The 57,671-nt window shown below is 53.3% G+C and carries 23 protein-coding genes and 1 tRNA gene (2 of these 24 cut by a window edge); 18 read left to right on the top strand and 6 right to left on the bottom strand.

The window, feature by feature from the left end:
• Positions 1 to 27,556 carry the 5' portion of a CARDB domain-containing protein gene (locus tag LOC67_RS02265; protein ID WP_230260886.1) on the bottom strand. It extends 11,756 nt beyond the left edge of the window, so the window shows 27,556 of its 39,312 coding nt (coding positions 1–27,556); its start codon is at positions 27,554 to 27,556; its stop codon lies beyond the left edge, outside the window.
• A 1,007-nt stretch (positions 27,557 to 28,563) separates the two neighbouring features.
• On the opposite strand from LOC67_RS02265, the gene LOC67_RS02260 reads away from it, so the two are divergent.
• Both LOC67_RS02260 and LOC67_RS02255 read left to right on the top strand, forming a co-directional pair.
• Complete coding sequence (locus LOC67_RS02260) at positions 28,564 to 28,920, top strand: hypothetical protein (protein WP_230260885.1); 357 nt, start codon at positions 28,564 to 28,566, stop codon at positions 28,918 to 28,920.
• A 38-nt stretch (positions 28,921 to 28,958) separates the two neighbouring features.
• A complete protein-coding gene (locus tag LOC67_RS02255) occupies positions 28,959 to 29,690 on the top strand; it encodes a PEP-CTERM sorting domain-containing protein (protein WP_230260884.1) in 732 nt (243 codons plus the stop codon).
• Between the two features lie 157 nt (positions 29,691 to 29,847).
• Here the strand turns inward: LOC67_RS02255 and LOC67_RS02250 are convergent, their stop codons facing one another.
• Positions 29,848 to 30,558, bottom strand: coding sequence for a hypothetical protein (locus tag LOC67_RS02250; protein WP_230260883.1), 711 nt, complete (start codon positions 30,556 to 30,558; stop codon positions 29,848 to 29,850).
• 12 nt (positions 30,559 to 30,570) lie between these two features.
• Positions 30,571 to 31,218 carry a pyridoxamine 5'-phosphate oxidase gene (pdxH, locus tag LOC67_RS02245; protein WP_230260882.1) on the bottom strand — a complete coding sequence of 216 codons (648 nt, stop codon included), beginning with the start codon at positions 31,216 to 31,218 and terminating at the stop codon, positions 30,571 to 30,573.
• Between the two features lie 241 nt (positions 31,219 to 31,459).
• Between pdxH and LOC67_RS02240 the strand changes: the two genes are divergently transcribed.
• From LOC67_RS02240 to LOC67_RS02225, 4 genes are all read left to right on the top strand, one after another.
• A complete protein-coding gene (locus LOC67_RS02240; RefSeq protein WP_230260881.1) occupies positions 31,460 to 32,197 on the top strand; it encodes a YqgE/AlgH family protein in 738 nt (245 codons plus the stop codon).
• Positions 32,198 to 32,308: 111 nt separating this feature from the next.
• On the top strand, positions 32,309 to 32,791 hold the full coding sequence (locus LOC67_RS02235) for a cold-shock protein (protein WP_230260880.1): 483 nt from the start codon (positions 32,309 to 32,311) through the stop codon (positions 32,789 to 32,791).
• Positions 32,792 to 33,199: 408 nt separating this feature from the next.
• A complete protein-coding gene (locus tag LOC67_RS02230) occupies positions 33,200 to 33,766 on the top strand; it encodes a hypothetical protein (RefSeq protein ID WP_230260878.1) in 567 nt (188 codons plus the stop codon).
• Between the two features lie 299 nt (positions 33,767 to 34,065).
• Positions 34,066 to 35,289: a tetratricopeptide repeat protein gene (locus LOC67_RS02225; RefSeq protein WP_230260876.1), complete on the top strand. Its 1,224-nt coding sequence runs from the start codon at positions 34,066 to 34,068 to the stop codon at positions 35,287 to 35,289.
• Between the two features lie 142 nt (positions 35,290 to 35,431).
• On the opposite strand, the gene LOC67_RS02220 is transcribed toward LOC67_RS02225, so the two are convergent.
• The gene (locus tag LOC67_RS02220; protein WP_230260874.1) at positions 35,432 to 36,730 is read right to left on the bottom strand and encodes a Trx7/PDZ domain-containing (seleno)protein; all 1,299 of its coding nucleotides are present in this window, start codon (positions 36,728 to 36,730) and stop codon (positions 35,432 to 35,434) included.
• 358 nt (positions 36,731 to 37,088) lie between these two features.
• On the opposite strand from LOC67_RS02220, the gene LOC67_RS02215 reads away from it, so the two are divergent.
• The 4 genes from LOC67_RS02215 to LOC67_RS02200 are packed head-to-tail and all read left to right on the top strand — an operon-like array spanning position 37,089 to position 43,759.
• Entirely contained in the window at positions 37,089 to 38,096 is a 1,008-nt protein-coding gene (locus LOC67_RS02215; RefSeq protein WP_230260872.1) for an AAA family ATPase, read from the top strand.
• Between the two features lie 33 nt (positions 38,097 to 38,129).
• The gene (locus tag LOC67_RS02210; RefSeq protein WP_230260870.1) at positions 38,130 to 39,047 is read left to right on the top strand and encodes a DUF58 domain-containing protein; all 918 of its coding nucleotides are present in this window, start codon (positions 38,130 to 38,132) and stop codon (positions 39,045 to 39,047) included.
• 3 nt (positions 39,048 to 39,050) lie between these two features.
• Positions 39,051 to 41,111 carry a vWA domain-containing protein gene (locus tag LOC67_RS02205; RefSeq protein WP_230260868.1) on the top strand — a complete coding sequence of 687 codons (2,061 nt, stop codon included), beginning with the start codon at positions 39,051 to 39,053 and terminating at the stop codon, positions 41,109 to 41,111.
• A 17-nt stretch (positions 41,112 to 41,128) separates the two neighbouring features.
• Positions 41,129 to 43,759, top strand: a complete 2,631-nt coding sequence (locus LOC67_RS02200) for a VWA domain-containing protein (protein WP_230260866.1) — start codon at positions 41,129 to 41,131, stop codon at positions 43,757 to 43,759.
• Positions 43,760 to 43,781: 22 nt separating this feature from the next.
• On the opposite strand, the gene LOC67_RS02195 is transcribed toward LOC67_RS02200, so the two are convergent.
• Positions 43,782 to 45,107, bottom strand: a complete 1,326-nt coding sequence (locus tag LOC67_RS02195) for an alkaline phosphatase family protein (RefSeq protein ID WP_230260865.1) — start codon at positions 45,105 to 45,107, stop codon at positions 43,782 to 43,784.
• Positions 45,108 to 45,351: 244 nt separating this feature from the next.
• On the opposite strand from LOC67_RS02195, the gene LOC67_RS02190 reads away from it, so the two are divergent.
• Positions 45,352 to 47,055, top strand: a complete 1,704-nt coding sequence (locus tag LOC67_RS02190; protein WP_230260864.1) for an alanine/glycine:cation symporter family protein — start codon at positions 45,352 to 45,354, stop codon at positions 47,053 to 47,055.
• Positions 47,056 to 47,570: 515 nt separating this feature from the next.
• Here the strand turns inward: LOC67_RS02190 and LOC67_RS02185 are convergent.
• Positions 47,571 to 47,643: transfer RNA gene (locus LOC67_RS02185), tRNA-Phe, on the bottom strand.
• A 287-nt stretch (positions 47,644 to 47,930) separates the two neighbouring features.
• Between LOC67_RS02185 and LOC67_RS02180 the strand changes: the two genes are divergently transcribed.
• The 7 genes from LOC67_RS02180 to LOC67_RS02150 form a co-directional block, all read left to right on the top strand.
• The gene (locus LOC67_RS02180; protein WP_230260863.1) at positions 47,931 to 48,860 is read left to right on the top strand and encodes a hypothetical protein; all 930 of its coding nucleotides are present in this window, start codon (positions 47,931 to 47,933) and stop codon (positions 48,858 to 48,860) included.
• Positions 48,861 to 48,943: 83 nt separating this feature from the next.
• Positions 48,944 to 49,597 (top strand): MotA/TolQ/ExbB proton channel family protein, encoded by a 654-nt coding sequence (locus LOC67_RS02175; RefSeq protein WP_230260862.1) that lies wholly within the window; start codon positions 48,944 to 48,946, stop codon positions 49,595 to 49,597.
• A gap of 3 nt (positions 49,598 to 49,600) precedes the next feature.
• Positions 49,601 to 50,083: an ExbD/TolR family protein gene (locus LOC67_RS02170; RefSeq protein ID WP_230260861.1), complete on the top strand. Its 483-nt coding sequence runs from the start codon at positions 49,601 to 49,603 to the stop codon at positions 50,081 to 50,083.
• A 75-nt stretch (positions 50,084 to 50,158) separates the two neighbouring features.
• Positions 50,159 to 50,938, top strand: a complete 780-nt coding sequence (locus LOC67_RS02165) for a biopolymer transporter ExbD (RefSeq protein ID WP_230260860.1) — start codon at positions 50,159 to 50,161, stop codon at positions 50,936 to 50,938.
• Between the two features lie 96 nt (positions 50,939 to 51,034).
• Positions 51,035 to 54,409: a PQQ-binding-like beta-propeller repeat protein gene (locus LOC67_RS02160; RefSeq protein ID WP_230260859.1), complete on the top strand. Its 3,375-nt coding sequence runs from the start codon at positions 51,035 to 51,037 to the stop codon at positions 54,407 to 54,409.
• Positions 54,409 to 56,757 carry an ABC transporter substrate-binding protein gene (locus LOC67_RS02155; protein ID WP_230260857.1) on the top strand — a complete coding sequence of 783 codons (2,349 nt, stop codon included), beginning with the start codon at positions 54,409 to 54,411 and terminating at the stop codon, positions 56,755 to 56,757. The genes LOC67_RS02160 and LOC67_RS02155 overlap by 1 nt, the downstream gene beginning before the upstream one ends.
• A gap of 95 nt (positions 56,758 to 56,852) precedes the next feature.
• On the top strand, positions 56,853 to 57,671 hold the 5' end (the start) of the coding sequence (locus LOC67_RS02150; RefSeq protein WP_230260855.1) for a hypothetical protein. It continues 930 nt past the right edge of the window; the window shows 819 of its 1,749 coding nt (coding positions 1–819); the start codon lies at positions 56,853 to 56,855; its stop codon lies off the right edge, out of view.

The raw sequence follows: 57,671 nt of genomic DNA, 5'->3' as shown, positions 1-57,671 counted from the left end.
TGTACGTCAACGCCAGATCCGTAAACTCCATCACGGGTGCGCCCAACGCGACGATCCCAATCATCCCCCGTGCGTTCAAATGCCTCTGAGCGTAGACGCCGCTCTGATCATTGATCTGAACGGTGTTGCTAAATTGCATGCTGGGAGTGGTCCCGACGGTACCTCTGTCTGGAATCGAAACACCCGATGAACCGAGCGTTAGCGACTCAGGAATCAACGGTACAACTCCACCATCCTTGGTCCAGACATACAGATTGTCCTTTCCATCTTCGGTCGCCGAGAAAGCCACCGCGCCGTGGTTGTTGATCGAAACACCACTGCCGAGTCGATCGTATCCTTTTGCAACTAGGTCGAAACTGTAGCTTGATGGTCCGCTGCGAACGACGACCTCCACAACTCCGGTGCTGCTTGCCATCGGAGCAGACGATGATGCCAATGGACTGTTCTGACTCAGTACCAAAGCCCCTGCTCCCTGCCCTGCACTCTCCGTCACCGTGTAGGTAAACGAGTCGACAACATCGATCCCTTGTAGTTTGAACTGGGCGAGCGTCGAACTGCTCGTTGGGTCGTAGCTAAAGCCACCATCTGGATGAACAATGACTCGCGCGCCGTATTCACTAAGTCCGTCGAAACTGGCAACAAGCTGTGATTCACCTTCACTAACGTCTGGGTCCGAATCATTGGTCAACAATCCGTTTTCCGCCGACACTTCGATTCGTTGTGTTGCGACGGACCAATAACCTCGATCGATGCCGTCCGCACCGACCGTCGGTGCGTCATCAACACCGATGACTTCAATCACAACGGTGCCTATCGATGAAAAGTCTTGATCGTCGATCACCGTGTAGGTAAACGTGTCAGTTGCAGTCTCACCAACCGCCAGACTGTTGAACACCCCGCGAGGATCGTAGTCGAAAGTTCCATCAGGCCTTAGAACGACCACCGCCCCTCCATCTGACAGGGCCGGCGTCTGACTGGGATCAATCACCAATGGCCCAACCGAATCAACGTCGAAATCGTTGTTGAGCAACCCATCCAAAACTGAAGTAGATAGTAATCCATCAGCCTGAATCCCTGGATACTGATCCTTAACTGCCTGAGGCGGATCATTGATTCCGGCAACGTCTAAGAAGACGGTGTAAGACTCCGAAAGGTCTCGACCGTCATCAATGCGAAACTCGAAAGAGTCCTGAATCAGCTCTCCTGGCCCCAACCCTTTGATCACCGAAACACCGGACGCGTCATAGCTAAATGTCCCATCGGAATTCAGCTGAATGATCGCGTCTCGGTTGCTATGAACCACACTGGCTTTAATCACCAGTGGGGCATCGGTTGGTAGCCGATCATCATCTACAGCGCTATCCAGTAAGCTGATAAAGCCGTCGGACAGTATGTTGCCTGATTCATCAATCTGCAGACTGATATCGGACCCGCGTGGTGGCAAGTTCAGCGAACTGAGTACGACAACTTGCGCTGTCGCGGTGCTCAGTTCACCTAGTGGATCGGCGATGGTATAGATCAATTCGTCAACTAAGCTGGCTCCAGAAGGTAAAGCATCAAAGACCGCAACGCCCGTTGGGTCATAAAGTACGCTGCCATTGACAACAGATACATCTGCACCGCGTTGACTCGTCCCTTGCACGGAAACAATCGTCAACGAATTGTTGATATCCAAATCGATGTCATTGCGAATAAGCTCGTTGGTTTCAATGAGAACCGACTGCGTGGCGCGAGTCACGATCGCGGGGTTTTGCAGATCGGCAACATCATCGATCGCTATCGGCGCTTCGTTTTTGCCTTCAACCGTCAAGAAAACTGTTGCGGTGTAGAGCTGAAGGTCAACATCGCGAACCGTATAGGTGAATGAGTCAACGACTCTTTCGCCAGCAGCCAGACTGATGTAGATGTCTTTTGTGTCAACGATGAATCCACCATTGGAATCAACAACAACGCTTGCACCCCAGCGAGTTTGATCGGATGCGGAGACGACCGCGACAACGCTTCCGGCGTCATTTTCTAGAACACTATCTGTACCGTTAAACTCTGAAATTTCACCAGCATCGATTTGGTAAAAATCGGCAACCGCAATTTGCCCACCGACTGCCGGAACGCGAGTCCAGGTGTCGACGTCGTCAACGGCAGCTTGAGCGTCTAAATCGAACATCAGCAATGATGCATTCACATTCGCCGGAGCGTTGGCGGAGGTAAAGCTAAAGGTCACTGACTCTCCCGACACCAGTCCGCTCGCCGTATCCGGTCGGAACGTCAACTGCGTTTGCCCGACTTGGTACTGCAAAGACCATTCAGCGGGAACAATCACATCTTGCATTTCCAAATCACTTGGAACGGGCAATCGGATTCCATCAAACCGTTGTGAAAGGCTTGCCGCACCTCGAAGCGTGTACGCATATCGATAGCCGTTCCCCTGCTTCGTAACGATCGTCTCCAATTGGCCTTGATCGAACGAATTCGCTTCCCATTGAACGATCGTTGGTTTGCTCTGTCGTCCCTGTTCGTCAACGGCTCTAAAGAACAGTTCATGAACACCATCCAAAAATGGTGCACCGTGGATCATTTCCAAATCCAAGGAATCCAGCATCAGCGATGTGCCGGACAAGAATCTCGTCAAATCGACAACGCGCTTTTCAAATTCTGGATCACTGCTGACCTCTGCAACGACGATTGATTCTTCAGATCGCAGATGACCGCTGATTTTAGGAGGAACCAAAGGTCCTTGATCTAACAACACAAGATCGAACGTTGGTGGCAACCACTCGCCCCTCGTAAAAACAAATTGCTGGATGCTCGGGTTTCCAGCTAGGTTTTCGATCTCGATATCGAAAACGTTTTCACCGACATCCAATGATGTCTCAAAGGCAAATTCTCCGGACGCTCCGATCTCCCACGATTGCTGTGTCCCAACCAACCGAACACGATCACCAGGTTGAGCATGACCAACCAGTCTCACATCCTGATCTAGCGTATGGGTCGGACGAACTTGACTTTGGTGAATCGGCAACAAGTCCAAACTGACCATCCCCGGTGACTGGTCATTGATGGTTAAATGAAGTGATGTATTCGTCTGTGCTATATTGCCCGCCAGATCTTCGATCGTTGCGGTAATTTCATAAACTCCGGGATCTAACTGTGGCAGCGCATACATCGCCACTCCCGTGGAATAAACGTCGCCGATCGGTTGCCCATCGATAAAGAAAGTGACCAGCGCGCCACGCTCTGCAAACTGCCGCACCGTGGGCTGCAAATCAGACGTCACATTATCAATTGCAGAGAACCCAAGGTCACTTGATGACAGTAGATCGACGGCAGAATTCACGGGTGGAGCTGTGCGATCGAGATCAAATGCGATCACCGAATCTGTAAGATTCCCAATCGCATCAATCGCTTCGATTGAAAGTTCGTATCGCCCGTCTGGCAGTGACTGGCCGACCATCGATTCCAGATGCTGGACGTCGATCGAAAGTAGTTCTTGAACCAGTAAAGGGCTTAGATCGACAGCGGGAAATTGATTCAGTGCAGCTTTTATCGAAGTGATCGCTGACGCGTCCGAAACGATCGCCTGGATCCGAGGGTCGTTGGTGCGTCCGTCTTTGTCGTCTGCACCAGAATCATTGACAAGTGCGATGTTGATTTCAGGGCCGTCTTCATCGACCAAGGTAACCGCGAACGAAATCGCCATTTGGTTCCCAGCCAAGTCGGTTGACCGAACTGAAAACTCGTTCGTCCCAACGCTCAATTCGACCTCTTCGATCGTGAATGCGCCGAAGTCATCGGCGTATGCAAAGAATGGCGAATTCGAAATCTCGACCAAAGTCCCCGGCTTTGCTGACCCTACCAGATCAACAACTGAATCCGAAGTGAAACGTGGGCCGCCAAGGTCGTTGCGACGATGCTCGGCAGATAGCTCAATGCTCGGCGAGACCAGTCGATTGTCGACAGTAATGAACCTGGGTTCGGTATAAAAACTGACGTTTCCGGCCCGGTCGATCGCTTGGGCAACAAATCGATGGCGTCCTGACGAACTGATTGCCGAAAGAGTCACTTCATTCGACGCAGTGACTGCGTCCACCTGGACTCCGTCGGCAAACAGAATGATCTCTGCATCCGTCGCCGTCCCACCGGAGCTGAACTTTAGGTTGGTCTGGTTGGTCACTCCGTCACCGAGCACTCCGGAATCGTGGTTGGGCTCCAGAACCAATGGAAACGGAGCGTTGGGCTGAGTCGTATCGAGCTGAAACACGAATTCTTCAATCAAGGAAACGTGCCCCAACACGTCCATCGCCCTCGCCCGGACACTGACTTGGCCATCATCTAGCGATTCCCCGGCGATCGTTTCAAGAATCGATCGTGACAGTTCAAACGAACGATCCTTCAACATGCCCAGAGCGTCGATAAACGGTCCGTTCTGCACGCTCAACTGAAACTGTTCGATTCGGCTCGCATCGTTGACGATGCCAATGACATCCGGAATCCGCGTCAATCGGTCGTGATTGTCTGCCCCTGTGTCATTCCGCAGTTCCATCGATATTTCAGGAGCCGATAAATCTGGCGGAACAAATTGAATCGACTTGACGACCTCGATCGGATTGCCAGACAAATCTTCAGCCACAATGCGAAATGCATTTGTTCCGCTCGTAAACGTCACTCCATCGAATCCAAAGACTCCGCTGGAGTCAGCAAGCGTGGAAGCGATCGGTGTTTGCGAGTCAAATCCACGATAGAGTTTGACCAGAGCCATCGCTTCGCTATCCCCGGTGATCGATCCGCGATCGCTACCGTACGGCGGCAAAGTGATCGACGCATCAAGTTGCCCTGGTGCAATCGTGTCGATCATCACCGCAAGCGGACTGCCCATGTCGCTAACGTTGCCAGCCACATCGGTCAAACTTGCGGTGATCTGATGGAGCCCATCGGTCAGGTCTTCCAACGTAATCTCGCTTTCCCCTTTACCCAAATCGAACTGTTGTATCGGGGTGCCATCGGCATAGATCTGCACGATCCCAGGTTCGGGAATATCGACGGCCAGTGCTAACGCGGTATATCTGGTGACGGCATCCGATGAGTCTCGTCCGGAATCTCCACGAGGATTCAATGACAATCCAGTCACCGGCGCAGGCGTTGTTCGATCGAGCCGCAGCGTTAAAGACTGTTGTTCGGACTGGTTCCCGTATTCATCGATGGCTTCAAAGGTGAGCATCAACAATCCGTCTTCAAAACTGTTCCCGAACGCAGATTCGATCTGACTGGTGGTCAACTGAAAAGTGCCGCCAGAGACCTCGCCGATCATGTCGACCGGATCGAAAACTTGAATCCGATCGGTTTGGTCGGAAATCAGTTCGACAGAAAGCCAGAGGTGCTCGATTACGGAACTGTCATCAATCGCTCCTGTGACATCCAACGAGTAGCTCAACTGATCATTGAAGTAACGTCCGGTATCATCCGCTAAAGCGATCGCCACCAGCGGTGGATCAGACTCCAACCTGGGCCTGAACAATTGCAAAGTTTTTGTGAACGAATTACCGAGATCATCTTCGACAGAAAATACAAGTCGATTGGTACCAAACTGCAGTGGCACACCTGAAAGATGAAAATCCCCGCTTGCATCTGCGACGACCTGCAATGTCGCTGATGAATCCATCCAACGAACTACCGCGCCGGGCTCAGTCATTCCAGAGATCACAACGTTTGCCAAGTCAGTTGACCGATCGCCCAAGTTGCCGGTGTCACTGGCCGGGTCAAGATACAGACTCGTGAACTGCGGTGCGGTTCGATCGATCGTCAATGTCAGTGGATCGCTGTGTCCGCTTCGATTGCCGGTCGGGTCTTCTGCTGTGGCGGTAAATGTGTACGTTCCGTCTGCAAGCGATCCTAAATTGACAGGAAAATCGATCGGATTATCGACGATTCCCAGGCCCACTTCGGCAGATCCATTTTGGTAAAGCCGAACGATGCTGCTGGCCTCACCTCCAATCCGAAGCATCAGCTCCGAGTCTGAAATGATCGTTGAAGCCACCTCCATTCCGTCGCTGTCAACGAGGATCGGTCTCGTCGGTACCGAAGGTGCGGTTTCGTCAACTTCGAATACCAACGTCAAAGGCTCTGATCGATTCCCCCAACGATCGGTTGCCTGAAACTGCAATTGATGCTGTGATTCGTCCAAAGTTTGTGTGGATCGTGCAAACAAGTCCGAAAGCGGTATTTGCAATGAGCTGTCCGCTGACAAATCGTTTGCCAGGTCAACCGGATCATCACCGTTGACGATGACCGAAAAGCTTTCGATCTCGCTGACATCCTCGACAAGGACAGATAGGATCGCGTCTCTTTGAAATGAATCGACAAGTGGCAGACGGTGATCCGGCAACGTGATTCCAGCAATCACTTGCGGAGGATGCTTGTCAGTGGTGGATGGGTAGCGGTTCCGCCAAGTAATGAAGTCGTGTCGATCAATGACTCCCTCACCAGTCAAATCACGATAACGACGATACCGCTGGGATGATTCGCTGCTATTTAGACTTTGGCGGATATCGTCCCAATCGTCGGCATCAACCTCGTTGTTGCCATTGACATCTCCCAGCAGCTGATGGAAGGGTAGAGGCAGAAACTCGCTAACCGCCTCGGGACCATTGGCCATCGTTTGCAACCGATTCTGGTCAGCTGCGATTCCGGCTCGCCTTAGCAGTAGGTAGTATTGCGAATCATGATCCAACAGTCCTTCGACATCCATCAACAAGGTCGACGATGTGAGGTCATAGGAGAATCGCTCGGGGGCGATCAGCGTGTCGTTGCCATCCGCGTCTCGAATAAAGATGTCTGACATCGGATCAGCCATCCAGGGATCCTGGTTGAACGTCACCGATAGCGAATGGATATAGGACCGCTGCTCCTGACCACCATTGATTTCAAAGTCGACGATCGACATTGGATTCACAATCGTTCGACCGATATCCAGCGCAATCGTTGCCTGTGCCTGCAATTCGCTGGCAGCGTCATCTTTGGCCGAAACGACCACGGCGATCTCTGCCTGCCCGCTCCATCCTGCTGAAGGACGAATGGTCAGACCATCGAGTTCCTCAACAGCTAGCTGGTAGACGCCATCAGAAACACGCTGGCCATGGTTCAAAACCGCACCTGCCGGCAAATCGCGAATCTGAATCGTTAATACTTCGCTACCGTCGGTGTCTCCTGATGCGACGTCGATAACCAGGGGCAGATCTGTGTCCTGATCTCCGACGGTTGGGCCGACGACTAACACCGGAAGATCCGTAACAGCATCGATCTGGACGCTGACAAAGGTCTCGCCGGACATCAGCCCATTGGAAGCTCGGACTGTGTAGGTGAAGGAATCGAAACCTGCGACGTCGACGGCCGGTGCATACGTGACAATGCCACTCGATCTGTCGATGAATACTTGACCGCGACTTGGTTCAGCCACGATTGTCAAACTGGAATAGTCCCATCCGAATCCATGGTGATCATCATTGCCCAGGACGGTGATATTGACCGGTACATCTTCACTCGTCTGGACAACATCAGTCTGAGTCGCAAGCTTCTCAAGAAGGCCCGTTGTGACGGCAACTTGGTCGATTTGAATCTGACTATTCGAGGACGCAAAACCGAACAAGTCCAGTGACAAAATCGCCAATGTCCCACCGATGACATTTGAAAGGTCGATTTGAACGAGGTACGTGCCGGAGCCATCAACATCTATCAAGCCACCTAAATCGATCGTGGGATCAAGTCCAGCCGAATTGCCAACAATCACATTGGCTGCGGAAGAGTATTGACCATTGGCCCCGACGTTGAAGATCGCGTCGCTCTCTGATTTTGCAACACTGCCCGTCAGTGGCAACCGAGTGTTTGCATCCAGCAAAGCAACTTCGAACGCATCAGACGCCCTTGCATTGTCGGCAGACAACTGCAACCCAGAAACAGCCAGTGTCAAAACCGATGCGTTATTGGGTACATAGAAAGCCTGACGCAGGGACGTCTGCTGGTTATCTCCTTCACGAAGAAATGCGGACTGCCCGTTAAACGTCACGTCACCGGTTGTATGCCATGATTGCCCTGACGCTTCAAAGTTTCCGTTGCGTATCGAGAAGGCGGCTTGGCTCGTTGGTGCCAAGGTCGCGACCGAAGTGTTCGCTACATCGGTGACTGCCGTACTAGAAGTAGGCAGAATGATCGGGGCGCCGGTTCCCGTCGTTGGATCAACCGGCGTTTCCACGAATAGCGGTTGACCAATGGAAGGTTCAGGAACATGAACGTTCTCCGAAGTTGGAATCCCGAAGGGGCTGACAAACTCAACCGATCTCCGATCCGAAACGAATCCGTAATTTGCGGCTAACAACTGAGCGTCGCTCGCAGATACTTGTCCATCCGCATCGAAATCCGCAACGGGGTCAAAACCACGTTCATGAACTTGCGTCCCGAGTAAATCATTGAACATGGCGCTGTCGATTCCGTTGACAATGCCATCTCGATTGATGTCTCCGACAACATCCAAGCTTAGGCGATAGGTTCCGGATTCCGCTTGGGAAGCACCACGGACTTCTAATCGATAGAGGTCAGGACGATCGATCGCAAACAAAGCAATTGTTCGGTTGCCATCAACACTGCGTGTTACGGGAGCGAGCCCCGCGATCGTCGGTGTCGCGGCAATGAAGTTGCTGCGATAGCGTTCGACAACAGCTCGGACCCACAGTATTCCATCACGAGTTTGCTTTAATTGTTCGTTATCGATCGTCCATGCGTACTGATCGGCTTCACCAGGATCGAGACTGCCCATGATCGGTGATCCCGAAAATTCTGCCGGTGTGCCAAGGTAAGCTGTTAGAGCTTCGCCGCTCGGATACGCCAGCCCGACACCACTGCCAATTGCGACAGCCAAGGACGCCTCCCCGGATCTGTCATACCCATATCGATAAATAGGATTGGCAGTTTCAATGTTTGCACCGACCTCGATCGTGTTAACTTCGATCAATCGATCGGCTTCGTCATAGCGGTAGTACAGATCGATCGCTTGTCGGGAAAGATGGACGATCGGGGATTGACTCGATTGTGTCAAACCAACAGGAAAGCGAATCGATGACACCTGCCCATCGGCTCGGCGAGACAACTGGATAAACGCCCCGTCATCAAAGCTGAACCCGCTATCACTGACATTCCAACCCGTTCCGTCAGGCCATTCGGTACGGAGAATGGCCCCCGATCCGTCGGCAATGTCGATGTGCCCGTCGGGATGTGTTAAATGCCATGACTCTCGTCCTAGCGACTCGCTACTTGGATCATACGGCAAGCCAGTCGCTTGATCGAAGTACCGTGTACCGCCGCGCACCAAGAGTCGATCGATCGAATTTAACTGATAGTGCACTCCGTCATCGGCAACCCATCGAGGTTGATAGAAGACCAGCGAATCCGCCGCCGTGAAAGGCTGGACTTTGACGGGACGAAACGTGAATCCCGCTCGCCGCCCATTCGGCAACGAAAGGTAAACGCGATCTCCATCCGACAGCGGCGACATGATTCCGGGATCCGTGGACCGTTCTGCCGACAGAACTTCCTCTCCGGCACGAAATACCACAGGACGACCGATGGTCAAAAAACTAGACTGCCATCGCTTCTCAAGTGAGTCATAGAAACGACTACCTGTGAAGCTCTTGCCGCCTACCTGAATTTCGAAATCGACATCGACTCGGGAGAACCCATTGGATTTTTGTTCGCTGTTGATCTCGACAACACTTCGATCAATTGCCCGGCGTCCATCAATGTCGTGTGCTTGCAATTCCAACTGGTAGTAGCCATTGGCAACTGACTGCGGATCAATTTCGTAGATCTTTTCATCGGATAGCGATGTATCTCCACTGGCAACAACCTCCGATAAACCGGTTTCAACGGACCGAAGGATCAATTCCCATCGGTCGAGATTTTGATCTTCGATTGAGGCGACAATTTCAACCAGCTGGCCAGTTCCCGATGCGGCCACTTCACTGATCAATACCGACGGTGGCTGGGTATCTTGGAGATCACGAACCCGAAACTGTTTCGTTGACTGGCCGATAAATCCATCGACATCGGTCGCGATTGCGGACAAGATCGTCTTTCCGGGCTCACCCGCAATGAGAACTCCTTGACCATCGGCATCAAGCATCACAGTGTTTCCGTCGTGCGACAGAGCCACCGATTCGATCGAGGCCACCGAATCCGCAATCACTCGAACGTTGACGATCTGCCCTGGATTCACCGGAAAACTGGGTGTTAGGACAATCTCAACATTGGGCTTTGTAGGTGTCGCATTACTTTCGATCACCAAGGTTGAACGCGACTGAACCAACCCATCACTGACCCGAATATCGACGTTGAATTGACCGACTTGCCCTGCGCTGGGTACCCATTGCAGACGCCCCGTCGTCTCATTCAATGAAGCACCATGCGGCAGTCCATAGGCGGAATACGTCAATAGATCGCCGGTATCCAGATCCGAACCTGACAGCTGAATATCAAGCAACTCTCCGACCAAAACCTGATGGTGCGAAGGATGGATTGTGGGCGGCCGATTGGTATTCGAAATTGCTACCGGGACATAAACGGTACTGGTAGCTAATGCTTCATCCGTCAGGCTAAATCCAAGCTCGTATTGACCGGCTTGATCATAAGTAGGCTTCCAGCGGAAGACTCCGCTGCTGGGATCGAACGCGGCATTGGTAGGCAGGTTGAGCGCCGACAGAGTGAGCGATCCTCCGTCTAGATCACCGCCTGAGATCCGGAACTCCAGCCAAGCGTTTTCACGCCCGTATTGAAACGCCGGAGATACCAACACCGGCTTTCGGTTCACATCCCCTACGGTGATCTGAAATGTAGCGTTATCAGTTGCGGTTCCGTCTGTTGCAACCGCTTGAATCTCGTACAGCCCCGCTTGGTCAAATGTCGGAGTCCAAGTGATCCAGCCCGACTGTGGGTTAAGTTTCGCACCATCAGGAAGCCCTTCGAGGTGATAGTGAACGGCATCACCGTCTGGGTCACTCGCCTTCAACTGCAGCGCAAACTCTTCTCCTTCATTGACAAAAGCGTTGGCGACCAAGTCCAGTACAGGTGCCGCATTGTTGCTGCGAACATCGATCGAAAATTGACGCGTTGCTTGAAGTCTTGCGGAGTCATTCCCGTTGCCTGAATCTTCCACCGTCACCGTCACGTCATAGCTGCCAACATCGCGAGCTGTTGGATCCCAATGCAGAAACGCTTCTCCGTATCGTGCCCCAAGTGCGATTCGTGCTTGCGACGGCAACCCATCAACGGAATAGGTCAATGGCTCTTGATCAAGATCGAAAGCATTGATCGGCAATCGCAGTAGATTCCCCGGAACAACGACGATTGGCGAAACGGGATCCAGAATCGGCGGATCATTTTCCGAAGTGACTTCAATCACAAAGTCGTAACGTCCGGTTCGAATCTCGCCCTGGTATCCTCCACCGGCATCGTCTTTTGCGATCACCGAAAGCGTGTAGTGACCTCGATCACCAACGTCTGGTGTAAAGTGCAACAGCCCGGTTCCATTCCCATGGTCGGTAAAACTGACAAAATCAGGCAGGGGCAATCCGGATAGGCCATTGGCGAGCTCGATGTAGACTTGGTGCCCATCTTCATCAATCACCTCGATTGGAACATCGATGACCGAACCGCGATCCAAAACGAGTGAATCGATCGGAGTGATCCGAGGCGTCCGATTAACATCTCGCACCACCACAGGGAATTCAGTGATCACCGTGATTGGATTGCCTGTCCCATCACCATCATCGGTTGCGACGAACTTTAACGAATACTCGCCGGCCTGGTCGAAACCGGGGGTCCAGTCGAAGGTCCTCGTAGCGGAATCAAAAGCCGCTCCATCAGGCAATCCGATGACTTGGTACTCAACCGGCGACGGTATCGAATGAGATAGCGTTCCATCACTTTGCCGAGTCGGAAGCTGATATTCGGGATTATCTGGATCCGATGCAAAAGCAGTGATCTGCAGCAACTGGCCTTCTTCGATGAACCATTCTTGCATCGGATCAAAGATCGGCGCTGCATTGGCATTGATAATCGAAACCGGGATCGATCGCGTAATGGATTTCCCACCTGCAGAAACGGTGATCGGGATTGTTAGACTGCCCGCAACATCAAAGGCTACATCCCATCGCAATAAACCTTCCTTTGCGTCCAGCGTTGCACCTGCAGGAAGCGCAGCACTTGTAAACCGCAGTGAATCTCCGTCTGGATCATCCGCTTCGATACGCAACGTCCACCGGTCGCCTTGCTGAACGATCATTTCACTGAACGCATCCATGGTTGGCGGCCGATCGGTATCAGCAACAAAGAGATCAAATGATCGCTCCGTCACGTTGACACCATCACTGCCGTAGATCGTGACATCGCGGTAGGTTCCCGCAGCCGACGGACCTGGTGTCCACCAAAGCGTTTCTGTATCAGGATCGACGAATGCTCCAACAGGCAGGCGATCAGCCCAGACCCGTACCGGATCGTTTTCTGGATCGACTGTCGTCAGCGAAATCCGTAGCGTCGCATCCTCATCCATCTGAACAATGTCGGGTAGTGAGTCGAACGCCGGTGCCGCGTTGCCACCATTTACCTTGACCGTCCAAGATTGCGAAGTGAATCCGCCCCTGGAATCGAATGCGTACAGCAGCACATCGTTCAGCTCACGCGTTGAATTGTTCGTCTGCCAAGTCACTGACCCGTTGTCGGGATCGACGCTCATCCCCTGTGGTGCTGTGTGAAGCATGTAGACGACATCGTTCCCGTCAGGATCGGTCGCGTTTGCTTGGTAGCGATACTCTTCGCCAACTTGAACCTGCTGCACAATGACCGAGTCAAAGACTGGTCGCTGATTGGCGGAAGCTGTCGCCAAGAACGACGGAATTAAATCGGCAATCGCTTGGTCGGGTGCGAACCAGCGAAGGGTTTTGGCGATCGTTGATTCACCCGGCTGCAAGCGTGCGGAACTGCCAACTTGATCCGCTAAATCAAAGACCCATCGTCGATGATCGATAGCAATCGCAGGTTCAGCCGGAGCGACGGTTGTTGTATTGCCGTGACTGGCAAACTCCAGTGACATTGGTAAGAGCAAGTCCTCGTCGCCTTTGTTCGTAATTGTCACTTCGTAGGTCAATGTTTGACTGCTTCGGTCAAATCGCGTTCCTGTGAGCTGAATGTCAACATTTCCAGAGAATTCACTGACCGTCTGAAAATGAACCTCATGACGTCCAGAAAGAGCGAACCCACCTTCGCTATGGATTCCTTCACCCACGTACAGCGTTTGATGCCCTGGAACAAACCCGCTTGCAAATACATAGGCTGTCTTTGAAGGGGCGTGGTACTGCACTTCGGCAATCGTCTGGTGCTGCCCAGACGCATCAACAATCGCATAGTTTCCTGGATTGATAACCGAATGCTCTGATGTCCCATCTCCGACGAGCATGTCTTCACTAAACGTGACCGAAACCATTCCGATCGGTAGCGCCACCACCGTCTGTTCGGCTGGATTGGTGGCAATAACTTGTGGAGTCTGAACTGGACTCAGCACATCAACAGCGCTAGATCCGCTGACAAAAACACGTCCATCAGCCGTGGTCATTACTACATCGCCGCGAGTTCCACCCTCGGCCAAAGTCACCGTACGACGCGTCTCCACATCGGCCATCGTCAGTTGGCCACTGTTGTGTGTGATAAACAACAGGCCTTCTAGCGGTGAGGCAGCTTTCCCGAATGCGATTGAATCGACCGGATGATCAAATGTCAAAAATGCCTGGGACCGACCCAGCTGGTTGAAGGAGACGAGCGCATCTCGCTGGGGCCAGCGTGTGGCATAAAGCTTGCCTTCGGAATCAAATGCCAAGCTTCCGACGCGAAGGTTTTGATCCCGAGAAAACCTGGTAAAACGATTCAAATCTGGATCAAAGCGTTCCACCCCAAAACGCGAACCGACGAAAAGATCATTGCTGGCGGGATCGATCGCCAATCCCATCGTTAAACCGTCTCCGTGTTCAGCCAGAATCGTTCCGTTATCCGGATTCAGTTCTAGAAGCGGACCGCCTCCCGTGGTTGCCCATAGCCGGCCTGACGAATCGAAGGCCAGATTGAAAATCGGATATTGAAGCTCGGACCAGACCAGATCATTCGCGCCGCCTTGGTCCGAGACCAAGAACAATTGATTGCGTCCGGGACCGCCACTGACAATCAAATCACCCTGCGGTGTTTCAACGATTGCCATAGGCCCGATTCCTTCAGATTGCGAATCGACAGCCGTTCGTTGGAATCCGCCGACGAACTGTTTCGCTCGGAACGGTTGCAATACGGTTTGGTAGGAGGCCGGTTTGGACGCAGAGGCTTCGGACGGCACGAACCTTTCAGCAATCTCAAAGATCGGATTCGCCGATGGCGTGTTAACTGGACTCGGAGGTGACGGAATCGATGTGCCAGTAACATCGCCATTTTGCACTAAGTCACCGATGAAAACCCGAGTTCCATCGTCAGCAGCTTGCTTTCCTGTCGGAGGTGATTCCCGGTTGCCAGCACGATCACTCGCCAGAGCTAAAAACTCGTACGTGTGACCGGCTCGTCCAGCAAAGATCTCTTCACCGGCACTCACCGGAATCTGCCGTTTCCATATTTTGAAGTCGCCTCCATCTTCAGCGACATACAAGGTGACATGCTTGAAACCACTGCCATTACCACCGTCGGTTACATTCCACCGGACGAGATGATTTTTGCCAGCGTTCAGCGGAGTGACATCCAGCGTGCTGGCAGGTGGATCGGAATCGACTTGATAAATTAGTGACGCCGCATCATCGGCGGGCATATTGTCGAGGATCACACGCGCGCTAGCAGTCAGTGTGTCTCCTGTTTCGGCGCCGCCAGAAACTTCGATGCTATAGCTTACGAAACCCGAACCATGACCTTGCGCATCGTTCGGCGGCAACAAACCATTTGCTGGGTCGGCGCGGACTTCGCCGGTTAATGGATCAATTGCTTGAATCAACCAAGTTGCCGTGTTGGACTTCAGATCAACACCGCCACTGACACGGACATTGAATCCGAGTGTGTGCGAAAAATCGAACTCACCTTGATACAAAGACCGATCGCTTGGCATCCGAATCGTGACATCACCGACCTTGATCTCGCCAAGCCGAAACGTTTGTGGATCGACGTTGTCATCCAAAGGCACGACGACTCGCACTTCATTCGAATCACGCTGAGCGTTCGGGTCGTTCTGAAAGTTGACCTTGAACGGAAGAGCTGTGGCTACAGGGACAAAGCCGCCTGTCTCCAGCGTGAACGGCCCCATGATGGAAGACGCACCAACCGAGCGTCCTCGCTGGTCGTAGTACCCTTGCAAGTTCAACGGAAAGAACGCGACATCATCATTCGGGGTGATCCCGTTAACCTGATACTCCGGCGGGACCCCGATGCCGCGATTTCCAAAGGGAACCCATGGAACATATACACGCATCGCATGGAAATGCGTTGTCGCACTCACAGCGAGGTCGTAGTCGTCATAGCCGGGCAGCGCCGCGACTGGGTTTGGGCTTCTTAGAATCCCTAAGAATGACAACGAATCCGAATCGAATTGAACGAGATCATCGTCCAGTGAGGCTAGACGCGATGGGTCGTGTCCATACCAACGGCGCAGCTTCGTGAAAAAGTCCTCGAAGGTTCCAGCCAAGATCACTTGCTCGCCACCAGGCCCCGACAGCACACCACCGGCAAGCGTTGCCATCAAGCTTGCCAGTTCTTGATCTCGATGTGTGGGTGGCGCGACATCTGATGGCCTAAATCGACCACTTTCATTCAGGTAGGCAACATATAAAGCATCCCACATGTCCCGATCGCCTGCCAAATTGACGAGCGACGCATCCGCATTTGGATCCGCCAAAATCCCTTCACGGATCCGGTTCGCTTCAGACAACGAGTGCTGCAAGAATTCGTCACGTGTCATCGCCGTCGCCGACGCAACCACATGAAACTGAAACGGAATCAGGGGCTGAGTGAGTAGATCGGGAACGGCGCCGAATGCTTCCCACACCAACGATAATCCGGGTGAAAGCTGATCCAGAGCGGATGGCCCATCGGCAAGCAAGTCTTGCTGAGCGTATTCGGGAACCGCTTCGTAAAGCTTTGATTTGAACGCTTCCCAGGCGTGGTCGCTTAGCTCGCGCAGCCCTGGATAAGTTTGCACCTGAAAGTTAAACCCGGCGCTTCGATCGGCTGCCTGATCGAACAGATACCCGCTGGCGGTCACATGCCCATCGGTGTTGACTGCTGAGTCCAGTTCAGCCCAAGGAACTTCTAGAAGGGGACCCTGCGGACCGCCACGCAAATTCGAAGTGAAATGCGTATAGGGCAATTGATAGACATTTTTGTTGATTCCAAGTTCAGGAATCCCGACGCTGTAGAACACGTACGGCGCATTGATGTTGCTCAAGTTTTCCAGCGAAACGCTATACGTCCCACTGTCGCCGGCAAACACATATCGGGGACCACCGATTCCGATACTGACCTCTGGTTCGATCGCTCGGGCGATTTGAAACCGGTAAGGAACCACCACGGTCTGACCATCCGGATTGATCACGTGAACGTCATAGAGCCCATGCGGCATGCCTTCGAAGTCAAACGTGGCGATCCGTTCTGTTGCCGACACATGGTTTTGGCTAACCGGAAGGATCTCGGCAAAGCCAGGTCGGACAAGTTTTACAATCGCATCTTTGTGAAATTGAGCACCGACAATGGTAGTCGTCACATATTTCGAATCGCCACCTACATCAGTCCTAATATCGGTAACCGCTAGCGGCAACAGCTCTGCAAGTAATGTCACACTGGACTGATCAGATTCCTTTGCAAAACCCGAAACCAGTACATAAGAGGTTCCGGCGATGGTCGATGGCACGACCGCCGTGACGGGGTCAGAAAGAATCCCACCGCTACTCGCATCATAGGCATGAATACTCGGAGCCACTCCGGATCGAACATAGACTTCGTAGGTCGATTGGTCATTCGCAGTTGCTGTCACCCGCAGCGTTTGATCTGGTGGAACGTCGACGGCGAATAGCTTTTGACTAGCACCACCCAATGACGTCACCAAGGGAACTCCCAATGTCAACGCCGGCACGCTGACCTGCATCGTAGACGCAGACGCGGTCGTATTGTTTGCCTCGAAGATATCCTCGTAGACTTGGTTGCGTATATCCGTTCGAACGATCGCCCGATAGCTTCCCGATGTCAGTGGCGGCACTTCGGCTCGAAGCGTCGCAACATAACTCTCACCCGGGTCGAGTTTGCCGTCGTACTCAAATACGCCAACGGATGAATCTTGCAGATCCCAAGTCGCGTCATCGGATAGGTAAGCACTGTCAGTCCAATGCCCTTGAATGACTTCGCTGCTGGCATTCGTCACCGTCCACAAAATCTCGACCTCGTCTCCAGTCGTGGAAGCCACCGGAACAGTCACCATAGAAACTTGCAAGTCACCCGGTGGCGGCAACTCGATCAACAGCGGCGATGCAGAACGAGCCGCGTTATTGCGTTCGAATTGCCCCTCGAACACATCGCCTTCAGGGCTTTGTCGATCTGGATCCGTGACGACGAAGACAAAGTAGGATCCCAGCAAATGTGCGGGCAACGAAAGAGTCACATCCGTTTGATAGGAACCTCCAGCGACGAGCCCGCCTTTGTGCTCAACCGTACCTAGATAGATGTCGCTTGTAAGATCCAGTAGTCCGTCACGCGAAAGGTAGATCAAGTCAACCCATTCGTCCTGTCCGGCGACGGTGTCTCCACCATCGTTGTAAACGGTGTAGGAGACATCGATATCCTGCGCGCGCTCGACGCGTGTGGGTGCCTGAACGTCGATGAGTTGTAGATCGGGTAGCGATCCGGGCGAAACGTCAAGCGTTCGAACCGCAATATTATTGCCTTCGAACTGATACTCTTTGACCTTTCCGCGAGCCGCTTCGCGATCCGAGTTCGAAGCTAAATCCCATGGCGCCAGCGATCCTGGAAGCTCAAATTCGATCCCGATGTTTTGGAATCCGATATCACTCGGACGAGCGCTGCGGTCAACCTGAGCTGCCGAGTCTGCGAACACCATCAAGCTGAATTCCCCATCAATCCCGTCTGGAATCTGAACGCGAATCGTGTTCGTATATGATTCGCCGGCTGCCAAGCTTTTCAAACGTGGCGAGGTCCCCAGCTGAAGATCTAAATTATCGAGTGAAACGTCGTTGGACATAAAGACTCGATCGGTCCATCGATCCACCCGAGTCGCACGCTGCCCCTGATTAGTAATCGTATAAGTCACATCGACACTTTGACCGGATGTCACCGTTCCCGGCACGGAAAAATCGGTGACAACGAGGTCAGCTTCTCGATACTCGATCGGCAAATTAGCAAACACCAAATTGTCTGACGGATCTTCAAAGGCCCAGTGGTCGAAATGATTTTTCCATAGGTCGTTCTCACCTTCATCAGCCGGATACCATTGATCGTCGATCCTTCGAGCGAGGTATGGAAACAGGAAGGGCGATTTGTCGTTGTTCGCATTCAAGTGCACCCACAAGGAATAATCCCCTGACGTGCCTTCGGGTAAATCAACCGTGGATGTGACGGTGTAGCGTTCGCCTGGTGAAAGCGGCTGGTCTTGTAGATGAATTGTGGAACCGAGATAGGACGACCGTTCGCGAATGAACTCACTGTCGGTCGACAACCATAAAAAATCTTTCCAGTATTGAGTTCCCGGCCAAACGGGGTCGGTACCAACGTTTTCAACCGTATAGCTAAACGTGTAGGCCTCGCCGCTTTCGGCACCGGACGGTAAATCAAAGGCGATAACTTTCAAGTTTGCATCGTTCGGCTGAACGGCTGCTTGAATCGCGAATTGATTGTTGTCTTCGAAGACTTCCACCACTGGAAAATACTGTTCTTCAGGCGGTATCAGATTTCCGAAGAACCCACCGAGATCGATCTGAGGCTGCGGAGGCAAGTCATCATCGGTAACGACAACGATGTACTGACCGCGAGCAGACGGACTGAGCGTCACGTCGATTGTCTGTGTGTACGACGCCCCTTTGACAAGCGAACGATCTCGCTTGACTTCCGCCAGCATCATCGTTTTCGCATCAACCGACTTTGGATCGGGATCGTCACTTAGGTAAACTCGATCGACCCAACCGCCCGGCCCGGCATCGGCAAGCCCGACGTTGGCGACAGTCCAAGTGATCGAAGCCGAATCGCCGGCTGTGAGATTGCTTGACGTTTGCAGATCGGCCACGATCAGATCCGGCAATGCTCCTAAAACCTCAACTTGTGAAGCCTTTAAATTGTTGCTATCCAAGTTGCTCGGATCGTCTGGATTTTCATCCACCGCTAAGGATTCTTCCGCGATCATCCCCAGCGGATCAACCCAAGGCGTGATGTACCAGATTCCCGATTCAAGAACCGAGGGTATGGTGATTTCCACCTGATTCTCGTAGCCGGCATTCGGCTGCAGAGCACCTGAATGAGCAACCGATTTGAGGACCAGATCCCCTTGCCCTGGATGCGGCCGATTCTTATCCCGAGTCAACCAGATGTTCTCTAACCAGCTGCTCCCGAGCGTTGGACTTTCTCCCAAATTTGTGACGGTATAGCGAACCGACACTCGGGAACCCGCAACAACTTGGGCTGGGTGGACGACATCGCTAACCGCCAAATCAGCAAGCCGATCGCGCTCGACCACCAAAGGCTGATAGAAAACGTTGTTCTCTTCACCGGGCCACTCGTCGAGCTGATCGGAAGCATCTGTTTGGACTATCACATAGACCGTCCCACGATATTGCGGAGGAATCGTGATGCTGTCTGCATTAGTGCTGTAGCGATGGCCAATCGCTAGCGCTGCCCCATTGGAATACTCGCCAATCAACAAGTCCGCTTCGTCAACGAGCGTATCCAACGACAGGTAGACTCGATCAACCCATTGCGTACTGTCGGTAGCCTGAGAACCCTGATTGACGACGACAAAACTTGGGGCGAGGCTCGCGCCTGCTGTGATGCGACTTGGTATTTCGATCGATTCAACTTGTAAATCAGGCCGCGGCTGGACGTTGATCGTGATCGGCTGCGATGTTCGATTGTTTTCGAATGCGTCATCTTCGAAAAGCAGCTCGCCAACATTCGATTGTACGAACAGACGAAATGCCCCTATCAGTTTTCTGGGAATACGAATTTGCTCGCCACGCTGATAGATTGCTCCGGCCGCAAGAGTATCCGCATATTCAAAACGAGCAATTTCGGTGATCGGTGCGTCTAGGTCGCCAGCGGGCTGCAGGTACACACGATCGAACCAGCTTGCGTCCGCTCGCCCAAAACCTTGATTTTCCACGACCCATTGCAGATCGATTGTGTTGCCTTCATCAACGACGCTTGGTGCGACGATTTCCGTCACGACTAGATCCGGCGGAGGCGGTTGAACAAAACTAACAGCACTGCTGATGGTCCGGTTGTTTCCATCAAAAATGAATTCATACGGAGCGTTGTCCTTCGCGGTGTGGACAACGATGTAGTAATCGCCTTCCAAACCGTGAGGGATCGAAAGCATCGCCGTACGCTGATAGGAACCTCCGGCACCAAGTTGCCCAAAGTGCTGAATTCGCGCAACAACACCTTCGACGACATCCTGCCCTGCGGGATCTGTCGCCAACGTTAGCTGGTCATACCAATCACCTCGACTGGTGATGCCCGGACCGACGTTTCGAACCGTCCATGTAACTTCGGTAAGTTCTCCGGAGTTGGCCGCAGCGGGAACAGTAAGTTGCTCGACCATCAAGTCAGCATGCGGAGTCGGCATGACATCAATGACGTTTGCCGCGATCCCTACGTTGTTTGATTCCAAACCATTTTCGAAAACATGGTTCAAGGAATCTGTTTGAACAAAAACATAGACTCGATCGCTTAAATTGGCAGGCAGACTGATTGGCTCAGAACGTGTGTAGTGCTGCCGGACATCGAGTCCGCCGTAGTGCCCAAAGCTTGCCACGGCAAAGTCATCTGAATCGCCAAATACATCATTCGGACTGAAGATGATCGAATCGATCCATTCCTGAGTCTGCCCACGCCCCGTCCCCTGGTTTAGAACCGTCCACGTGACAGTGGTTTTGGCTGGGTCACCGATCGCCAAGTTGGGCACTTCAACTTGCAAGATCTGTAAATCCGCATAGGGCGACTGCGTGATGTCGATCGCACGACGAGTGAGATTATTGGATTCGCCGGCCGCCAACTCTCCCAAGTCGTCTTCGCTGTCGGTAACCATCAGCAAGTTCCATTGCCCATGCACATCAATCGGCAAATTGAACATACGAACGGTGTGGCGTGACTGACCTGCAAGCAAAGGCTCGTTGATGATCAGTTCGTCGACCAGACGATCGTCAGGTGACAATTCACCGTCAGCTGAAAGATAGATTTTCTGATGCCAAGAAGACGCCGCTCCACTACCTTGGTTTCGAAAGTCCCACTGAACCGAAATGGTTTCACCAGACTGCGCACTGCTTGGGGCGTCGAAATCAAGGATCGCGACATCCGGATGGTCAATCGTCACGGTACCGCCGACGATGCGATTGTTCCCTTCATAGGGACCTTCGAAAATCCGATCGTTCCAATCGGTTACGAGTTCGATTTGGTACTGCCCATCCGGGATTTCAGGTAAATCGACCGTCATCATGGACTGATACGTTTCGCCAGGTGCGATCGCGATCGTCGTATGGAAGACATGTCCCACGAAATAGACTTCCGCTGGGTTGTCGATCGAACGCAGACTCACCTGATCAAACCAGGACGTCGATGTTTGCAAGTCACCTTGGTTTTGGACGGACCAATGCCACTGCGTTGGCTGCCCAGGCTGAGCCACCTGTGGACCATCGACCACCACTGGCGACAGATCAACAAGCGGTGGGAAACTTAATTCAATCGCCGAAGACAGGTAGTGATTGGATTCGGACAATTCACTGATCTGTTGCCCATCATCGATCGACAAGATCAGGTAGTACGTTCCCGCAGGTCGGCTTTCGTTCAGCGGCAACACGACTTGAACGTCACGGCTATAAATTGCGTCCGTATTGACCGAACTGAGTTGTTCGATTTCGCCGATCTGAAAATCACCATCATCCAAGACAGGATCGCTTGAAAGATAAACCCGATCAAACCAATGACTGCCACCTGCAACAGCGGTACTGTCATTGTGAACGCCGAATTGCAATCCGATTGAATCACCAAACCGATAGTCTGTTTGTTCTGTCGCGAGAGTTCCGCCTTGTAAAACCAAGTCAGGAATAGACCACTGAAATTCAGCGGTGAATTGATCCTCGATTGGCTCGCCGTTGAAGAAGTCGCCGTCCTGGTTCATCCAATTGCCGACAAGGTCTTCAATCTCCGGACCGACAGTCAGTTCGTAGCGACCATTGACGAAATTCTGGCGATCAGGCCGCACGATGAACAGATCGCCTGATTGACCAATCTCTTCCAACGACTCAATGGAAATTGCTTCTCGTCCAGGCCCAACCAAGTTCAGGTCTGCAGTCGAAAGGCTACTCGACTGGATCGCTTCGCTAAAAACCAAAATCAGAAAGGGACCGTCAGGATCAACACCGCTATCGGAAACCTGGAAAGACTCGACGCTCGGACCACTTGAAAACCCAGCAACAAAATCCAAGGACCTCGGCCCAAGTTCGGCAGAAAGTAATTGACTACCAAAATCCAAACCTTCGTACTGAGCGTCTCCTGCTTTGGAATCGAATGTCAGGACTTGAAAGCTGTCGCCAGGAATTGGATCGTATCCGTTCGCTTTGACGGTTCGGATAACTCCACCAAACTGAACATGATTGGCATCAAGTCGATCGTGCTCGGTGCCAGGCGTGGTTCCACTGATGTCAAATTCAACAATCGAACCCGGCGATAGCTCTAAGTCTCCATCGATCGTCAGAATCGGTTCTGGCTGAACCAATCCTGATAGTTGAATGTTCCCGACGACCGTCCCATCACCCGATAAAACGCTATCGTCATTGAGTACGAAACTTCCTTCAATGACGCCGTGCTTTACAACGGAAACTGAAACACCCGACAACATCGGAATCGCTGATACGTTGTTTCCTAACGCAAGCGTTCCCCCAAAACGCGATGTCGCAGTCGAAAAGAGATCGCTTCCAGAGAGGCTTCCCGCAAAGGCATCGGAGAACGTTTCAAGGGCGGTTAAGTCGATTTGGCTATCAACACCTTCGACGAGTAGATCGACTCGGCGAAAACTAAGGTTACCTTCAGCGCTGGGATCGACGATCGACTCCAATGCCGACAAATCAACAACGCCACCGGAAAGTGCTTCAACGGCAATTTGACTGTCGTAATGGGTTCCGCCAGTTATTGAAATTAAGTTCGGAAGCTCGACACGGCTGCCAGGCCCCTGCGCCCGCAACGACATTCGCTGTCCAGATGCTGTACTCCGATGGCTGATCGAGACAACATTCGGCAGTCGGATTGTTTGTCCCCCCGCAGCCGACAAACCGGCCGAATCAATGTTCGACAATTTCGGAGCATCAACGATTGCTCCGTTTCTGATCAATAACTCACCGCCTTGGATCGATGTCAATTCCGGCAATTGCCCTTCGACTCCGATCAGTCGAATTGCCGATCCAGAGGCATCCGCGAGAGCGCTGAGCGACAAGACGTCATCCCCAGCGACTTCGATCATTCCATTGGAAATCGCTTCGATGGTTGATAGGTCAATTGACGACAGATGATCGCGAGTGACTTTTACTCCAGCTAGCGTTGCGAGGACGCCAGCATCGATAGCCGCACCACGACTCACCGACAATCCTGAATAGCTGCCCGTGGTTTGTTGTGAAATCGTGGTTTCACCGAGGTCGATAAAGCTCACCAGACTCGGAATCGCGATCCGACTGCCGGGTTGATCGGCAACCAATTGGACGCCACGAAAGGCCGAATTCCCAACGCCGGGATCTGTGATGCTTTCCAAGCTCGGCAGCATGATTTCGCCACCATTGCTGGCCAAGATTTCCAACTGCGATCCGTAGGTTGTCGGCCCCGAAATCACAGACAACACCGGAAGGCTGACTTGACTGCCATGTCCAATAGCAGAGAAAACGCGAGCTTGCGAATTGCTGCTGGAGGCATGTGCATAGCTGGTCACCAGCGGCAGCTCGATCCGTGCGCCTCGACGAGCGACTAAACTTGTGCCATCAATCGATGAAAGCTTCGTCGCAACAATTGAGGCATTTGCAGTAACCGCCAATCCGCCACCGACAAGCGACTCTAAGTTCACGACCTGAATTGTCGCATGCTTGGCATGAAAGTATGTGCCTGTTGAAATTACAAGGTTCGGCAAATCCAAATCAACCGAGTCTATCTCGACACGGCTGTTGTCAAGTTGCTGAACGGTCGAAAGAGGCAGCGAACTGGGCGAGTCAAATTTCACTTCGATCCCAACAGCCTGCTGTAAAGCCCCAAGCTCGATACGTCCACCTGCCAACGCCTGCAGTGCCGAATAGGAAGCAGGGGACTCTGGATCAACCGATGTATCAAGCAATCGTTGCAACCTGGGCAAACTGATCGAACTACCAAGGTCTGTGGCGATGAGGTTGATGGCACGAAGGCTGGCGTTTCCAATCGCGCTATCGGCAATCTCTGTCACATTTGGCAGCTCAATCGAACCTCCGGCAATCGCTTTGATGTTCAACTGGGTGTTGTAGTTCTCGCCTCCTGAAATCTGCTGCAGGCTGTCCATGACAAGCCGACTGCCGTTGCCTTGAACAATCCAATCACGCTGAACGTTGCTTGCACCTCCGTGCGCGTAGCTGGTGACGTCTTTAAATCGCAACTCGGCTCCGTCAGAAACCAACAGATTGATTCCGTCGATGGACTGTTGGCCTTCAACAACCAAACTCGCTTGATGGCCACGGACGGCCAAAGTCGCATCAGGTGAAATCGCAAGGTTTCCACTGAATACGGAAGGCCCAAAGAGCGTCAGTGCACCACCACCGATCGACAGGTTTCCTGCGCCCTGGATTGAACGAGCAAATTGGCTACCGCTGGTAATAGTCACGGTGCCACTCGGCAAAAGGACATCATCATTCACACCTGGAATTCGACCGCCGCTCCACATCAACGGATCGCTCCAGTCACCCTCACCTCCAATCCAAGTCACCGTGCCGTTTTGACGACTTGGAGCGAACACGGGCATCGACATTGTTTCGTCAATGGTGATGACCGATTGCCCTGATTGAACCAGTGCGGGAGGTGCGGCAGACCCTTGCATGAAGTTCGCATTAACAAGAGTCTTTAGTGAAGGCGCGAACAAAGACCCTCCGTCGGATTCGGTCAGCGAGGTAGCAAGATTAGGATCTCGATCGATGACGTTCGCCAATTGATCCATGCGAATTGTCGAGCCTTCGCCTGTGGCATCAAAACTGGTATTTCGAAAACTTGTGTTGCCTTCGATCGGATCAACTACTTGGCGAAGTGAGCGGAGATCGACTTCTCCACCTCCATTCGCTTGGACCGAAAGACGAGTGTTGTATAAATCTCCTCCTTCGATCCAGCGCAGACCCGAAAAGTCGATCGTGCTACCACTACCATCCGCGATCCATGCTTGCTGAAAATTCGCCTGGTCAGGATCCAATCGGTATTCTTGAATCGACGGAAACGCAATTACGGTTCCGCCATAGGCTTCAAACCCCGAAGCATTGATCCGCTTAAGGTTTGGAATCTGAATGCTAGCGCCCTGATCGGTCACCAAACGGTTGCGTTCAAAAGCATTGATCAGGTTTAGTTCGGCATCCGTTTGAACAAGGTTCAGTCGGGTGCCTTCTATCCATTCCAAGGATTCAAACGAACTCGGCTGCTTGTCAACCGTCAGATCACTGTTCTCGATGCGAACTAGCTGAGCGACTTGAATATCGCCGGGTGAATTGACAATCGAACGTACACCGTGAAGCTGCGTCAATGCAGGCGCATAAACAACGCCCCCCTGGGCTGCATCAATTGCCGAAGCTTGCCCTGAACCATCAGCGTATAGATCGACGAAGGACGTTAGCGCCGGCACATTGATTTGACTACCATTCCCAGTTGCCAAAATCTCCATCCGGCGAAAGTTTTGGTTTCCTTCTTCCGGATCAATCACCTGCAGCAAGGCAGGCATGCTGATCTCGCCGCCGCCGACTGCATTGATGAGCTGAGTGCCGCCATAAGTTGTTGCGCCGGTGATCGAAACCAGATTCGGGAATTCGATTGTCGATCCGAAACCATCCGCTTCCCAAACGCGACTGATAGATGTCTCCGATGCACCGTGCGCATACGAAGTCACACCGGGAAGTGACAAGCTTGCGCCTTCGGAAACAGAGAAATCCGCACCGTCGATTTCGGTAAGACTCGGTGCTGAAAAATTGCCACCGGCCGTCAAAGACACGGCGCCGTCACGTAGCGACCGAATCAAGGGTAACGATATCGCGCCCGCACTGATCTCGAATTCTGTTCGATCGGCAACACTCAATTCGCTCAACGAAAGATCGACACCGTCTATCGTGACATGCGAATCGATCAGCGATTCTACCGCACTGATATCGATGCCATTCCCAAGAACGAAAGCGGTGCCCTGGGCTTGCCGCAGATTGGGTACTTCGATTGATCCTTCATCGGAAGCCACAAACTTGGATCGACCAGTAGAATTCCGATCGACAATCGATTCGAGCGAGGAAAGATCGATTCGGCTATCAACATCCTCGGATCGGAAATTGATCGCTCGAAATTCAGAGTTGCCATCGATCGGATCGAATACGGAAACGACCGAGGACAAATCAACTTGACCACCACTAGATGCGACGAAATCTAATTGGCTCCCGTAGTGTGATCCTCCACTGATACTTCGCAGCCCACTTAAATCAATGCGACTGTTTGCTCCTTCAGCGATGATGGACCGAGTCTCATTGTTTTGGCTGGAATTGAACGCGTACTTTTGAACGTTCGGCATGGCGATCACTCCGCCATTGCGTGCGAGCAGTTCCGCATTTTCTAGGTTTACATCGCCGTTGACGAGCAACGAAGCATTGCTTCCTTCTGCGACTAACTCGACGGGAGACGCTAGAAACAAATCTCCGTCGACTTGCAATTGCCCAACGATCATGAAATCGCTGGCCGATTGCTCGATGGTCAGTCGACCTTGGACCTGCGTTGTCAGTGTGTTTGAATCAGATGCCGCAAGAGAAGCGTCTTCGAGTACAAGCTCACCGACGATTAGCGACGAAGTTTTGAGCTGAGCGCCAACGACGTGCAACTTTTCACTGGCATTGATTGATGCGACTTCGATATTCGAGGAGACATCAACAACTAGGTCAGTTGCCAAGTCTTCAACGATGACATGATCTGTCACCAACGGAGTCTGGTCGGAATCCCAGTTCAAGGGATCATGCCAGCTTGCCCCATCACCTCCACCGTCCCAGTGAAGGGTTGCCAACAAATGTCGATCTTCGAGTCGTTCGAAAGGTGACCGTAACTTTCGAGCTGAGAAACGTTTTCTGGCGAGTCGAGCTAGACGAAGACGTTTCTGTTCGCGCAATAATTGCGCAACCCCTGACTGCCTCTGCAGCCGGATCCTTTTCCGTGCCATCAAGTTGCCTATCGTGCGACGGCGAAACGGGGGCGAGAGACATCTGCCTAGAAACGATTAGGCAAGGTATCGGTCGTTCGCGTTGATGCCGTCGAAGTCATCACTATTGAAAAGTCGTCGCTATTTCGGCACGAGAAACGACAATCGACTGCTCACGAAACATGATCAAGAGTTGTTTCGCGACTGAACTGATAAGACGAACCTGACGCACGACGAGTCGTGAAACGCTTGCCATCAATCCCGCAACCCACCGTAGCGTTACGCACCGTCCATGCGATTGAGGGTAAGGTTTAAAGCACCAACCACAGAATGACAACCTGAGCACAACGCTCCTGATGATGTTTATAAGCCGAAAGCTCCAATACTGTCGGCATCACAACTCATCCGGATACGGAACGACTGTCATCGATCGCTTCCATGAATCTTCAATTCGGCATGACTTCGCTTGCCTGCTGGCCTTGTTGGATAGAACCAAAAGAAACATCAGACTAACCATTGAAAAACAACTTCGATGCGATAATGAATAGCTCAGATGCATGAATTACTCCGGTATTCAAATCATGCAAGACTCGCCTGTGAGAGTTGTCGAATCCAAAAAGCAGATTGACATTGCATGTCATCGACACTCAGAAACAACCTTGCTCCCCCCGAGGTTCTGTTCAACGCCACATATCAGCGTATTCCACTCGAGACTCGATACGTCTCCGGTTCGAAAATCGGATGAACAGGCTTTTATCGGTTGCTTATTGCACACGGTCCTAGCGAGGGGTACAATATCCGTCCGCCAACCCCAGAATATTCCGCAAGCCCCATACAACGCCAACACTGGTGCACGCGTGAACAGACACCTGCAGATGATACTGATTTGCCTATTCCCCTTGTTTTACATGGGGAATTCGGCATTTGCAGGACTGATCGGGAGTGACTCAACGACTATCGCGTCGGCAGCGGACCAACAGTCTTACATGCAATCCTCGATGCAGAAGCGATCGCATCGTGACCAAATCCTCGAAGCTTGGTCGTCATTTTCATCGGATGCCCTAGGTAACACGCGCCCGCCTACATCGTCCGAGTCTCAGCCGATGGTCAACACCGGCTGGATTAAGTTCGACGAGTTAAAAACCAGTTGTGCGTTCCCATGTAACCACCAGTACGACCCACCTTCAATACCATCGGAAGACAAGGTTCCGCGATTCGTTCGGTTTTGGTAGTTTCCCATTGCAACATACAATCTTACTGAACAAATCAAATGACTATTAAAAACTTTGCTGCGTTACTCATCGCGATTGCTTTCGCAGTCTCGGCAAATACGAGCCACGCTGGAATCTCTACTTTCTTTGGCGTTGACAACGGTGCCGGCGGAGCATTTGTCCCAGGCGGCAACGCTGTTACTGCACGCTCAAACTTTCTATCGAACCTCTCTGGTGGCGTTGGCACCGAGAATTTTGAATCGCTCAGCGGTTCGGTCCCGCTTAACCTCTCCTTTCCGGGCTCAACTGGAAGTGTAACGGCAACCATTACGGGCAGTTCCAGCACTGGAATCCGGACCGCGCCGACTGTAGGTGCATTTGCAACCTCCGGCACTCGCTTTCTTAGAACTAGCACTTCGACCACTGCTGGCGAGTTCAGCGTCAATTTCAGCTCCGCTATCGCAGCCTTCGGCTTCTATGCCACCGACCTTGGCGACTCGGGCGGCGGAAACGTCATCCTGAACCTTGCTGGTGGCGGTTCTGAAACCTTGACCATCCCCGTGACCGGTCTCAATAGCGGCAACCTTTTGTTCTACGGATTCGTCAGCGACACTGATACGTTCACATCGATCAGTTTCCAGAATACCGCCGGATCGGGTGACGTCTGGGGATTTGACGACATGACCGTCGGTGATATCGGCCAAGTGACAGGCGCCGTGCCTGAGCCAGGTTCGTTGGCCATCCTAGCGATCAGCTGTGGCATTGGCCTGGGTCGCCGACGCCGACGCTAACACCCGACGTTTACGCTTAAACGTCCACAAAACAACTTGTTTGGGCGAGAACTTCCAAAATACTTGGAGGCTCTCGCCTTTTTTCGTTTCCATCAGACCATAAGATTTCAAAGACTCATTCACAGCACGTTGCTGAGCGACTAACTTCACATGCCTGCTAGGGCTCGACTTCAATGTCCGAATCAGCATCCACAGGCGGCGACTCTGATGTGGCTGTCAACTTTTGCAGGACTGGCATGACAACACTGCGATACACACCTTTCATCATCGGATACTTTTCCATCATCTGAAAAGCGTCGTAGAGCGATTCCCCCTCCGATGCGAGCAGCGGCACTGCGCTTCGATGCCCCGCTTGGTCAACCAATTCTGCGGTGTACTCCCAGCCTCCGCCTTCTGCCTTTCGGCGAGTCACATTTGCAATCTGTGCCGTGGAGATATCTAAAGCACCTTCGACAGCTTTGTCGACTTGATCGTACTGCTTTGTATCGACACCAAATGATTCAGCAACGACCATCGCAGTTTGCTTGATGGATTCGTTGCTTGCGATCGACTGAAGCCGCCGAGCATTCTTTTCCAGTTCGCTAAGCTTTTTCTCAGCAGGCAGTCGCTGGGCAAGCTCAAGTTGCTGATCAAGAGACTTCTTTATTTCGTCGTGGCTAGCTTCGGCAGCAGGGAGCGGCTTTATTTGCGGCGCTGGCGCTGCAGCCCCTGCATCCGCGGTTTGACGATTGAAGTCGCCGCTTGCCACAGTGTCCGAATCTTGCGGTGCTGAATACTTCGGAACCACCCAAAACAACAATACTGTCAGCAAGATCGCATGCACGAACACGGAAATCCCGATCGCGGTTTGCCGTCGTGTTAAAGCCATCGCAGAAGTCTCTTATGGTGCGAGCCGTTCGACGCTCCACGCTGACGCTTCGGATCGATAGCGAAGTCGGTCATGAAGCCTGCTTTCGCGTCCTTGCCAAAACTCGATCGTGGTTGGGCGAACACAGTAGCCACCCCAGTCTTCCGGGCAAGGAATCTCATCCTTTTCGCCGTACTGTTGCTTCAATTCAGCGAGGCGTTTTTCCAAGACCTCTCGCGATTCAACGACACTCGATTGGCTGCTGACGATCGCGCCGAACTGGCTGTCACGCGGCCGCTTGTGAAAGTACTCGACCGACTTTTCACGTGGCGATTTTTCGATGGTACCGGTGACGCGTACCTGACGCTGGATATGTTGCCAAAGGAAGCACAAAGACACCTGTGGGTTGGCGTCCATCTGTGCGGCTTTGTCAGACGAGTAGTTCGTGTAGAACCAAAACTTGCCTTCGTCCAATCCTTTCAACAGCACCACCCGGCTTGTGACCAAACCCTTCGCGTCGCTGGTCGACAGCGTCATCGCGTTGGCTTCGACCCATTCGGGAAAATCGCCTTGCAGCGCCTCGCTGAGCCATTTTTTAAACTGAACCATTGGGTCGGGATCAATGTCTTTCTCCAACAGAGTCGCGAGCGTGTAGCTCTTTCGCATCTCGTACAAACTCATCGTTTCCTCGCTTGCTTTTCCGATTCTGTTCCGTAGTGACCTGCCATGAGTTCGACCGCAGCTAGTTTCCAAGTTGTGTCGCATCGAGCGAAAACGCGACCAAGATTTTCTAAGTTCCCGTCGTTGCCTCTCGCAACAAGCGTGCTTTGGCACATCGCTTGCATCTATTGCACTCTGGATTTAGGCATCCTGCAAGTTGTGTCATTTTGGCATCGTCTCCATCACCGTTTTAGGTTTCACCATGAAGGATTCCAACTCGCTACAACCGTCCGAACCGCTGGTAGGAAAGTTATTGGTCGCGTCAACAACGGTGCAGGATCCGATGCTCAGCCGGTCAGTCTCGTTGGTTGTACACCAGGATGCCGAAAACGTCTTCGCGGTATTGCTCAATCGCCCCATGGCGGCCCCGCCTGCACTTTCAAAAATGCTGCAGCAAGTCGGAAACAAAGCGACCAAACCGGGTTCACGGATCGCCGAATCCGGCACCGCCGCGAACTCTCAGAATTTTGAATATCCGCAACCTGAATTGGGCGAAAATCTTGATGACGATGATCGCCAAGACCTTGCCGCGGCAGAAATGGCCAGCCAAATGGCCCACGAGGTCAGTAAAACGCTTGGCACCATCCATTTCGGAGGCCCCCTGTCGGGCCCCGTCGTCGCCGTCCACGGATCGAGCCAGCTCGCCGAAGCCGAAACCGGCGAAGGTGTCTATGTCGCAGCGGACCGCACGCTTCTAGAGACGCTCGTCAAACAAAAGCCAGCTCCTTATCGCCTGATCGTCGGGCACCTTGGCTGGACCGCACAGCAGCTCGATGCAGAGCGTCACGCAGGTTTTTGGCACGTGCTGGATGCCAGAGAACAAGACGTGTTCACGCAGGACGAGGCACTCTGGCCAACAGTGATTCGCCGCGCGACGACACATTCGATGACGCGATGGCTTGGGATTAACCAACTACCTGCAAACGTCGAGGCGAATTAGCCCGCCTTTGTGGAGGTCATCGCGAAACGACAAATGTTATGACTTCCGCTCGCCGACTTTCTTGCTAAGTTTTGGAGACGATATTCCAGCCCCAGATGTGGATCAGCGACGTTGCCCCGAGACAGTTCAGCCCCCCGCGAAGACGAACCGGCGAAGAAATTTCGTATCACCCGCAAAAGGCTGGGAACGATTCGTTTCATCGATGACAAGGGTGAATTCGGCTTTATCGATGCCGAAGACTTCCGCGACGACGTTTTCTTTCACCATTCCGTCTGGGAACCGGGCGAAGACTTCAAACAGCCCAGCCCGCCGCCGCGGCAAGATCGACGTCCACAGCGACGTGATGGCCGGCCTTCACATCGCGACCGCCACGTGGCCCCGCTTCGCAGAACGCTCAGCAAAGAACTGATCGGACGCCACGTGGAATTCGAAGTCGACGATGAGCTGATGGAAACGGATAAGAAGCTTCGCGCCACCGTGGTCATGCCCACCAAACGGCCGATGGGCCGACGCATGACCGGACGTGACGCGACATTCAATATCGTGACACACCACCCGAAAGCACGACGCAAGCGACCGGACTGGCGAAAATAGCCCCGCGGCTTCACTTGCCGGAAGTCACGGCGCTCCCAAAAGAATCAGCCTTGAGCATTCGATTGCCAGGGCATGCTGCTGGAAATTAAATTTCCCGAACCTTGGCGATAATCGGTCCGAAGCTCGGCCAATCGAACTCGGCATCGTTCACTCTTAATCAGCACAACCGCTCTATCTTGTTGATCCGGTGAAGTCTTGCACAGGTTGTTCGGCGGTTGGCACCAACCTCCCGGACAACCTGTACCGGTTATTCGGGCACACTTGCGGCTTGCAAAGTGAGCTCATCCATTCTGCCGATGGACCATTCAGCGAATTGATGTCTTGCATCATGGTTCCGCCGTTTCTATTCCAATCCGCGGAACCATTCCCCCAGTCATTTCCCCGTCGGCGGAAGGAACTGCCCTAATCATGCGACGCACTAACCTTTTTGGACGTTTGATGATCGCCGCAGTGGTGATGTCAATCACCGCTTCAACCGTCGACGCCGGATGGAACGAATTCTGGGCGAAGGTCGGTGTCGGCCAACAACGCAATAACGCGTGGCCTGACCCGTTCAACGAAATGGACGCGATGAGCGTCATCATGCCTTTCGAAGCACAGAAACAAAACGGCTGGGCACTGCACAATACACTCGCGGGGCATCAATTCCGAACCGGTGATGGTGCTTTGAAAACATCCGGTCAGGAAGCACTCGCGTGGATCGCGTTCCAAGCGCCGCCGTCGCGACGATTCGTCAATATCGAACGGGCAATGACCGATGCCGAGACGCAAGCCCGTGTTGATGCGGTTCGCCAAATGCTCGATCAATACCAGCTGCAAGGACCACCTCCGGTTATCGCCATCACCAACAAAAAGCCACCGACGGCTCCCGGCGACTGGGCGACCAAAGTCAATCGTGCTTGGTTGGAGCAAATGGCTGCTCCAAAGCTGCCAAGCTCCAGTGCCGCTGGCACGGCCTCGGCAACTCGCAACTAACCTTGCGACGGCTGCCTAGGACTTCGGCTTGCTTCGCAGAAGTGAGATGCTTGAAGTTCAAAGACGCAGCTGACAAGCAATCAAATTGACAGCAAATTCAAAAGGCGATCTTCCAAGGGAAGGTCGCCTTTTTTCGTAAAATTCGGTGCCACCGGACTAACCGGACCTGAAGTCAAGACCAATTAATGCCGATCCTTAGAACCGATACAAATTACCGGCATCGGCTTATCGTGAAGATGCCGGCTTGCTGCGATTTAAGACCCAGAAAATGACTTTTCAGTCATGGGAGATTGATACTCGTGTCCGGCCGAACCAAACGACGAAATCGACTTGCATCGGCACTGACCCTAACGATGGCCATTGGCTGCACCGGGATCAGTGGTTGCACCAGCGGCAGTGTTGGACGAGTCGCCTCACTGAATCCGTTTTCCAAGTCCACCAGCACCGCTTCGGAAGAGTCGAGCTGGACCAGCGCCCCGAAGAACGTTGCGACGTCGATCGCAGGTGGTGCCAAGTCTGCGGCAACCAAGTCAAAAGACACTGTCGCAGGCTGGTTCGGCAAGTCGGCCCCAAGCAGCCCTGATGTCGAAAATGGCGATGCAACCGACCCAACAAGCTTGGCACACAAAGCCGAAGTGACCTCGGAAGTCTTCGTTGCCAATGGTCGCCTTTGGGAATCGGCCAACAACTACGAAAAGGCAATGGAAAGCTATGCCAAAGCCTTGCAAAAGAACCCCAACGATTCAGCCGCACTGGCACACATCGCTCGGCTGCATTTCCGCCAAAACAACTACCAAAAGGCAGCGGAGTATTTTGGCAAAGCGATCAAGCATAACCCCAACGACGCCGGCCTTTACAATGACCTTGGCCTAACCCTCAGCAAGCTGGGTAATCATGGCGCTGCGGCATCGACCATCGAACAGGCCCTGAAGCTGTCTCCCGGATCGTCTCGCTACGCCAACAATTTGGCCAGTGTGAAATTCGAATCAGGTGATTCCGAAGGCGCGTTTAACGTCTTGGCAGCGAACAACTCGCCTGCAGTTGCCCACTTCAACATGGCTTACCTGCACCACAAACGCGGTCAAGCTACCGAAGCGACTCGCCACCTGAATCAGTCGCTCACCTATTCGCCGCAAGCCGAAACCGATCCGGCGACCAAGCGTGCGGTTGAGCGTTCCAAACAGTTGCTTGCCCAAATCGGGAATATGCCAGGCTCGGTTCAACCGGCAGGAGCTGGCGCAGACGCGGCTATCGCGTCGCTGACCGATCAGACCGGCCCTGCTGTTCAAGCGGTTTCAACAGGCGGACAAGCCACCAACGTTGGTGCCGCATCCTATCGCGTCCCAGCCACCCAACCAGCGACCGCTCCGGCTACACAGCCAACGGCAGCTCCGGCAGCAACCGCCGCACCCGCTCAAGCTCCCGCGCAGCCGACCAGTGCTGCTTCTCAGCCGGCAAGCAATCCGGCTGCAGGTCCAGCGAACACATTTGCGTTGCCTTCAAACTTTCAGTTACCAAACTAACTGGGACAACATACGTGGCGATGAGACAGCCGAAACTTCACCGCGTTTGACTGTAGGGCAATCATCAAAAGATTAAAGGCGAGCAAGGCATCACTGCTTTGCTCGCCTTTGTTTATTTTAACAACGCGATGAAGGCAACACGCTACTCCTGAATCGGCAACCGGAAGGTCAGCTCTTTGCCGCCGCGACGGACTTTGACATCGACTTTGTCGCCAGCGCGTTTTTCCTTGACAACGTAGGTCAGCATGTCCTGCTCACGGTCAAACTGACGTCCGTCATAGGAAAGCAAGATGTCGCCTTTTCGGATCCCGACATCTTTAGCCGCGCGATGCTTTCCATACTGGCCGACATTCTTGACCAACAAGCCGTCCCCCTGAGGATCGCCGATCACCATTCCGCCGCCGCCGATTCGCCGCAGGCCCCAAGTCGAAACACGCCATGACAAGTCGCCTGCCTTACGCCATCCTGCTGGCAAATCCAACGTCAGGCTCTCTTGATTTCCGTTTCGATTGATTTGCATCGCCACGGACGCTCCGTCAGGGTTGACGTTGTGCAGAACCCATTGCAAATCCGCGATCGACAACAGCACCTGTCCATCCAAACGCTGGATCTGATCACCTTCACGTAACCCGCTTTGATAAGCGATCGAATCGGGATCAACCGACTTTACCGTTGCCATCTCGTTCGGATCCATCACCATCCCCAACGACTTGGGATGGGGATATGGCCACAAGACTTTATCCGGAATCGCTTTACCGGAACTCCAGTAGTACTCACGCTGCGCATCACCGATCTGGTGACAGTGGATGCAACTTTTGACAACATCGCCTTTGTAGTCAAGCGAATCGGTATAGCGATCTTTGAGCGACGGATACTGCTCCGGCGACGCAACCTCCAGCGGTTCGCCGCGTTTACCGTCCAAGGCCGATTGATACCGGTCCAAGTTTTTGTGCAAGTAAAGCGCCCCCTGCAAGGCTTTGGCAAGGCCTTTCAAAGAGACGTCGCCGTACCATTCGGTGCGGTGAGATCGAGTACCAAAACGTCCATAGATCGTTTTGTCCGCATTTAAAAAGAAGACAGCCCATGACTGGTCAGTGTCATACTGGAACGTATTGAGGTCCAATCCATTTGTTCCGACTTGGCGAACACAAACAAACTGTTCCAGCAAGGGTCGGATGACGGGATCGTTGTCCACAAGCTCATCGTCCAGTTTGACGCATTCTTCGCAAGGCAAACAACGCAGCACCACAACGATCGGCTTGCCGGTTTCCTTTGCTTTTTCGATCGCACCGGGAATTTCGTTATACATCCAAAACCCTTCGGCTTCGACGCGGCGTTTATCGCCACGCACCGCCTCCTCACGATCTTTTGCCAAACAGTCTGCATTACCAATCGCAAGCACGAAGGACACCATGACCGCCAAAGCCAAGACCTTTTTCATCGCATCGCCTTTTGGGAATTAGATTGAACTGCACAACTTGGCTGGACAGAAACCTTGCTTATTCGAGGGACGAAAAGCGAAACAACCTAAGAACTGTCCAAGCACCAACGAAAAACCTTTTCACCGATTAGCGCACCCGCATAGCGGATCACATCAAGCCCGTAGGAACGGCAGTTTATCAGCTTTCCAAGCACTAAAGCCGACTTCACTGACTTTAGCCACAAAAGAGTTTTTCAGACGGTTTGTCTAACAGCCAAGCCAAATCCTTTGCATCTGACCAACCAACAGGTTATCAATAGAGCTTGCCACCCGAGAGACGACTTCAAGTCGACGTTCTGAACTGACAGGAAAATCGCGAATGCAACTATCTGAAGACGAATTCCGCAGCGAACTGAGTCACTTCCGCGATGAATTTGCGAAACTGCGCAATGAAGTTGCCAAGCGAATCGTTGGCCAAGAGCCGATCGTTGACGGTGTCCTCATCTCGATGATCGCGGGCGGACACGTCTTGCTCGAAGGCGTCCCTGGACTTGGGAAAACACTGTTGGTCCGGACACTAAGCGAAGTCCTCGAGGCGCCATTTAGCCGAATCCAGTTCACCCCAGACTTGATGCCGGCTGACCTGATCGGGACTAACATTTTGGTCGAAGGCAACGACGGCCAAAAGGAATTTCAGTTCCAGCGTGGGCCTCTATTTGCCAACGTCGTCTTGGCTGACGAGATCAACCGTGCGACCCCCAAAACTCAGTCTGCGCTCCTCGAAGCGATGCAGGAACATAGCGTGACCGTCGCCGGCACATCGCATCAACTTGACGGACTATTCTTTGTTTTGGCGACCCAGAACCCGCTTGAGATGGAAGGCACTTATCCATTGCCCGAAGCTCAACTGGACCGTTTTCTGATGAAACTGATGGTTCCGTTTCCGACCACCGAGGAAATGGAAACCATCATGGATCGCACCACCGCCGGCGAGATCGCTCCACCCGACAAAGTCGTCTCGGCTGAACGCGTTGTCCGCATGGGCCAGCTGTCACGCTTGATCCCGATCGCCGACGACGTCCGGCGGTACGCTATCTTGCTCATCATGGGCACTCACCCCGAACATGAAACCGCAACCCCGATGGTTCGACAGTTTGTCCGCTATGGAAGCAGCCCCCGCGGCGCCCAAGCGTTAATCCTGTGTGCCAAGATCAAAGCGGTTCTCGATGGCCGATTCCATGTCTGCCGTGATGATCTACGAAGCGTTGTTCACTCGGTCCTTCGCCACCGCGTCATGCTGAATTTCGAAGGCCAAGCCGAAGGCATTCGCGTCGACTCAATCTTAGACGACCTGCTCGAAAAGGTCGGTCAAGAAGTCGCGGTTTAGTGATTGCCCATCTGCCTCGATTGAAGTGAACTGATGGCAAACGAAACCTCGGCGCCAATCTTTGACTCTGAATTTCTAAAGCAATTGGAATACCTTTCTTTGCTCAGCAAACGAATGTTCCAAGGACAGTTGCTTGCCCAACGTCGCACCATGCAAACCGGTGGCGGAATCGAATTTTCCGACCACCGTGAATACATCCACGGTGACGACCTGAGGTACTTAGATTGGAACGTGTACGCACGCCATGGAGACCTCTTACTGAAGCGTTTCCAGGAAGAGGAAGACTTGCATGTCTATATCTTGCTGGACGTTTCACAAAGCATGTCGGTCGAGGACCCAAGCTTGGTCGACAAAAAGCAAACCGCAAAGTTCACATTGGCGCGACAGATCGCCGCGGCGCTCTGCTACATCGCGCTTGCTGACTTGGACCGCGTGTCAATTTTCGCCTACGCCGAAGGTTCGAAGGTCTCGATGCCTTTGGTTCGCGGCAAGGACCAAATCCTAAGTGTGCTGCGTTTCTTGGAAGGCTTGAAATGCCATGCCGAACCGACGGACCTGAAACGTGCCGTGGGTGAATTCGTGTCCCGAGCACCGCGTACAGGCTTGGCCATTGTGATCAGTGATCTGTTCGACCAAGCAGGCTTCCGCGATGGCGTTGACCGACTTCGCTATGCACAGTTTGAACCACACGTCATCCAAATTCATACGCAATCAGAAGCCGCACCCGATTTACTTGGTGACGTCCAATTGGTTGATTGCGAAACAGGCGTTGAGAAAAAGGTGACGGTCACAGAGCGGAAACTGAAGCAATACAAAAAGCTGTTCGAAACCTTTGTTGCTGATATCGAACGCTACTGTCGTACCCATGGTTTGGCGCATACCCGAACGACAACGGACGTGCCTTTCGATGCGGTGCTTCTAAAAATGATGCGTGCCGCGGCGGTGGGGTAAACCATGTCATTCGCTTCACCCGACAAACTGATTTGGCTTTTGGTCGCCTTGCCGATCATTGTCTTTTACATTCTGAAAACACGTCTCCGTCGACGGACCGTGTCGACGTTGCTGTTTTGGGAACAAATATTCGAACAGAAGCGTCAACGTTCGCTCTGGCAAAATTTGCGACACTGGGTTTCGTTGCTGTTGCAGTTGGCGTTCGTCGCATTCCTCGGTTTTGCCCTCGCCGATCCTCTCTGGAATTCACAAGAGGACCGCGGCCAGGATTTGATCTTGGTCGTCGACAACTCGGCCAGCATGGGCGCTGTCGATCCGGAAACGGGAACCACAAGACTGGATGCAGCGATCTCTCAAGCGTCTGACATGGCTTCGACGCTCCGCAATGGTGACAACATTGCGTTAATCACCGCTGGCACCAGCGTTCGTGTTGTCGTCGGGATGTCCGATTTTGCACCTACCGTTGTCGAAGCGATCGACAAGATCCGTTTGACCGATGGGCCAACCCAAGTCAAGCAAGCTGTTGCTGCCGCTCGTCGCCTTGCCAGTGACCCTGAACGCAGAAGAATTGTCATTTTCACTGACGGCGGAATCACGAACCGAGATCTGTTCGCCGAGAAGACTTCGTCGCAAGACGTTGGCTCGGAAGACACACCAGCCGGCGGTAGTAGCCAGCCAAGTGAAAACGAAAGCAGCGAACGTTTGCTTGCCGAAGACGTGCGTGTTATCGCCGTTGGAAAATCTCTCGACAACGTAGCGATCACCACATTCCAAGTCCGCCGATCGACCGTGGACCCGATCGGCTATTCGCTGCTGGTCGTGGTCGAAAATTTCTCCGAAAATCCCGCCGATGCCCGACTGACACTGAAGCTGAACGACGACTTGGTGGATGTCATTCCGATGAGTATTGAACCGGGTGAAAGCTTTCGCAAACAGATCGACGCGACATCACAAGCCGGTGGCGTTCTGACCGGCCAGCTGAAAGACGAAGACGCCTTGATGGTCGATAATACGGCGCGTGCGATTCTGCCAGATCGGCCCGAGATCCCTGTTCGCTTGGTCGTCGGATCGGAAAGCGAATCCTTCTATCTGAACCGAATCCTTGAATCGATCCCTCTTGTACGGATTGTGACTGAGGAGGAAGCCGATCAACCCAAGCTACATATCTTTGCAGCAACGGTGCCAGAAACAATTCCGGACGGCCCAGTCCTGTTCGTTGACATTCCGCAAGACGGCCCAAAGCTTGGCGATGCTTCCGAACCGGCGTGGCAGATTGGCGAAGCGATGGAAAACCCAATCATCGCGAAACAAGAAAAGAGTTCACCCTTACTGCGTCACGTGCAGCTCCAAAACGTGATCCTTGCCGGCGGTCGTGATATCGAAGTCAACGAGAACCTTGGCACCCCGACCACACTATTGGAAACCGCGACCGGCGCAAAAGTCTGCGTTTCAGTAGAACGCGAGTCGGGACGAATCCTGTTGCTCGCATCGGATCTGGACACCAGTGATCTGCCGCTGCGAATCGCATTCCCTGTCCTGATGACCAACGCGATGAACTGGTTCTTCAGGGAAACGGGCGAGATCCGTCCCGCGCTGACGACCGGTATCGCAGCAGACGTCCCCTGGGATATCGGCAACGTCGATGAGACCGTGATGGCGACGATGATTTCACCTAGTGGTGATTCGACGCCAATCACTGTGAAAGATGGCTTTGCAAAACTAGGTGCTTTGGAGCATGTCGGCGTGTATCGCCTTTCGAGCGCAACATCGCCACCGGGAACCGAAGCGGATGACTCGTTGCCGGAGGGCCCAGAGCCAAAGAGCCCGGAACCGGACAGTTCAGTGAACGAGAACGAGTCTGCAAGTGAATCACCTGCGGGTGAACGTGTGGCGGTGAATTTGACCGATCCGAATGAAAGCGACCTCGCTGTACCTGAATTCTCAGATGAATCGGCAGCACCGCTTCCCCCGGCAAGCCGTTCACCTTGGTTCTATTTGGTCCTGGCCGCGTGTGGCTTGGTCATCGCCGAATGGGCGTTGTTTCAAAGACGCGTTGTCGCCTAGCGGAGGGATCGATAGCAGTGAAGTGGTCAGAACTAAGCTGGTTGTACTTGTTGATCCCAGGCCTTCCCTGGTTGATTTGGTACCACTTTCGATCGCTAAGTGATTTCCCCGCTTGGCAAAAACGCGTGTCGTTGGTGCTGCGTGTCGCGGTGGTGATCCTACTGGCCGCCGCCCTTGCCGGACCGGTGTTGATGCGTGCGACCAATCAGCAAATGCTGATTTTCGCGATTGACCGTAGCGAAAGCATCGATTCGGCGGCTAAAGAGAAAGCGGACACCTTTATCAACCAAGCGATCAAGGCATCCGAAGGCAAAGATGTCGAACTAAGATTTCTTGAATTTGCCAAACGACCTTCGACACTAAAACAGCAATGGGAGGTCCTTCCAGAATCGGATGATGAAACAACATCATCCGATAAAGACACGACCGATGCGAAGACGGCAAATTCCGAATCGCCGGAATCAGTAGAGACGCAACAGACCGATCCCGAACAAGAACAACGACGGGGAACTGACCTGGACGCTGCGGTCCGAACTGCGATCGCCTCCATGCCACCATCGCGTGTTCGCCGAGTTGTACTGCTATCCGACGGCAATGCCACCGATGGCGAAGACCCAATCGCGACCGCAGCCGATGGCGGCGTCCCGATCTGGACCGTCCCGCTGCCCAGCCGCAGTGAAGCGGAGGTCCAACTGACGCGAGTCGAAGCACCGACCCAAGTCCGACAAGGTCAGCCTTTTTATGTTGAAGTCGTCGTCAGTAGCAACCGTGACGGTGAAGGCTATATCGATCTTTATCGTGGTGATATCCAAATCGGTGAAGACGAACCGAAGCCAGTCAAAATCCAAAAAGGTGAAAACCGTTTTCGGTTTCGACAAACGGTCCTCGGGAAACGCCAAGAAACCTTCGCCGCAAGGCTACGCGGATTCGAAGACACATTGCTGGACAACAATGAATCGTCATCGGTTGTCTATGCCGAAGGACGTCCCCGTGTACTGCTGATCGATCCTGATGTCGACCAAACGGATTCGTTGCGATGGGCACTCGATGAACAATCCATCGATGTCGAAGTTAGACCACCACAGGGTGTACCGACGGATTTAACAGAAATCCAAGGCTACGAGTGCGTGGTCTTGTCCAACGTCCCTGCGACGGCGATGACGATGCGGCAAATGGATCTGATTCGCATCTACGTCAAAGAACTTGGTGGCGGGTTGGTGATGCTCGGTGGCGATCAATCGTTCGGTCTTGGCGGTTACTACCGAACCCAGATCGAGGAGATCTTGCCGGTCCGCAGCAACTTTGAAAAAGAACGCGAGAAACCGTCGTTGGCGATGATGCTGGTGATCGACAAAAGCGGATCGATGGGTGGCGAAAAAATCGAACTTGCCAAAGACGCCGCGCGCGGTGCGGTGGAACTGCTCGGCCCACGTGATGCCATCGGCGTGATTGCGTTTGACGGATCGGCCTACACCGTATCGGAACTACGATCGACATCAGACAAAGGCCAAATTATCGACGCGATCAGTACGATCGAGGCCAGTGGTGGTACGAACATGTATCCCGGCATGGTCGACGCACTGGATGCACTACGTGGCGCGACAGCCAAACTGAAACACGTCATCCTGATGACCGACGGAGTTTCCTCGGCGGGTGATTTCCAAGGCGCCGCCTCCGAAATGGCAGCCAACCGCATCACCCTTTCGACAGTCGCGCTCGGGCAAGGCGCCAGCGAAGCATTGCTAGAAGAACTTTCGCAGATTGGCGGAGGACGGTACTACTTCTGTGATTCGGCAGACGCGGTGCCGCAGGTATTCGCCAAAGAAACTGTCGAGGCGAGCAAGTCTGCGATCAACGAAATGCCGTTCATGGCACAAACCGTCCGTCCAACAAGTGTGCTCGAAGGCATCGACCTAGAACTTTCGCCGTTGCTGCTAGGCTATGTCGTCACGCGACCGAAACCGACTGCCGAGTTTATTCTCGCAAGTGAAGCTGGCGATCCGCTGTTGGCTTGGTGGCGTTACGGGCTGGGAATGTCAGTCGCATTTACTAGCGATGCTAAAAACCGCTGGGCGGGTGAATGGCTGTCATGGCCCGATTTCGGTCCCTTCTGGGCTCAGGTCATTCGACACGCGATGCGCAAACAAGAAAACCGAGGTGTGTTTGTTGAAGTCCGACGTGAGGGCGATCAAACGCATATCTCACTCGACTCCGTTGATGAAAACGGTTCGTTCATCGAAAAAGCAACTTCGGAATTGAACGTGATCGACCCGAGTCTCGGGCGGCAAAAAATCGCGATGCGTCAGACGGCACCCGGACGATTCGAAGCCACGATCCCAACCGATCGACGTGGCGACTATCACATCGACTTAGCTCAAACCCAAAGCAGCGGAAAAACCAGCCGTGTCTCACGTGGCATCTCCGTCGGCTATAGCGACGAGCTACGACTGCTGCCGACCGATACAACAACATTGCAACGGATCGCGGCAGTCAGCGAAGGGCGATTTGATCCTACGCCCGAATCGATCTTTGAAACGAGCGAGCAAACGGCAACGCAACCTTTCCCGCTGTGGCCTTGGCTGCTGATGATTGCGATGTCGGTGTTCGTGATCGATGTGGCCTTACGGCGAATCGAACTGAGTCGATAAGTTGCACACGGATTCGATGAGGCTATTCCAACAAACCTCTGACGTAACCGGCAAAATCACGCATGTCGGTCGGCAAAGGTTGCTGACCGGATGGGCCAATGACCAATGGCCCATCGATCGAATCGGGGTGAACACCGTGGCTTCCGCGAACCAATGTTGCATCCAACGGGATGACGTCCATCTTGTATCGCATCCCGGCTTTCTTTTGTAACAACCGCCCTGCCATTCGCAGCTTGCTGGTCATGAACAATTCGCAGGGATCGTAGCCAGGCTTTCGATGGATATCGACTGTCCTTGCAAAATCAGGTGCTTGGTTGTCATCGAACCAGTAGTAGTACGTAAACCAAGCATCGCTTTTTGCCAGCGCGATCAGTTCACCGCTACGCGGATGATCCAGCTCTAACTCATCGGCATCGTAGACGCTGCAAATGCCTGGAGTCTTTTCAAGCAGTTCGCGCACCTCCGGAATATCATCCGGATTGTCAATGTAAATATGAGCCAACTGGTGATCGGCAACGGCGAAAGCGCGTGACTCACCGGGCATCAAGACCTCGCCGAACGGACCGGTGCGAATCCCTAGCAAGCCGGCCTTTCGCAGGACGCGATTGATGTGGATCGGCTGACTGACCGGCACCAACCCATACTCGGAAACGACAACGACTTGAGCATCGATATCGTCGGCTGCCGAACGCAAAATCCGAACACACTGGTCAACCTCAGCAACTCGCTGCGGGTCATGCTCAGTTTTACGTTGATAGTCGTAGTCGAGGTGTGGCAGATAGACGAGCGTGACCTGTGGCTTGTTTTCACGCATGACCGTCGCGGAAGCGTTCGCGATCCAGCGGCTGCAAGGCAGACCGGCGCCGGGTCCCCAGAAAGTAAAGAACGGAAACGGACCATGTTTCTTTGTCAGATCACATCCGGTGTGATCAAGCACATCAAACACCTTACTTCCGTCGCAGCCGTAGTGCGGTTTGGGGGTGCAACTGTATTTGGCCGTCGAAGACTGATTGAACCACCAAAACATCTTGGCGGTTTCATAGTCATCGTAAAACACCGGGGCTTCGATTAACGATCTGGCTTGCTGCCAGAACCGAATCTCTTGTGTGTCACGATAGTACCAGCCGTTAGCAACAATCCCATGATCGCGTGGTGCCGCCCCCGTCAACATTGTTGCTTGGGACGTGCACGTCACCGCAGGTAACGGGCTGGTCCATGGGGCGAACTGCGAATCACCATCGCTAAGCTTGGCCTCATCGGGACGTCCGGCAAGATCGAACAATGTCTCGCCATGGCGTAGCAGTCGCGGGGTAAGACCGACGACGTTGATGATGCAGATTCTTTTCATGTTCGCGGTGTTTTACACATCGGATACTGACCCGTTAAAAACAGTGCCATGTTCGATGGCACGCATAATTATTTGCGAATCAAACCTTCGTTCCACTCGCTAATGGCGTGGAGTGTTGGAAATTCGAGTCATTGCGCCATCAAACACAGAACCCAGCGGGATCGATCGCGCACTGACACGCGAAAGTCACTATGTTATCTCGACGAGCGATCTCCACGACTCACGTAACTACCCGGGAAATTCGATGAAGTTGTCTCGAATCATGCGCAATGGCATGAAACCTGTTGGCTTGACCCTTCTGTTTATCATACTTGCTCAGCTGGCCGGAACGGCTCAAGCCCAGACAGAACCTGAGACACCTCCCCCTCCCCCACCTGCCGAATCCGCATCTGTCGGACTTGATCAAGCGATCGACAATGCCTTTAAACCGATTGCGGATACCTGGGGATCGATCGTCTTTTTCCAACTGCCCGTCCCGGGTTTAGACATCGTGCCCTTTGTCGTCCTACTGCTGGTATTCGGGGCGGCGTTCTTCACCATCGCGTTTGGCTTCGCAAACGTTCGGTTGCTGCCACTAGCGATTCGAGTCGTACGCGGTCACTACGATGCCTTGGAAAAAACGGGCGAAGATATCCCCAAGCACGTCGATGTTTATGAAGTCGATGGTGATCTGGTCGACACCATTCGGGACGAGGCCGAAGGCGAAGTCTCTCACTTCCAAGCACTCGCAACAGCCGTTTCGGGAACCGTCGGACTTGGCAATATTGCCGGTGTCGCTGTCGCGGTTGCCACCGGCGGTCCCGGCGCAACATTCTGGATGATTGTTTGCGGACTACTGGGAATGTCCAGCAAGTTTGTCGAATGCACGCTGGGCGTTCGCTACCGAGACGTCGACGAAGACGGTACCGTCCATGGCGGCCCAATGTATTACCTCCGCAAAGGCCTTACCGATGCCGGATTCTCGGGTTTCGGAAAAGTCCTCGGAACGGTGTTCGCCGTCTTCTGCGTTGGAGCGTCCTTTGGTGGGGGAAATGCATTCCAGTCCAACCAAGCTGCACAACAAATCAAAACCCTTTTCGGCATGCCTGACACTGGCGCTTCGGGAACCATCATTGGCATTGTCATGGCAGTGATGGTCGGCTTCGTCATCATCGGCGGAATCAAACGTATCGCCAGCCTGACCGAAAAGATCGTCCCGTTGATGGCTGTGATTTACTGCGTTGCCGCGCTCGCGATCATCCTGATGAACATCGGCCATGTTCCTTGGGCGATCAAAGAAATCGTCATGGGAGCCTTCACTCCGGAAGCCGGCATCGGTGGCATCCTTGGCGTGCTTATTCAAGGCTTCCAGCGTGCAGCGTTTTCCAATGAAGCCGGAACAGGATCCGCAGCAATCGCCCACTCAGCGGTCAAAACCAAGTACCCCGCATCAGAGGGTGTGGTCGCGTTGCTTGAACCGTTCATCGACACCGTGGTGATCTGCACCATGACCGCGATCGTGATCGTCCTTTACAACGGCGGCACCCTTTTCCAATGGGGTGATGTCCAGAACAAAGAGGTCCTGATTGAAGGAGTGCGAGTGGGCGGCGTCGATTTGACCTCGCTCGCCTTCGACAGCGTTCTGCCAGGTTTCAAGTACGTCCTGACGATCGCAATCATTCTGTTCGCTTTCTCCACGATGATTTCCTGGTCTTACTACGGAATCCAATCGTGGAAGTACCTGTTCGGTAAAAGCCAAGCCGCGGACATCTCTTACAAGCTGCTGTTTTGCTCCGTGATCGTGATCGGGGCTGCTGTCTCGCTCGGTTCGGTCATCGACTTTTCCGACGCAATGATTTTCGCGATGGTCTTCCCGAACATGCTAGGCCTGTTCTTGCTGTTCCCACGGGTACGCGAGGAACTCAATCGCTACCTGAATGCGTGCCGCGAATCAGACGCAGGCAACTAACCCGCATCACCGGGCTAAACAGAACTCCGAACCTGGCAGCGTTTCTTTTGCGAAGCGGCTGCCAGTTTTTATTTCGCTGGCATACGTCGTTGGAAACTGGAGCGGATTCACTCAAGTAATCGAGTCCCATACCGAGGGCCTTCCGATTGGCTGTTCGCCAGATTCGCGAGATATCGCCTTAACGAGTGAGAGGCTTGGTCAAATCACCGGCCCCTCCAGCTGTGATTCCCAATAACCGTTGCCCGGGCGAGCCGAAGATTGATTCCGACATTGCCGATTCCGTCTGATTGCCAGATTGCATGCTTGCGATCACGCATGCAATTGCGAAAAACGGTCAGCGGCAGGTTGGGCTTGGGATTGAAGTGGGAGGGCGATCGATCCCATGCCGTCAGCCACAAAGGTTCATTCGAACGGGCTGAAAAATTTGCTCAAAAGAGTTTGCTACGACCGGTTATGATTCGGTCGTCCGCAAATGAGCGGAAAGAGTTCATTCGAAGAACCATTGCTGGCGAAAGTGGTCAGGGCCGGGCTCGAACCGGCGACACCGGCCTTTTCAGGGCCGTGCTCTACCAACTGAGCTACCTGACCAGTTGGTTCATTCGAATTTGCGAGGATCGTAGGGTATGATGCCGTGCCTCGTCAATTGGTTCACGGATTGTTTTGTGAGAACCGACCAAAGTATCTGTGCCAACGGGGTTGGGTCATGACGCCCATGCGGTTTGTTTTGAATAGTGATTTTCGCGGATTTCGCGATCTCGGGTCGCTCGAAAGCCCCGATCCGATCAGACTACCGTAAGTTGTGCAGACCTCGAAACATTCAGTTTTGAACCGAAAACTTTTCGCTGCGTTGCCGAGTGGAGGCATTTGATTAAACGATGACGACGATTGTTGGTGAACAACAAGAGGCAACCGAAGCCAGAGAGCGTCTACTCGAAGAACGCCAGGTTGAACGTCAAAGACTGAAAGTCAGCCGGTTTGATTCGGTGACCTCTTTGTTTCTTGCGCTGATCCTGTTTTTAGGCGCGTTCGTATTGATGATGTTCATCGTTTGGTTGCTAAGTGGCGAACCGAAGGTGAAACCGATCGAGCCGATCATCGAAAACCCGCCGGGCCGCGGTGAGAATCCCGAAGGTTTCGAACGTGACTTCGAACCCCCAGGCGCCGAAGAGGTCGAAGACCTGCAAGAGCCAACGCTGGCCGACACGATCGAAGCGGTCACTGACGCGGTCAGTAGCGTCGCCGCATCATTGACGACGTCCGACACAAACGCGACAGCATCCACACAAGGCACCGGAAAGGGCGACAGCCGCCCCCCCGGACCGGAAGGTGAAGGCGACGACATCATCGGCCGCTGGGAACGCTGGGAACTGACATTCAATGCGAAGGGCAAAAAGGACTATGCCCGTCAACTGGATCACTACGAAATTCAACTCGCTGCATTCGGCGGCGGTGGGCCCAATGTGATCGACATGGCGTCCAACCTTTCTGGTTCACCAAAGAAATCGGTCAATCAAAATCCAAAAAGCGAAGAGCGACTGTATTTCTCATGGAAGCTCTCCAACCCGCTGATGCAATTTGACCAACAATTGCTCGGTGCTGCAGGGATTAATTACTCAGGCCGAAACGTGATTCGATTCATTCCCAAGAATCTGGAAAACGAACTCGCCGAGAAGGAAAAAATATTTTGCGAACAGAAGGGGAAAAAGTTTCCGCACGACATCGCAAAAACCGTCTTTGAAAGTAACCCCGAAGGCAACGGATTCGCTTTCAGCATTGTCAGCCAACGCTATCGGGTCGGTCGCTAGTATGACGACCACGCCCAAGCGTCCCCAATACAACACTCCCTACAAATCAATCTTCTCTCGTTTACCTCAGGAATTCGACTTCAATGATCGCTGAGATCTCTCTGTTTAGCCTCATCGCCAACGGGACCTACTTTGCACTCGCCGGCGTCGCACTTTGGGGTTTGTACTGCATCGTCGTCGTCTGGAACCGTGTCGGTCAAAAGCGATTTAAAACCGAAGAAGAACAAGATCAATTTCTTGATGACATCGAACAGTTGTTGACCAAAGGCGACTTCGAAGGGGCATTGGACTATTGCGAAGGCGATACCCGTGCAGTGCCTCAAATGATTGAACTTGCCGTCAACCATCGACAACTTGGCTACAAGCGGGCACGCCGCGCGATGATGGATCGCTTTCAGCGAGACGTGCTTAGCGACTTGGAATACCGGCTCAGCTGGATCAGTACCGTTATCAAAAGCGCGCCTATGATCGGGCTGTTCGGTACGGTTTTCGGAATGATGGGTGCGTTCCAGACTCTCGCTACCGCCACGTCGGTCGAACCCAGCAAGCTAGCCGGTGACATTCAATTGGCTCTGATTACGACAGCAAGTGGACTGGCGATCGCGATCCCGTTGATGCTGTTGGTTGCGAACCTGAATATCAAGATCGCAAAGATGGAAGACTTGGTCGGATCGGGACTGGCAAGGTTCTTCGAAGCATTCAAAACTGGCTTGGCTCGCACCGGAGGTCAGGTGTAAGCGATGGCCACTGATCTAATGGATGACGATGGTGATGACGGCTTCGCAATGCCGCGGAAAAACCGCGACAGCGAAGAAATGGACATCACTCCGATGATCGACATCACATTCTTGCTGCTGATCTTTTTTGTCGTCTGTAGCAAAATGGATCCGACACAGATGGGTGACATTCCCGAAGCCCAAAACGGTGTTGCGATCAGCGCTAAAGACTCTGCTGTCGTTTTCATTGAAGCCGCTGGCAAAGACAAAGTTGTCCTGAAACGGATCGACGGTACCGAATTCAGTGACGATGAAGAGCTTCAAACCGCTGAAATCGTCGAGTACGTCGGCAAGGAACTCAAAAGTACGATGGGGCGTGAAAAAAATCACGTCATGATCATGGGTGATTCGGAGGTCAAAGTCGGCGAAGTCACCCGGGTCCAAAAAATCATCGGCGATGCATTTGAAGACATTACGTCGACCTATATCGCCGTCAAAGAGTTGTGATCCAGCCGCCGGTGTGTCCTGCATATCACCGCAAGCTACGTTAACTGAACGTCGGTCCTAATCCTTTTCTAACCTATGTCGATCCCAGTCACTTGCCCGCAGTGTGGAGCTATCAACAAGGTCAACGATTCGTTGGCCGGGCGACGCGTGCGCTGCCCCGAGTGCGATACGGCAGTGCATGTTCCCGAGCAAGAAGCCGTCGCCGAAACGATCGAAGCGACACCACTTCCCGGCTCTGACGTGATTGATGCCGAGCTGGTCGAAGCTGATGCCGATGAGGTTCAGGTTCTCGAAGCCGTCGCGGTCGAGGCCGAAGCGATCCCCGCCGCCACCCCAGCGACCCCGCGGGCCATCCCCTCGATTCCGGTCACCGACGCCAATGTCGCAGCGGCAGATCTGGACGAAGATGACGACGAAGACGTTCTAAAACGCAAGCCCCGTGATGAAGAAGAACTGGACATGACCCCCATGGTCGATGTGACGTTCTTGCTGCTGATCTTCTTCATGGTCACGGCAGCGTTCAGTCTACAAAAGTCGATTCAGATGCCACGACAACAGACGGATGCTCCCAGCACAACTGTTGTCGAGCAAGAGGAAGAAGACCTCACGCCGATCGAACTGCAAGTCGACGAATATGGCTCGTTTTTGGTACTCGCCGCCGATTGGCAAGAAGAAACCCCCGGCAAACAGAACCTTGTCACCACGCTTAAACGTGCCAATACCGGCGGCCCTATGCGTCTTGTGATCAAAGTACACGAGATGTGCAAGCTACAGTTTCTTGTCGATGCGATGGATGCCGGGACCATCGCCGGTTTCACCGAAACCCAGGTCACTCAAGTCGAAGAATTCGACTGATCCAACCATCGACGCCTGACAACCATTTCGCGACGCGTTGGCTGTCCTTCGCCCCACTTCGAACCAAACTTTTCGCTTTTCTCTTAACGAACGACGATGCTTGCTAACGAACTGATCGACCAACTGGAACGACGCGGTTTGCTCGATCAAGAAATCATTGACGCCTTGCGCGAACAGTTAAAATCCGGTGGTGCCAATGTCACCCCGGAAGCCGTCGCGAAACTTTTGGTTGATAACGGTCAATTGACTCGCTTCCAAGCGACAAAGCTGATCGGAGAACTTCGCAGCAGCGACTATCCCGATGATTCGGCGATCGCGGCTGAAGTCGTTGACGACGATCTGATCGAAGGCATTGATGCTGTCGATGCAGAGGTCGTCGAAGCGATCGAAGTCGACGCCGAACCGATCGAGGTCTTTGCAGAACCGGTCATCGCCGAAGCAGTCCCGGTCGAAGCCGTCGCCGTCGGAACCCCCGCCGCCGCTAGCAGTGACGACGTTCTCGGTGGTGATTTCCCAAGAGAACGTGCCTCCGGACGTGTTCGCAAACCGGTTCCCGAAAAGAACCAGTGGGACTCCTTCAAAGTCTATGGCTTTCTCGGGATTATCGGTTTCCTGGTGATCACCGGCGGTGCCCTGTTCTTCCTACTGCAACGTGGCGACGCTGACGATCGCATCAAAATCGCCAACGATTTGTACGACAACCAGAACTACACCGGTGCCCAAGACAGCTATATCGACTTCTTGGATTCATTTGGCGAAGCAAACGAATACAGCTCGCTGGCGCGTACGCGGATCGTGATGACTCGGTTGTATCGAGCTGAAGGAAACGCCGATCCGACGTATGCGACCCAAGTCGCTAAAGAAGTCCTTCCGCCAATTGAATCCGAAGAAGGGCTGAACGAAGAACGTGGAAACCTCGCAGCTTTGCTGGTCAAAATCGGTGAAAACATCGCCGCCGAAGCAAGCGACAAAAAAGAGACCAGTGAAAAGCGGTCACTGCTAGAAGCGCTCGACCGGCAGATGGAACTCACCGAAAACCCCAACTACATGACAGGTGTTTTACGCACCACGCTGTCGGGACGCCTCAAAGCGATCAGCGAAGAACGCGAACGGGTCGTCCGCGACATCACCCGTAACGAACAACTCGATGCGGCCGTCGCCGAGATGGAAAGCTTGCTCGGACAGAAAAACACGAAGGCGGCCTATGACGTTCGATTCGAACTGCTTCGCGCTTTCCCCGAGTTGGCCGATAACGAACGCCTTACCAAGCTGATTCGTCAAGCCAGCGACATCCAGCACGAGCTTGTCCAGTCGAGTGCGAAGCTACCCGAGCTGATCGCTCCGGAAGCCGAATCCGAAATCAAGCCAATCGTCTTGACCGCACGGTCGGGAGATCGCGCCCCCGACCTTCGCGACGAAGTGCTGTTCTTCCGTGCCAAGGGAAGCGTCTTGGCGTTTGAAGGCGAAGACGGAACCTTGCTGTGGCGTCGATATGTCGGCGACTCACTATCGCACAGCCCGACTCGTTTGGACGAAGGCGAAGCGGTCTTGCTTAGCGAATCGGAAGCGTTAGCAATCAACCGCTGTGATGGCCGTACCGGTGCGGTCGACTGGCGATTGCAAATCGGTGAAAACTTTACCCAGCCCGTTGTCGAACGCGATGACGTATTTGTGGCTACCGAAAGCGGACGATTGATTTCGATCGACGCGACCACTGGTGACGCGAAATGGGTTCAAACGATTCCTCAAAACTTGGAAACTGGACCGGGCATCGATGACCGCAACTCGATCGTCTACCAGCCCGGCAATCACAGCAACCTTTATGTGCTGGCCAAGAACAACGGCGACAGCATCGAAAGCTACTACCTTGGACACGCCGAAGGCACGATCGCGGTTCCGCCGCAGCCACTGCTCGGGCACCTCTTTGTGATCGAAAACAAAGGCTCGGACTACTGCTTGGTTCACGTTCTAGGTGTCGACGAAAGCGGTCGAACGATTAAGAAAGCACAGGATCCGTTCCGCTTGCGTGGAAACGTTTTGGTCTCTCCCGTTGTCGCCCAACAACGACGCATGGTTGTGTTGACTGACTTGGGTGAAATCGCTGTCTTTGACATCGAGCCCAGCATTGAAACGGATAAAGTTTCAATCGTCGCCAAGCTTCCGGCATCCTTCAATCATCCGACGCTGACACAGATGGCCGTCGGTCGAAGCCAGATGTGGACGACCGGTGACCGAATCGGAAGATATGAATTGCAAGTCAACCGCGGACGCGTGATCTCCGATTGGACCAAAGCTTCGGGCGATAAATTCTTTGGCCAGCCACTAATCATCGGTGACGCACTTGTCCATGCAAGGCAACTGCGTGGTACGTCCGGCGTTCGAATCTCGGCGGTTGACCCAAAGACGGGAGATGAGTTCTGGCGAAATGATATCGGTGCTCCCGTCGCGATGCTCCGCAAGGCTGACGCGGGCGTTCACGCGATGACCACCCAAGCCGCCCTGTTCGAACTTGACCGTGCTGCCATCGGTAGCGGAGCGACGCGAAACCCAATCGAAAATGTGGGCGGATCCGGTGTTGTCATGCGCTTTGAAAATCCGCTTCCCATTGATGACAAACGCAGCGTTCTATTGAACAAAGCCAGCAGTGATGGTGGAAAGCGAGTCATCGTTTATGACCCGCAGCGTCCCACCGAAAAGATTCGATTGGTCAGTCTAAATCTACTTTCGGGCCAACCAGATGGATCGGGAATCGCCGTTGGCAAAGGTGTATTCCTAACGCTCGACAACGGCCGAGCCGTTTACATGGATTACCTGACGGGCTCGCAAATCGGCAGCCCTTTCCAGCCGCTCAGTTCACCCGGTGCCGAAGTCCATTGGACCAACAGCATCGCGTTAAAAGATGACCCGTCACAAATCGTTGTCGCCGATAGCCGTAAAGGCCTTTATCGATTGCGAGTAGGCGATCGAATTTCACAGCTAACCGACGTTCAGCTTGCGAGCGAGCCAATTGGCACGATTGCCGGAATCAACGGTAGCGTGATCTTATCCATCAGCGGTCCGGCATCGGACATCATTCAAGGCCGTGACATCGTTTCGCTGAAAGAGAAGTTCCAGCTATCACTCGAAGGCCGTGTCCTTTGGGGCCCCGTCGCCGCGGGTGACCAAGCCATCGTGCTAACCGACGATCAGACGCTGCACGGCATCTCGATCGATGGCAAGCCAACGTTTTCGGTCTCAGTTCCAAAAGGCATACCGGTTGGGGAACCGTTAATCGAAAATGGTCAATTGATCATCGCGGCCGACTCCGGTTGGGTTGTCGCAATCGACCAAGCCTCCGGAAAGCTTCAAGGCCTCACAGAACTGCGTCAGCCATTCTCCGCAACACCGCTTGCACTCGGTCAACGACTGCTGGTGCCGGGTGCTGAGGGAGTCGTTTATGTAGTTGATATTCCCGAGGGGGGAGTCAATTGATGAATCGTATTCAACCAATCATCTGCTTCGGGCTATTGTCGCTGGGAATCGCGATATCGATTCCTCATGCTGAATCGTCTGCTCAGATGCTGACGTATGCCGAATCAGGGAAGCCTGAAGACCCGGGCTTGGGATTGCTTCAGGAAGACCCACACGACATCGTCTTTTTCACAGAAAAATCAGGCGGCGGATGGGCAAAGGTTCGCTTGTTCCCGTTTCGTGAGATGCCTTCGCAAGTCGCCCAAAAAGGCACGCTGCGTTTCACGATCATAGGCATTGAAGCAGACGAATTTGTCGCCAAATGGACGGATATTGATCGTATCGACTTTTGGGAAACCAGGCTCGAACGCGAAGTCGCCGACCGAATCGCCAGCGAAGACTTTGTGGGAGCCTATCCCTTTCTGTCGATTCTGATCCGCGATTATCCGCGGCGGCCAGGGCTAAAAGAACTTCGCAGTGACTTCTTGTGGCGCAACGCGATTCAACGAGCAAAGTCTGACCAACGTGCTGAATCACTCGCCATGCTTGAAGAACTGCATCGGTACGATGATCAATACCAACAGTCCAACGTCCTCAAGGCGATCAGTGGCATCACCAACAGCTTGATGGAAGCGATGGTGAAAGAGAATGAACTCGATGCCGCACAGCAGTTGCTCGCTCGCCTGAAAGCTGACTATGGCGATTACGATATGGGCGCCATCACGAAATGGGACAACGAGTTCCTAAAGATGGCGATGGAAAAGCGCAACGAAGCGATCGCCGCAGTCCGCGAAAAAGATTATCGCAGCGCACGTAAACTTGCACGCGAAAGTCTTTACTTAAAACCAGACATCGAAAACGGTCAGGAACTCGTTAAAAAGATCGACGAGGTTTACCCGCTGATTACCGTTGGCGTTCTGCAAGCGGCACGCGTCTATGACCCGGTTCGGATGGACAACTGGGCGGCCCGACGCGCCGGCCGATTGCTTTATCGCAACCTTTTTGAAATCCAAGGCGCCGCCCCAGAAGGCGGTGAGTACGACTTCCTGTTCGGTTCAACAGAAACCAATCCAGACCGAACCGTCTTGGATCTGAATCTGAACACCGACAAACTGGCTTCACCTCTGAATCAAATCGAAGTCGACGTTCTGGCAGATCGTTTGGCACAGCGGGCACTGCCCGAATCGGAAACTTACTTCTCCCCCTGGGCGGCATCGGTTCTTGGAATCGGTATCGAGGGTCCCAAGCAAGTCAAATGCATGCTGCGTCGTCCACACGTTTTGCCAACTTGCTTGTTGCAACTGAACGTTGATGCCAGTTGGTTTGGTGGCGAAGTTGGTGGACCGACCGGTGATTATCGAGTCGATGCGGTTGATGAAAACGAAACCCGATTCATGCTGACCGAAGAAGCACGTCGGGGAAACACGGACGATTCGAAGCCTCGCGAAATTGTCGAGGTCCGCTGCGATTCGGGAAGCGATGCGGTTTCCAAGTTGCTTTCTGGCGAAGTCGATGTCTTGGACCAATTATTCCCTGCCGACGCGGTCGCACTAAAACAGCGTCGCGAAATCAAGGTCGTCGAATACCCGCTGCCGACGATCCACATGTTGGTTCCGTGCTCGGACCATGAGTTCATCACCGACAAAAACTTTCGCCGAGCTTTGCTTTACGGAATCAACCGTGACGACATTCTCAACGGCGAACTGTTGGAGAACAAACGCTTTGACGGTTGCCAAGTCCTAAGCGGTCCATTCCCGGCCGGTCTGAATCAAGAAGACCCGTTGGGCTATGCGTACGATTCAACCATTTTGCCCAGGCCTTTCGAACCAAGCTTGGCAAAGCTTTTGATCGAATTGAGCAAGAACTTGAAAAACGCTCAGGCCGAACGCAAACAAGAGCCGCCACCGAAACTGCGAGCGATTCGATTGGCATTCCCCGCCGACAACTTGTCTCGGGTGGCTTGCGAAGCGATTAAAAGCCAGTGGCAACTGATCGGACTGGAGGTCGAACTTGTTCAACTTCCTCTCGGCGAAACCTTTCCCGAACCCGACACCGCCGACTTGGTTTATGTCTCCGCCGCGATTTGGGAACCGATCATCGACGCGCGTCGTCTGCTTGGACCCAATGGGTTGGCCGGCAGCGAAGACCAACTCGTCGGCTTGGGACTCCGCCGACTCGAAGAAGCACTGAACTGGAAAGAAGTTCGCGACCGATTGTTGGACTTGCATGCCATTTCTCACCACGAGCTGCCCGTCTTGCCGCTCTGGCAAATGGTCGAGTCATTTGCCTATCGCCGCTCACTGTCCGGCATGGGGAATCGAATCGTTTCGCTATACCAAAATGCAGGCAACTGGAGGCTAGAACATTGATATTGACCAATCGGATTTCAATACGAAGCCGGCTGTTCGGCCTCATCGTGTGCTGCATCGCGCCGTTGGTAATCACGACTGCGTGGACACCAACGATGCTCGCGCAAGAAGCAACTGAGGAAGCCCCCGAGGTTGGCGAAGAAGAGTTCGAATTCTTCGAAGAGGAACTCCCCTGGGACTACTCGCCATACAAAGTTTTGATCTGGGTGGCATCCCAAAACACGCGTTACAGCGCCGAATCGCTTCGCGAACCGTTGCTGGAACATCTCGATCGTGACTTTTATTCGATTTGGCAAACGGAAATCCACCCCGCGCCGACGCCTGTCGCGACTGCCGCGTTTCGATCCATGCAGGCGATGACCTACGACAGGATCGCTTCTTCGGATCCCGTAATTGCGATCAAACGTGACCATAAGGACGCTGTTCGGATTCAATCAGTCGCAAGTCTCCCAACCTATGTCCCATCCGTCTTAGCGACCGAAGGATTGGTCAATCAAGTCAAAACGCGTGCGTCCAACGGTGGTAATGAAACCATTGGCGGCGCCGACCGATTGTTCGAAGTTGTTGAAAACGATCCTGCCCGTTTGGTCGAGCGCTGGGCGGACAAAACCACTGAAGGGATTTTGGTCAGTCGAGGACGCGCGGCTTTGTTGGATAAGCCTAAGGCTAAGATCCTGACGCTTCCCATCGACGACCTAATCTCCAAAGCTGTCGATGAATACGACAAAATTTTCATCGTCCGAATCTCGGACAAGAACGGCATAACCGATGTTTCGGCAATCGAGATGGAAACATTGATGCGTTCCTTCGGCCCGGTATCGTCGTCGCCGTTTATCAACTCCGTCGATCTGCCTGCAGTTGTCACGCATTGCGTCACAGAAGCTTTCTCGCCGATGGTTCGTATCGATGATGCC

The sequence above is a fragment of the Stieleria sp. JC731 genome (assembly GCF_020966635.1).
Classification (GTDB): domain Bacteria; phylum Planctomycetota; class Planctomycetia; order Pirellulales; family Pirellulaceae; genus Stieleria.
Note: the sequence above shows the minus strand (reverse complement) of the source record. Positions and strands in the feature narration are given on the sequence as shown.

Bases quoted from the DNA above. Each gene is read 5' to 3' on its own strand.
- LOC67_RS02260 (WP_230260885.1), top strand. From the start codon at position 28,564: ATGATACTGATTTGCCTATTCCCCTTGTTTTACATGGGGAATTCGGCA.
- LOC67_RS02255 (WP_230260884.1), top strand. From the start codon at position 28,959: ATGACTATTAAAAACTTTGCTGCGTTACTCATCGCGATTGCTTTCGCA.
- LOC67_RS02250 (WP_230260883.1), bottom strand. From the start codon at position 30,558: ATGGCTTTAACACGACGGCAAACCGCGATCGGGATTTCCGTGTTCGTG.
- pdxH (WP_230260882.1), bottom strand. From the start codon at position 31,218: ATGAGTTTGTACGAGATGCGAAAGAGCTACACGCTCGCGACTCTGTTG.
- LOC67_RS02240 (WP_230260881.1), top strand. From the start codon at position 31,460: ATGAAGGATTCCAACTCGCTACAACCGTCCGAACCGCTGGTAGGAAAG.
- LOC67_RS02230 (WP_230260878.1), top strand. From the start codon at position 33,200: ATGCGACGCACTAACCTTTTTGGACGTTTGATGATCGCCGCAGTGGTG.
- LOC67_RS02220 (WP_230260874.1), bottom strand. From the start codon at position 36,730: ATGAAAAAGGTCTTGGCTTTGGCGGTCATGGTGTCCTTCGTGCTTGCG.
- LOC67_RS02215 (WP_230260872.1), top strand. From the start codon at position 37,089: ATGCAACTATCTGAAGACGAATTCCGCAGCGAACTGAGTCACTTCCGC.
- LOC67_RS02210 (WP_230260870.1), top strand. From the start codon at position 38,130: ATGGCAAACGAAACCTCGGCGCCAATCTTTGACTCTGAATTTCTAAAG.
- LOC67_RS02205 (WP_230260868.1), top strand. From the start codon at position 39,051: ATGTCATTCGCTTCACCCGACAAACTGATTTGGCTTTTGGTCGCCTTG.
- LOC67_RS02195 (WP_230260865.1), bottom strand. From the start codon at position 45,107: ATGAAAAGAATCTGCATCATCAACGTCGTCGGTCTTACCCCGCGACTG.
- LOC67_RS02190 (WP_230260864.1), top strand. From the start codon at position 45,352: ATGAAGTTGTCTCGAATCATGCGCAATGGCATGAAACCTGTTGGCTTG.
- LOC67_RS02180 (WP_230260863.1), top strand. From the start codon at position 47,931: ATGACGACGATTGTTGGTGAACAACAAGAGGCAACCGAAGCCAGAGAG.
- LOC67_RS02175 (WP_230260862.1), top strand. From the start codon at position 48,944: ATGATCGCTGAGATCTCTCTGTTTAGCCTCATCGCCAACGGGACCTAC.
- LOC67_RS02170 (WP_230260861.1), top strand. From the start codon at position 49,601: ATGGCCACTGATCTAATGGATGACGATGGTGATGACGGCTTCGCAATG.
- LOC67_RS02165 (WP_230260860.1), top strand. From the start codon at position 50,159: ATGTCGATCCCAGTCACTTGCCCGCAGTGTGGAGCTATCAACAAGGTC.
- LOC67_RS02160 (WP_230260859.1), top strand. From the start codon at position 51,035: ATGCTTGCTAACGAACTGATCGACCAACTGGAACGACGCGGTTTGCTC.
- LOC67_RS02155 (WP_230260857.1), top strand. From the start codon at position 54,409: ATGAATCGTATTCAACCAATCATCTGCTTCGGGCTATTGTCGCTGGGA.